General features: G+C 63.6%; 73 protein-coding genes. 1 reads left to right on the forward strand and 72 read right to left on the reverse strand.

Going from position 1 to position 49,954, the window contains the following annotated elements; genetic code table 11:
* Positions 1–241: 241 nt before the first annotated feature.
* The 71 genes from GOALK_RS16175 to GOALK_RS23150 all read right to left on the reverse strand — a co-directional run bounded on the left by GOALK_RS16175 (position 242) and on the right by GOALK_RS23150 (position 47,322).
* Complete coding sequence (locus GOALK_RS16175; RefSeq protein ID WP_006359911.1) at positions 242–1,138, reverse strand: hypothetical protein; 897 nt, start codon at positions 1,136–1,138, stop codon at positions 242–244.
* A gap of 12 nt (positions 1,139–1,150) precedes the next feature.
* On the reverse strand, positions 1,151–3,154 hold the full coding sequence (locus tag GOALK_RS16180; RefSeq protein ID WP_157139161.1) for a hypothetical protein: 2,004 nt from the start codon (positions 3,152–3,154) through the stop codon (positions 1,151–1,153).
* Between the two features lie 137 nt (positions 3,155–3,291).
* Positions 3,292–5,199 carry a hypothetical protein gene (locus tag GOALK_RS16185; RefSeq protein WP_006359913.1) on the reverse strand — a complete coding sequence of 636 codons (1,908 nt, stop codon included), beginning with the start codon at positions 5,197–5,199 and terminating at the stop codon, positions 3,292–3,294.
* A gap of 26 nt (positions 5,200–5,225) precedes the next feature.
* Positions 5,226–5,765, reverse strand: coding sequence for an NUMOD4 motif-containing HNH endonuclease (locus GOALK_RS24655; protein ID WP_006359914.1), 540 nt, complete (start codon positions 5,763–5,765; stop codon positions 5,226–5,228).
* A gap of 112 nt (positions 5,766–5,877) precedes the next feature.
* Complete coding sequence (locus GOALK_RS16195) at positions 5,878–6,582, reverse strand: PE-PPE domain-containing protein (RefSeq protein WP_006359915.1); 705 nt, start codon at positions 6,580–6,582, stop codon at positions 5,878–5,880.
* Positions 6,582–6,971, reverse strand: coding sequence for a hypothetical protein (locus tag GOALK_RS16200; protein ID WP_006359916.1), 390 nt, complete (start codon positions 6,969–6,971; stop codon positions 6,582–6,584). Before GOALK_RS16200 ends, GOALK_RS16195 begins: the two co-directional genes overlap by 1 nt.
* Complete coding sequence (locus GOALK_RS16205; protein WP_006359917.1) at positions 6,968–7,357, reverse strand: hypothetical protein; 390 nt, start codon at positions 7,355–7,357, stop codon at positions 6,968–6,970. Before GOALK_RS16205 ends, GOALK_RS16200 begins: the two co-directional genes overlap by 4 nt.
* Positions 7,358–7,372: 15 nt before the next feature.
* Positions 7,373–7,612: a holin gene (locus GOALK_RS16210; RefSeq protein WP_006359918.1), complete on the reverse strand. Its 240-nt coding sequence runs from the start codon at positions 7,610–7,612 to the stop codon at positions 7,373–7,375.
* A gap of 26 nt (positions 7,613–7,638) precedes the next feature.
* Positions 7,639–8,739: a peptidoglycan recognition protein family protein gene (locus GOALK_RS23095; protein ID WP_006359919.1), complete on the reverse strand. Its 1,101-nt coding sequence runs from the start codon at positions 8,737–8,739 to the stop codon at positions 7,639–7,641.
* A gap of 68 nt (positions 8,740–8,807) precedes the next feature.
* A complete protein-coding gene (locus tag GOALK_RS16225) occupies positions 8,808–9,176 on the reverse strand; it encodes a hypothetical protein (protein WP_006359920.1) in 369 nt (122 codons plus the stop codon).
* Positions 9,173–10,945, reverse strand: coding sequence for a Gp37-like protein (locus GOALK_RS16230; RefSeq protein ID WP_157139162.1), 1,773 nt, complete (start codon positions 10,943–10,945; stop codon positions 9,173–9,175). The genes GOALK_RS16225 and GOALK_RS16230 overlap by 4 nt, the downstream gene beginning before the upstream one ends.
* Positions 10,942–11,853, reverse strand: a complete 912-nt coding sequence (locus tag GOALK_RS16235; RefSeq protein ID WP_006359922.1) for a hypothetical protein — start codon at positions 11,851–11,853, stop codon at positions 10,942–10,944. Before GOALK_RS16235 ends, GOALK_RS16230 begins: the two co-directional genes overlap by 4 nt.
* Positions 11,853–16,250 (reverse strand): aggregation-promoting factor C-terminal-like domain-containing protein, encoded by a 4,398-nt coding sequence (locus GOALK_RS16240; RefSeq protein WP_006359923.1) that lies wholly within the window; start codon positions 16,248–16,250, stop codon positions 11,853–11,855. Before GOALK_RS16240 ends, GOALK_RS16235 begins: the two co-directional genes overlap by 1 nt.
* Before the next feature lies 1 nt (position 16,251).
* The gene (locus tag GOALK_RS16245) at positions 16,252–16,629 is read right to left on the reverse strand and encodes a hypothetical protein (RefSeq protein WP_006359924.1); all 378 of its coding nucleotides are present in this window, start codon (positions 16,627–16,629) and stop codon (positions 16,252–16,254) included.
* Between the two features lie 47 nt (positions 16,630–16,676).
* Positions 16,677–17,135 (reverse strand): hypothetical protein, encoded by a 459-nt coding sequence (locus GOALK_RS16250; protein ID WP_006359925.1) that lies wholly within the window; start codon positions 17,133–17,135, stop codon positions 16,677–16,679.
* A gap of 86 nt (positions 17,136–17,221) precedes the next feature.
* Positions 17,222–18,148: a hypothetical protein gene (locus tag GOALK_RS23100; protein ID WP_006359926.1), complete on the reverse strand. Its 927-nt coding sequence runs from the start codon at positions 18,146–18,148 to the stop codon at positions 17,222–17,224.
* Positions 18,149–18,229: 81 nt separating this feature from the next.
* Positions 18,230–18,511 (reverse strand): phage tail termination protein, encoded by a 282-nt coding sequence (locus GOALK_RS24735; RefSeq protein ID WP_157139163.1) that lies wholly within the window; start codon positions 18,509–18,511, stop codon positions 18,230–18,232.
* Positions 18,512–18,687: 176 nt separating this feature from the next.
* Entirely contained in the window at positions 18,688–19,026 is a 339-nt protein-coding gene (locus GOALK_RS16265) for a hypothetical protein (protein WP_006359928.1), read from the reverse strand.
* Positions 19,019–19,363, reverse strand: a complete 345-nt coding sequence (locus GOALK_RS16270) for a hypothetical protein (RefSeq protein WP_040004277.1) — start codon at positions 19,361–19,363, stop codon at positions 19,019–19,021. Before GOALK_RS16270 ends, GOALK_RS16265 begins: the two co-directional genes overlap by 8 nt.
* Complete coding sequence (locus GOALK_RS16275) at positions 19,360–19,752, reverse strand: hypothetical protein (protein ID WP_006359930.1); 393 nt, start codon at positions 19,750–19,752, stop codon at positions 19,360–19,362. Before GOALK_RS16275 ends, GOALK_RS16270 begins: the two co-directional genes overlap by 4 nt.
* Positions 19,752–20,069, reverse strand: coding sequence for a hypothetical protein (locus GOALK_RS16280; RefSeq protein ID WP_006359931.1), 318 nt, complete (start codon positions 20,067–20,069; stop codon positions 19,752–19,754). Before GOALK_RS16280 ends, GOALK_RS16275 begins: the two co-directional genes overlap by 1 nt.
* Positions 20,069–21,106 carry a major capsid protein gene (locus GOALK_RS16285; protein WP_006359932.1) on the reverse strand — a complete coding sequence of 346 codons (1,038 nt, stop codon included), beginning with the start codon at positions 21,104–21,106 and terminating at the stop codon, positions 20,069–20,071. Before GOALK_RS16285 ends, GOALK_RS16280 begins: the two co-directional genes overlap by 1 nt.
* A 14-nt stretch (positions 21,107–21,120) precedes the next feature.
* Positions 21,121–21,525 (reverse strand): head decoration protein, encoded by a 405-nt coding sequence (locus GOALK_RS16290; RefSeq protein ID WP_006359933.1) that lies wholly within the window; start codon positions 21,523–21,525, stop codon positions 21,121–21,123.
* 3 nt (positions 21,526–21,528) lie between these two features.
* Positions 21,529–22,023 carry a hypothetical protein gene (locus tag GOALK_RS16295; protein WP_157139164.1) on the reverse strand — a complete coding sequence of 165 codons (495 nt, stop codon included), beginning with the start codon at positions 22,021–22,023 and terminating at the stop codon, positions 21,529–21,531.
* Positions 22,024–22,269: 246 nt separating this feature from the next.
* A complete protein-coding gene (locus tag GOALK_RS23105) occupies positions 22,270–23,319 on the reverse strand; it encodes a hypothetical protein (RefSeq protein ID WP_006359935.1) in 1,050 nt (349 codons plus the stop codon).
* Entirely contained in the window at positions 23,297–24,682 is a 1,386-nt protein-coding gene (locus GOALK_RS16305) for a phage portal protein (protein WP_006359936.1), read from the reverse strand. Before GOALK_RS16305 ends, GOALK_RS23105 begins: the two co-directional genes overlap by 23 nt.
* Positions 24,679–26,304, reverse strand: a complete 1,626-nt coding sequence (locus GOALK_RS16310) for a terminase large subunit domain-containing protein (protein WP_006359937.1) — start codon at positions 26,302–26,304, stop codon at positions 24,679–24,681. The genes GOALK_RS16305 and GOALK_RS16310 overlap by 4 nt, the downstream gene beginning before the upstream one ends.
* Positions 26,301–26,621 (reverse strand): hypothetical protein, encoded by a 321-nt coding sequence (locus GOALK_RS16315; protein ID WP_006359938.1) that lies wholly within the window; start codon positions 26,619–26,621, stop codon positions 26,301–26,303. Before GOALK_RS16315 ends, GOALK_RS16310 begins: the two co-directional genes overlap by 4 nt.
* Before the next feature lie 130 nt (positions 26,622–26,751).
* A complete protein-coding gene (locus GOALK_RS24710; RefSeq protein ID WP_006359939.1) occupies positions 26,752–27,201 on the reverse strand; it encodes a phage terminase small subunit in 450 nt (149 codons plus the stop codon).
* Between the two features lie 13 nt (positions 27,202–27,214).
* On the reverse strand, positions 27,215–27,829 hold the full coding sequence (locus GOALK_RS24660; protein WP_006359940.1) for an HNH endonuclease: 615 nt from the start codon (positions 27,827–27,829) through the stop codon (positions 27,215–27,217).
* A gap of 157 nt (positions 27,830–27,986) precedes the next feature.
* A complete protein-coding gene (locus GOALK_RS24740; protein ID WP_006359941.1) occupies positions 27,987–28,346 on the reverse strand; it encodes an HNH endonuclease in 360 nt (119 codons plus the stop codon).
* Between the two features lie 181 nt (positions 28,347–28,527).
* Positions 28,528–29,268 carry an HNH endonuclease gene (locus GOALK_RS23590; protein ID WP_006359943.1) on the reverse strand — a complete coding sequence of 247 codons (741 nt, stop codon included), beginning with the start codon at positions 29,266–29,268 and terminating at the stop codon, positions 28,528–28,530.
* A 78-nt stretch (positions 29,269–29,346) separates the two neighbouring features.
* The gene (locus GOALK_RS16335; RefSeq protein WP_006359944.1) at positions 29,347–29,787 is read right to left on the reverse strand and encodes a hypothetical protein; all 441 of its coding nucleotides are present in this window, start codon (positions 29,785–29,787) and stop codon (positions 29,347–29,349) included.
* Positions 29,788–29,803: 16 nt separating this feature from the next.
* Positions 29,804–30,010, reverse strand: a complete 207-nt coding sequence (locus GOALK_RS16340) for a hypothetical protein (protein WP_040004280.1) — start codon at positions 30,008–30,010, stop codon at positions 29,804–29,806.
* Positions 30,011–30,093: 83 nt separating this feature from the next.
* A complete protein-coding gene (locus tag GOALK_RS16345; RefSeq protein ID WP_006359946.1) occupies positions 30,094–30,486 on the reverse strand; it encodes a DUF3307 domain-containing protein in 393 nt (130 codons plus the stop codon).
* Between the two features lie 559 nt (positions 30,487–31,045).
* On the reverse strand, positions 31,046–31,816 hold the full coding sequence (locus tag GOALK_RS24320) for a hypothetical protein (RefSeq protein WP_232283183.1): 771 nt from the start codon (positions 31,814–31,816) through the stop codon (positions 31,046–31,048).
* 67 nt (positions 31,817–31,883) lie between these two features.
* Positions 31,884–32,108, reverse strand: a complete 225-nt coding sequence (locus GOALK_RS16360; RefSeq protein ID WP_006359949.1) for a hypothetical protein — start codon at positions 32,106–32,108, stop codon at positions 31,884–31,886.
* Positions 32,105–32,314 (reverse strand): hypothetical protein, encoded by a 210-nt coding sequence (locus GOALK_RS16365; protein WP_006359950.1) that lies wholly within the window; start codon positions 32,312–32,314, stop codon positions 32,105–32,107. Before GOALK_RS16365 ends, GOALK_RS16360 begins: the two co-directional genes overlap by 4 nt.
* A gap of 205 nt (positions 32,315–32,519) precedes the next feature.
* Positions 32,520–32,897, reverse strand: a complete 378-nt coding sequence (locus GOALK_RS23595) for a DUF3310 domain-containing protein (RefSeq protein WP_040004283.1) — start codon at positions 32,895–32,897, stop codon at positions 32,520–32,522.
* Positions 32,840–33,124 (reverse strand): HNH endonuclease, encoded by a 285-nt coding sequence (locus tag GOALK_RS24665; RefSeq protein ID WP_081474362.1) that lies wholly within the window; start codon positions 33,122–33,124, stop codon positions 32,840–32,842. The genes GOALK_RS23595 and GOALK_RS24665 overlap by 58 nt, the downstream gene beginning before the upstream one ends.
* A 386-nt stretch (positions 33,125–33,510) precedes the next feature.
* On the reverse strand, positions 33,511–33,720 hold the full coding sequence (locus tag GOALK_RS16385) for a hypothetical protein (protein WP_006359953.1): 210 nt from the start codon (positions 33,718–33,720) through the stop codon (positions 33,511–33,513).
* On the reverse strand, positions 33,717–34,082 hold the full coding sequence (locus GOALK_RS16390; protein WP_006359954.1) for a RusA family crossover junction endodeoxyribonuclease: 366 nt from the start codon (positions 34,080–34,082) through the stop codon (positions 33,717–33,719). Before GOALK_RS16390 ends, GOALK_RS16385 begins: the two co-directional genes overlap by 4 nt.
* Positions 34,079–34,450: a replicative helicase loader/inhibitor gene (locus tag GOALK_RS16395; protein ID WP_006359955.1), complete on the reverse strand. Its 372-nt coding sequence runs from the start codon at positions 34,448–34,450 to the stop codon at positions 34,079–34,081. Before GOALK_RS16395 ends, GOALK_RS16390 begins: the two co-directional genes overlap by 4 nt.
* Positions 34,447–35,325: a hypothetical protein gene (locus GOALK_RS23115; RefSeq protein ID WP_006359956.1), complete on the reverse strand. Its 879-nt coding sequence runs from the start codon at positions 35,323–35,325 to the stop codon at positions 34,447–34,449. The genes GOALK_RS16395 and GOALK_RS23115 overlap by 4 nt, the downstream gene beginning before the upstream one ends.
* Before the next feature lie 20 nt (positions 35,326–35,345).
* Positions 35,346–35,792: a hypothetical protein gene (locus GOALK_RS23120; protein WP_006359957.1), complete on the reverse strand. Its 447-nt coding sequence runs from the start codon at positions 35,790–35,792 to the stop codon at positions 35,346–35,348.
* Between the two features lie 433 nt (positions 35,793–36,225).
* Entirely contained in the window at positions 36,226–36,777 is a 552-nt protein-coding gene (locus tag GOALK_RS23125) for a DNA N-6-adenine-methyltransferase (protein WP_006359959.1), read from the reverse strand.
* Positions 36,778–36,952: 175 nt separating this feature from the next.
* A complete protein-coding gene (locus GOALK_RS16420; protein ID WP_006359961.1) occupies positions 36,953–37,456 on the reverse strand; it encodes a hypothetical protein in 504 nt (167 codons plus the stop codon).
* A complete protein-coding gene (locus tag GOALK_RS16425) occupies positions 37,449–37,832 on the reverse strand; it encodes a hypothetical protein (protein WP_006359962.1) in 384 nt (127 codons plus the stop codon). The genes GOALK_RS16420 and GOALK_RS16425 overlap by 8 nt, the downstream gene beginning before the upstream one ends.
* On the reverse strand, positions 37,829–38,071 hold the full coding sequence (locus tag GOALK_RS16430) for a hypothetical protein (protein ID WP_006359963.1): 243 nt from the start codon (positions 38,069–38,071) through the stop codon (positions 37,829–37,831). Before GOALK_RS16430 ends, GOALK_RS16425 begins: the two co-directional genes overlap by 4 nt.
* Positions 38,068–38,217 carry a hypothetical protein gene (locus tag GOALK_RS23935; RefSeq protein ID WP_006359964.1) on the reverse strand — a complete coding sequence of 50 codons (150 nt, stop codon included), beginning with the start codon at positions 38,215–38,217 and terminating at the stop codon, positions 38,068–38,070. The genes GOALK_RS16430 and GOALK_RS23935 overlap by 4 nt, the downstream gene beginning before the upstream one ends.
* The gene (locus GOALK_RS16435) at positions 38,214–38,474 is read right to left on the reverse strand and encodes a hypothetical protein (RefSeq protein WP_006359965.1); all 261 of its coding nucleotides are present in this window, start codon (positions 38,472–38,474) and stop codon (positions 38,214–38,216) included. The genes GOALK_RS23935 and GOALK_RS16435 overlap by 4 nt, the downstream gene beginning before the upstream one ends.
* A complete protein-coding gene (locus tag GOALK_RS16440; RefSeq protein ID WP_006359966.1) occupies positions 38,471–38,956 on the reverse strand; it encodes a hypothetical protein in 486 nt (161 codons plus the stop codon). The genes GOALK_RS16435 and GOALK_RS16440 overlap by 4 nt, the downstream gene beginning before the upstream one ends.
* A gap of 36 nt (positions 38,957–38,992) precedes the next feature.
* Complete coding sequence (locus GOALK_RS16445) at positions 38,993–39,652, reverse strand: DNA-methyltransferase (protein ID WP_006359967.1); 660 nt, start codon at positions 39,650–39,652, stop codon at positions 38,993–38,995.
* 1 nt (position 39,653) lies between these two features.
* The gene (locus GOALK_RS23940; protein ID WP_006359968.1) at positions 39,654–39,830 is read right to left on the reverse strand and encodes a hypothetical protein; all 177 of its coding nucleotides are present in this window, start codon (positions 39,828–39,830) and stop codon (positions 39,654–39,656) included.
* 191 nt (positions 39,831–40,021) lie between these two features.
* Entirely contained in the window at positions 40,022–40,369 is a 348-nt protein-coding gene (locus GOALK_RS23945) for an HNH endonuclease (protein WP_006359969.1), read from the reverse strand.
* Positions 40,366–41,562 carry a WhiB family transcriptional regulator gene (locus GOALK_RS24505; protein WP_269724178.1) on the reverse strand — a complete coding sequence of 399 codons (1,197 nt, stop codon included), beginning with the start codon at positions 41,560–41,562 and terminating at the stop codon, positions 40,366–40,368. The genes GOALK_RS23945 and GOALK_RS24505 overlap by 4 nt, the downstream gene beginning before the upstream one ends.
* Positions 41,563–41,737: 175 nt before the next feature.
* Positions 41,738–42,334, reverse strand: a complete 597-nt coding sequence (locus GOALK_RS23140; protein ID WP_006359971.1) for a hypothetical protein — start codon at positions 42,332–42,334, stop codon at positions 41,738–41,740.
* On the reverse strand, positions 42,334–42,555 hold the full coding sequence (locus GOALK_RS16465) for a hypothetical protein (protein ID WP_006359972.1): 222 nt from the start codon (positions 42,553–42,555) through the stop codon (positions 42,334–42,336). Before GOALK_RS16465 ends, GOALK_RS23140 begins: the two co-directional genes overlap by 1 nt.
* Positions 42,552–42,734 (reverse strand): hypothetical protein, encoded by a 183-nt coding sequence (locus GOALK_RS16470; RefSeq protein ID WP_157139166.1) that lies wholly within the window; start codon positions 42,732–42,734, stop codon positions 42,552–42,554. The genes GOALK_RS16465 and GOALK_RS16470 overlap by 4 nt, the downstream gene beginning before the upstream one ends.
* A gap of 166 nt (positions 42,735–42,900) precedes the next feature.
* Positions 42,901–43,152 (reverse strand): hypothetical protein, encoded by a 252-nt coding sequence (locus GOALK_RS16475; RefSeq protein WP_006359974.1) that lies wholly within the window; start codon positions 43,150–43,152, stop codon positions 42,901–42,903.
* Positions 43,139–43,318 carry a hypothetical protein gene (locus GOALK_RS16480; protein WP_006359975.1) on the reverse strand — a complete coding sequence of 60 codons (180 nt, stop codon included), beginning with the start codon at positions 43,316–43,318 and terminating at the stop codon, positions 43,139–43,141. Before GOALK_RS16480 ends, GOALK_RS16475 begins: the two co-directional genes overlap by 14 nt.
* A complete protein-coding gene (locus GOALK_RS16485; RefSeq protein WP_006359976.1) occupies positions 43,315–43,566 on the reverse strand; it encodes a hypothetical protein in 252 nt (83 codons plus the stop codon). The genes GOALK_RS16480 and GOALK_RS16485 overlap by 4 nt, the downstream gene beginning before the upstream one ends.
* A gap of 175 nt (positions 43,567–43,741) precedes the next feature.
* Positions 43,742–43,951, reverse strand: coding sequence for a hypothetical protein (locus tag GOALK_RS23950; RefSeq protein WP_006359978.1), 210 nt, complete (start codon positions 43,949–43,951; stop codon positions 43,742–43,744).
* On the reverse strand, positions 43,948–44,169 hold the full coding sequence (locus tag GOALK_RS16490; RefSeq protein WP_006359979.1) for a helix-turn-helix domain-containing protein: 222 nt from the start codon (positions 44,167–44,169) through the stop codon (positions 43,948–43,950). Before GOALK_RS16490 ends, GOALK_RS23950 begins: the two co-directional genes overlap by 4 nt.
* Positions 44,166–44,492 carry a helix-turn-helix domain-containing protein gene (locus tag GOALK_RS16495; RefSeq protein WP_006359980.1) on the reverse strand — a complete coding sequence of 109 codons (327 nt, stop codon included), beginning with the start codon at positions 44,490–44,492 and terminating at the stop codon, positions 44,166–44,168. The genes GOALK_RS16490 and GOALK_RS16495 overlap by 4 nt, the downstream gene beginning before the upstream one ends.
* A complete protein-coding gene (locus GOALK_RS16500; protein WP_006359981.1) occupies positions 44,489–44,752 on the reverse strand; it encodes a hypothetical protein in 264 nt (87 codons plus the stop codon). Before GOALK_RS16500 ends, GOALK_RS16495 begins: the two co-directional genes overlap by 4 nt.
* Positions 44,749–45,546 carry a BRO family protein gene (locus tag GOALK_RS23610; protein ID WP_006359982.1) on the reverse strand — a complete coding sequence of 266 codons (798 nt, stop codon included), beginning with the start codon at positions 45,544–45,546 and terminating at the stop codon, positions 44,749–44,751. Before GOALK_RS23610 ends, GOALK_RS16500 begins: the two co-directional genes overlap by 4 nt.
* A 55-nt stretch (positions 45,547–45,601) precedes the next feature.
* Positions 45,602–45,934 (reverse strand): DUF7324 family protein, encoded by a 333-nt coding sequence (locus GOALK_RS24715; RefSeq protein WP_006359983.1) that lies wholly within the window; start codon positions 45,932–45,934, stop codon positions 45,602–45,604.
* Positions 45,931–46,068 carry a hypothetical protein gene (locus GOALK_RS23955; protein ID WP_157139167.1) on the reverse strand — a complete coding sequence of 46 codons (138 nt, stop codon included), beginning with the start codon at positions 46,066–46,068 and terminating at the stop codon, positions 45,931–45,933. Before GOALK_RS23955 ends, GOALK_RS24715 begins: the two co-directional genes overlap by 4 nt.
* A gap of 112 nt (positions 46,069–46,180) precedes the next feature.
* The gene (locus tag GOALK_RS16510; protein WP_006359985.1) at positions 46,181–46,420 is read right to left on the reverse strand and encodes a helix-turn-helix domain-containing protein; all 240 of its coding nucleotides are present in this window, start codon (positions 46,418–46,420) and stop codon (positions 46,181–46,183) included.
* Positions 46,421–46,473: 53 nt separating this feature from the next.
* Positions 46,474–47,322, reverse strand: coding sequence for a Rha family transcriptional regulator (locus GOALK_RS23150; protein WP_006359986.1), 849 nt, complete (start codon positions 47,320–47,322; stop codon positions 46,474–46,476).
* Positions 47,323–47,557: 235 nt separating this feature from the next.
* On the opposite strand from GOALK_RS23150, the gene GOALK_RS23155 reads away from it, so the two are divergent.
* Entirely contained in the window at positions 47,558–48,235 is a 678-nt protein-coding gene (locus GOALK_RS23155; RefSeq protein ID WP_006359987.1) for a helix-turn-helix domain-containing protein, read from the forward strand.
* A gap of 369 nt (positions 48,236–48,604) precedes the next feature.
* Here GOALK_RS23155 and GOALK_RS16530 read toward each other — a convergent pair whose 3' ends face one another.
* Positions 48,605–49,747, reverse strand: a complete 1,143-nt coding sequence (locus tag GOALK_RS16530) for a tyrosine-type recombinase/integrase (protein ID WP_232283184.1) — start codon at positions 49,745–49,747, stop codon at positions 48,605–48,607.
* Positions 49,748–49,954 lie beyond the last annotated feature (207 nt).

Here is a 49,954-nt window from a genome sequence, read left to right on the forward strand (position 1 = left end):
AGGTCAGAGGGTATTTCCACCAAATCACTTACGTTTAGACTTACGTCTATCGCAGCGAAACAGCTACGCTCCCGCAGAGCATATGCAGAGGCCCACACACCCCTGAGACGAAGAAACCGCCCCCACTCTCCGACGTGAAGAGTGGGGGCGGGGGGTTCCGACTTTGATGGGACTTTGAGGGACGTGACAGAGTGTCGCCTGCCCCAAAGTCAACCGCCCTCATCGGGGGTTATGAGCGGGGTCAGATGGTGGTTGGGTCGGTGAAGGTGTCGCTCGCGTATCGGCCGCCCGTGCCGAACGCGGCGGCATACTCGGCGGCGTCGATCGCATCCGCCTCGTCATACGCCTGCGCCACCGACAGGCCGAGTTCAGCAGCGGCGACGGTCAGATCGACGAGCTGGCAGGCGTAAACGATCGTCGAGGGCGCGTGGTCCTCGTTGCCGGTCATGACATTGCCCAGTTCGATGAGCCGTGACGACAGCACCGACGCGCCCCACACAGTGTCGTTGCGGCCGGTGATACCGAGTGCCACCCGATACGAGCCCACCCCTGAGGACAGGGCGCCGATGGTGCGGTTGATGTAGTTCGGGCTGGTGGTGCCGGGGTTGGTCGCCACATTGCCCGAGGAGGCGTAGTAGGCCGACAGCCAGCCGGTGTGGACGGTGGAGTGCTCACGACGCAGGCCGGCCACCGGCACAGCGGTGGGGCCAGATCCGATGGTGCGGGCGCGGGTGGCGCGCGCCCACGCCGACAGGTACAGGGCGTGGGTGCTGTTGGCGTTGAGGTACTCCTGTAGTTGAGTGCTCATGTGGGCCAGCACCGACTCCCCGGCGACGGTGCCGGTCTTCTTGGCGATGACGTGCAACCCGCCCTTGGCGGTGCGTTCGACCATGCCGGTAGCGGCCGACACAGTGTTCGCAATCGACAGCGCAGCAGTGCCGTCGGTGGTGGCGAGCAACGACCGCAGCGGGTCGGCCGCCAGGTTCGGCAGCGAGGTAGGCACACCGGCACCCCAGGGGCCGGCGGCGTGGGTGGCGTCGACAAGCACCAGCGATCCCGCGTTGAGGCGCGGATCGGCGTACAGTTTGGGTCCGGTGAACGAGGCATCGGGCGAGCGGAGAACAAGGGTCTGTGCCATGGGTCCGGGTCCTTATCGGTTGTTGGAGCTTCGCAGCCATCCGGCGGCGAGGAAGTAGTCGTAGCTTTCGAGGTCGAACCACATGACGAGGGGTCCACGACCTCGGGCGGTGAGCGGCCGGATGATCGGATACTTGCTGGTGGCGAGCACCTTCGAGCGGGTCGTCCCGCTGCGTCCGGTCCAGTACCGTTCCAGGCGACCACCGGGGTTGAGATTGCGGGCGACATAGACGGTGTCGTCGGTGGCGGGTGAGTCGAAGGCCATGCCGCACAGATAGTTCGCCTCGGCGGTGTAGCCGAAGCGTGGTCCGGCCGCCACCACCGCAGTGCTGGTACCGGCCTGCACATCGAAGACGCGGTAGGTGGCGTTGTCGGGTTGCCCGGTCGGCCATTCGGCGTAGGCGATACGCGGCTTGTACGGGCCATCGGAGACGTAGAACAGGCGTCGATCGACGGCTGAGTCGTGGGCGAGTGCGGGCGTGACGGCGGGACTGGTCTGGTTGCCGTTGAGTTCGAGGTCTTCGGTAGCAGTGAGCACATTCAGGGTGATCGTCCCGAACGGGTTGGTGACCGCTCCGGTGACGACGTCGATTTCGAGGTACCAGACGTGATTGTCGGGCTGGGCGGGATTGTGGTACATCGCCGCCCGAATCTTCTGGTTACCCGAGGCGACACGTGCGTCGGCGAAGCTGCCGTAGAACTGCCCGCCCGACGACTTCGCGAAGAACAGGGTCGACAGGGGTGTGACGGCCCGGGTGGCCTGGTTGACCGAGAACCGGGCGAACCGCCAGTTGCTACCCGGTGACCGCACCGGCACCCAGAACAGCATGTCTGTGTCGGTAGACCCCGACGTGATGGGGATGGGTGAGCCGTAGGAGACGGTGTCACCGACGTCGATGGTGGTGACCGGCGAGTCCTGAAACGACGCCACATCCCCTGGTGCGGCAACCGCGACCCGCAGCAGGTTGTCCCCGGCGTGGTGTTGCCACACCATGACGCCGCAGCGGGTGTCGTCGGCCATCCAGTGACCGGGCGCGCAGTGATCGTCGATCGCGAACGCGACGGTGTCGCCGACGATCACATCAGCGGTGACGCCCATGCCGGGCCGCCACTCTCCGGCATGAATCGTGCCGTCGGTGGAGCCGTACAACGTCCATACCAGCCGACCGCCCACCCACGTGTAGGCGTCCTTGATCCACCACTCGTGGATGAGATTGCGGGCCTGCATCTGTGACAGGTCCATGCGGGCTTTGATGGCGTCGGCGGTGCGCTGCGGTGGGGTGCCGTCGCCCATGACGCCGAGATAGGATTTGCGGCCCTGCCCGTCGACGTGGGTGAACGATTCGAGTCCGTTGGTGACTGTCGTTTCGACACCGACGTCGGCGATCGCTTCGGTGATCGCCCCGGATTCGAGCACCGCCTGCCCGACGGCGGTCTTGGTGCGGGTGGGCATGGTGCCGTCGAGGCGCACGCCGAGCCATGAGGTGCGACCCTGTGCGTCGAGGTGGGTGAGGGCTTCGCCGGTCGCGCCGGTTTCGACGCCGATCTCGTTGACGACGGATTCGACGGCACCGGCGTCGAGTCCGCCGGCGGCGATCGTCCACGCCGCCTCTTCGGTGGTGTCGAACGAGGCTCGTGAGGTGCCCGCGGTGGTGCGGGTGCCGGTCTTGCCGTTGGGCAGCAGCACCGGGACGCCCGCCGCGTAGGCGGTAGTGGCCTTCCATACCGGGGCATATGTGCTGTCGAGAACCGTTCTGGCCGCCGAGTCGGGGTCGGAGAGGATGCCTTCCACGAGGGGTTCTGTGACTTCGGTGTTGACGTTCGCTGCCATCCACGCTGTCACCGCCTGCGACAGTGTGGTCACCGGAGCATTCCCGGGCAGATTGTGAACGATCAGATCCTTGAGGTTCGCCGACGTCGTCACATCGAACGGCATCGGCTTGTTCGCGATGCCGTACACCTCCCACGGCCCCTCCGGCAACACCACCGACCCCTGCACATTCGTCGACGCCGACACCCTCCGCACCGAATCCCGCGGATTCACAATCTCCCCCGACGGAGTCGTGAACGAACCACGAGGAACGAACCGCAACATCGGTTTCTGACCGGCGGGACCCTCCACCGTAAACGTGATCGTAGGCATCAAAGCTCCTTCTAGACGGTGATGTCGCGGGCGACGAAGTTGTCGAGTTCGCCGGAGGGGTAGAACGCGGCGCCGTTGACGACGACAGCGACGCGGCGGCGGCCGATCCCGTCCGGGACGATCCCGGTGGTGTCGGCCCAGTCGGCGATGGGTTCTGTGGTGTTGGGGTCGCCGTAGAACACTTCGTAGATGTAGTGGGTGTCATCTTCGGATCGCCTGGGCCGCAGCGTGTATCGGCCCGATCCTGGTGCGGGGACGGTGGATCGGGTGGTGCGCGAACTGTACGACCCGGTCTGGACGTAGACGCCGTTCTCGTTGGCGGTCAGCCAGATCCCCGCGCTGAGGCTGGATGTACATCGACCACCAGCCCCCGCGACCTGATATTCGTCGACGTCTCCGTCGAGCCACAGATCGAATCCGACCTCGAAGTAGTCGGAGTTCAACGACTGCACCCGCATCGCGGCGCCGGAGTTGGTGGATAGGCCGCTAGTGGTGTGCTTGACTCGGCCGTTTTCGATCTTGATGTTGCCGAACGTCTTGTACTCGGGGCCGAAGCTCGACCGGTTGAAGTCGTCGACGATGACGACGGGGATGCTGGTCTGTCCGACGTCGAGGCCGAGACCGACGAACGGGGTGGGGCCGCCGTACATGGCGTCACGCTGCGCGGTCGTCAGGCCCGCCGGGACGGGGGTGGTGGACGGGTTGCGGCCCGATCCGGGCGAGTACGGGCGCATCCCGGTGATTGGTGTGGCGTAGGGGAAGTTGACGCCCGCGATGTGTACGGTGCCGGTGCCGGTCATGCGGAACTGGATGTCGATCACGTCGTCGATGTCGGAGATGATGGACGCCCCGTCCATGAGGTGTTGCATCCACGCGATCGACGTGACGAGCTCGCCGGCGAGGTCCGGTGACGAGTAGATGACCGGCCCGACAGACCCGTCGGGTTCCTGCCGGAACACGTCGACGTGGAAGGTACTGACGGTGCCGGACTTGTACGCCATCCAGCTCAACACTTTCCGCTCGGTGGCACTGTCGATAATGACCGACGCCCACGGCGCGTACGACGCCGTCGCATTCACGACAGGCGGATTGGTGGACAGCGTCGTCGTATGCACGTGGTTCGGTGCAGAGGCGTTCAGCGTCGACCCGCTGTGGCGGTGGTTGTCCGGCCCGCCCGCGTAACCGGTGTTGCCTGTGATGTCGACCGTGTGCGAGCCACCACCGATGGAGATGGTCGCCATGCTGAGGTTCATCTCCGAGAACGGGAACGACACACACGCTGTCCGGTCCGGGCCGGTCTCGTGCAGCGGCCGGCCGCTGCGAACTGAGATGACCTGCTGGAAGTAGGTGACTTGAGTACCGACGGATACAACAGTTTCCGCAGCATCCACCGCGGTCTCGTTGGTGTCCTTCAACCACCCAGCCAACGCATTCTCAACAGCGTCACCCACGATAGGGATGCCACCGATCAACTGCGCCAGAATGCGCAGCGGCAGACGGATCAACGCCGGGATCAGGTTGTCCTGGATCTCCTCCAGCGTGTCGTAGTCGTCCGGGTCGCCATCCACAATCCACGCCAACAGATACGAGAGCGGCGTGAAGATCAACGCCTGCAACACCGGCCGCAACCCGAAGAACCCATTCACCCGCGCCCGCAGATCCTCCGGACCCTGAATGTCGGCAGGGTCAGCGGTCGCCACATCCTCGGTGAACGCGGCGAACTGATTGACCACAGTCCCCAGCGGGCCGTTCACATTCGCAGGGTTGCCGGCCAAGCCGTCGTCGACCTGACCGGGGAACCTACCCGCGGCGAGATCACGGAACTTCGCCGCAGACGGATTCTGCAGGGTCTCACCAAGCTGCCCGGGTGTGACCACACCCTGAGGTAGATCCTCCGGATTCGTCTCATGGAACGGCAAATTTGGGAGCGTAATGACCCATCACCTCACTTCAGACCGGCCGCGTAACGCTCGCGACAGTTGTCCTTGTTGCATTGGCGGCAGTACCGGCTACGGCGTCCTGGCCGGTCAGGTCGGACGGTGTAGAGCGTGTTTGTCTCGTCGTACGGGTGGCCCTTGGGGCAGCGAGTCTTTGAGGTCTCGTGGTTGGTGCCATGGCGCACGGAGTCCAAGCGATTCTCGGAGGCCGTGTCGTACCGCAGGTTGGTGAGACGGTTATCGGTCGCGTCGCCATTGTTGTGACAGGTGTGGAAGCCTGCGGGTAGAGGTCCCACGAATGCCAGCATCACCAATCGGTGAATGAGCATCACACTCATCTGGTTGTCGCGGCTCATCGTGACTCTGAGGTACCCGGTGCTCTTATGGAGCGATCCCTTCAACACTCGCCCAGGAACCCTACGGAGAATGCCCGGATACCGTCCCTGGACGAACCTTTCGAGGCTCTTCACACGACCCTGGTCACTGACCTCGTAGAGACCTTCCCAGCCGGGAATTGCGCGCCATTCTTCGACAGGGGTAGCGTTCACCGCTAGCCCTCCTCTGCTGTAATCAGATGGATGGGTCAGGAGGCGCAGAGTGTTGGTAGCACCTGCGCCTCCGCTTCAATTGTACTGTGCCGCAGCGATTTATTTGGCAGGGTCATGCCGCCCTCTCGATCATGCGGGCCAGGCGAGTCGCGTGGCCGTGGCGGGCGTAGTCGGTGGTGTGCTGTGTGCCCCACACGTAGTCGCGCGCGGCGATCAACGATGCGATGAAGTCTGGCCGCCGCCACCACTCCGACGGGCCATCCGTTACCGCGTCGGCGATGCTGTCGAGCCACCGCAGGGCTGACGCCTGATCGCGCACCGACATGAACTCGGCGACATCCCACGCTGACCGCAACGGTGCGTCCTTGTGGATGTCGGCGATCGGATCACCCGGCGCCCACACCGACAACAACTTCCGCGGCAGAGTGAGCCGGTCGGCGATCCCGCCACGAGCCCCGCGATGCAGCGGCTCGTGGGGGTTGCCCATCGCTGCCACCGCCCGTACGTCGAGCTCGGGACGCTTCGGCAGGATCTCGCGTGCGAACTTGTACGCGACCATCGCGCCCTGGCTGTAGCCGCCGACGATCGCCGGATACCGCGACGCGTGGACAGCAGCGGCCATTGTGCGCGCGCCGGCCTCGATCGACTCAGCCGCCGACATGTGGTGTGCGCCGGTCGCCGGACCGAACATGCCGGGGTAGCTGACGTAGGTGAACTTCACCGACGGATTTAGGCTCCGGCGCAACGCCTCCGACGCCGGAGACCCACCCCTGCCAGCCCACGTACCGTCACACCACAGCAGCTCGATCACGGGCATCAGTCGTTCATCCCCTCGACCTCGGCCGGCGGGTCGATCTCGTTGTCGACGAGCTTCCGTCGAGCCCGCGCGACGTAGGTGCGCAGCGCGAGCACCACATGATCGAGACGCCCGATGGTGCGATCACGCTGGCGTAGGCGCTCCTTCAGCTCTGCCAGCTCGGCTTCGTAGTCGGCGATGATCCGCGAGTGCTTCGCCCGCGCCTGGTCGTTGTCGCGGTCGCGGGCCTCCCTTTCCTTCGCGAGGTCGGCCTCAAGCTCATCAATCCGGGCGTGCAGCTTGGCGATGTCGTCGAGCTTCACCTTCGAGCGCGTCGCCAGCACACCAGTCACGAGCGCACCGATGGCAGCGAGGAGACCTCCGAAAGAGGCGATCAGTTCAGGGCTCACCGACAGTTCCTTTCCGCGTCACCACGGGCGATCGCAATATGCAAGATCGCCATGAAGCCCGCGAACGTCCCGTGGACTACAGGAACCGGCGGCTCAGTCAGAACAGCGGAGAAGAGGATGCATCCGGCGTAGAACGCCAGGAACCCCGACGTAGCGATGTGGGCGAAGATGAACCCGCGCCTGCGCACGACGGCAAGGAGTAGCGCCAGTCCGGTGAGGAGGAATCCGAAGAACCACATGGGGCCAATGGATTCCACCCAGACGACAGCTGAGACTTGGCCGGGCTGCAATGGTCGGCGCACCAACTCCTCGGGGGAGATGTAGAGCACGCCGACCGCCACCTGCATGCAGCCGGTGACCGCGGCCATCAGCCGCGCGCCGAGCATCAGTCGAGAGGCTTCTCAGGCGTCGAGAGGCTTCTCAGGCGTCGAGACTGCTGACGCAGTGCCGGGCGTGCCGAAGTTTGCCGACGCGATCGACGTCAGCACCGAGACGAGAGTTGCGGTCCCGACGATGGCGCCGGTGGCAGCCCAATCGACCGACACCACAGTGACGTCGGCGACGAACACACCGAGGGCGGACTGTGCGGCGGTCTTCACCGCGCGCTCGGCGGCATCCTTGAGGAACTGGGGGCTGAACATGACGAATCTCCTTCTGTGAGTGCGGCTCAGGCCGCGATGAGGTCGACTGCTTCGACGGCCAGCGGGACGCCGGCCGCGTTGACGAGCGTGAGATCCTTCGCGGCTGCGCCGATCTTCTTCACCGCGCCTGACGGGTCCCACTCGAGGACGCCGTGCTCGAAGGTCTGGTACTTGCCGCCGGTGCCGTTCGGGATCTCGTCGGACGTCGGCCAGCCGAGAGGGCCTTTCTCGTAGCCCTCGAGCGCCCACCGCTGGCCGATGACACCTTTGACGACGTGGTGATCTTGGCCATCCTTGCGATACAGCACGCCGCCCTGGAACGACTGGACCGCACCGTCGGCGAGCTTTGTGAAGTCTCGGACCGGGAAGCCGAGTTCACCGGTCTCCCACTTCCGGTCTGCGTACGCCTCGAACAGGCCGCCGTGCGGGATCGCATGGGCGCCGGTCGCCGGGTGGAAGTAGATGTGCGCGTTGTCGTACTCGACGAACCGGCCCTTGCCGTCACGGCCGACCGGGCGCTCACCCGCGGCGCCGGCCTTCGCCTTGCGCACGCCGACCCACGGATTCTCCTTGGCCTCGAGCTCGATCATGTTGATGATCACGAGCGGCTTATCCGGCGCCTGCAGGAGGCGCTGACGGAACAGCTTCATGTCGAGATTGCCCGGGTCCCACTTGCCCTGGATCGCGCCGTACTCCTTGTGCGCGACGACCTTGTTCCACGGGTTGCCGAGGCGCTTGTTGATCGCGCGCACCACCTTCAGATAGGCGCCGTACTGGGCGTCCGACCATGCCGCGGTGCCGTTGTGGGCGGCCTCGATGCCGATGGTGACGGCGTTGCCGTTGTTGGCGGGGATGCCCGGCCATGATCCGGTGCCGGCGTGCCAGGCCACTCCGACGCCGCACAGCGTGACGACGCCGTTCGCCGCGAGGTGCAGCTGTGACGCGAGGCCGAGCGAGGAGTGCTGCGCGATGCCCTGCGGTGTCTCGCCGAACGAGCCGGTGTGGTGCATGAATGGACCCCAGATGGTGCCGAAGTCGCCGTGGCCGCGCTCGAACGCGCCGGGGTAGATGTCGCAGCGCAGACCTTCGGCGCGTAGTACGTCGGGGAGCCAAACGGGATCAGCCATGGTTATGCCTCCTTAGGCATGGTGAGATCCCCACACCCAACGGGTGCAGGGTCGATATGAGTTGGGGGTTAGGCGCCGGGTGTGGTGATGACGCCGCGCGCGTCCTTCGGGATACGCTTCGGCCGCTTCGGCGCCACCCTCACCCGCCGAGTCTCCTGAACACCATGATGATTCGGCTCCACCGGCACCGGCTGAGCCTCCTCACGGATACGTTCCTTCGCCCACCCAGGCACGGACGCCAGCCGGGATTGCACCTCATCGGAGTCGGGTTCGGTCTGCACCACCCCGAACGCATCCAGCACTTCGGCGACCGGACGGAGGATCGGCACCGACGACGTCCCCCCGGTGGCGCCGAACGCCAGGAACAGGGCGGCGGCGAGACGGTCGACCCGCTCGTTCCGCGCCACCTCTTCAGGAGTCAAGTCTTCGGTGGTCACAAGATTCCCATCTCTTGGAAGGAGCTCATTGCGGTGCTGATGAGGGCGACCATCTTGTCGAGTGCGTCTTGCTGGGTGCGGGTGTCACCGAACTTCGCCGCCCACACCTGCGGTTTGCCTGTCGCCAACGGCAACGACAGCTCGCGGCATCGAGCCACAAACACTTTGGAGCCCAGGTACTTCGAGGTCGCCCCGACACGGTCACCCAAACCCCAGTGGCCTTCGCCGTTGTCGCCGATCAGGTACGGCATCGCGTTCACCACTTCGAACGAGAACGCATCATCGGGGTCGGTTTCGCGGCGCCGTTTCCGTAGGTCCATGATCGCGGCCGGCGTGTACGCCTGAGTCACACCCGTCGCCGCGGTCTCGAGGCGATGCCCCCACCCCTGCCGAGCCACCCGTCCCAACAGCGGAACCGACATGTGCGCCAGGATCGAGTCTTTCAGGATGGGCATGAGGAACGCGTTCAGGATGTTGCCGAGCGACCCGACGCCGTAGCCGTTGATGACGAGGTTGTCTCCCAGGACGTCGCCGGCGTAGCCGACGACCGCCTCCAGCAGTTCGTTCACTCCGGGCATCGACTGACCGCCAGCCGTGATACGACCAGGCCCACCGGGTGCTTGGGTGAGTTTGAAGTTCTCCACGCCCTTCACCCGCCCATGCAGGTACACCACATGCGGCCGTTCGGGTTGGGTGCCGAGAATCCCCGGCAGCCGGTACCCTTCGACGTCCACCGGGTCGCCGGTGAGAAGGTCGTAGGTGTCTTCCACATAATTGGAGGTGACGTTGGCGATGGTCCGCGCGAAACCGGTGGCGAGGTTGCCGCCCAACGACGTACCGGTCCGGAAACCGGATTTGTCGACGATGTCGACGAACAGGGTGCCGTTACGCCAGTTCGTACCCGCCCCCGGGAACGGTTCAGGGTCGCCGGTCTTGAAACGCCGCGGCTTGATCATCATCTCGGCGTCTTCGAGGATCGGTTCCATGATGTCGAGCCACGACTGTTTGATCGTGCCCGGAATGATCGTCGTCGGGGCGGTGGTCTCCCCCAACAGTTTCGGCATCGGCACGATCTGCGCGTCCGCCCACAAGCCCTCCGGCCACGTTGATGGGTCGGTGAGCTCGAAATCCATGTTGAAGTTGGTGGCCTGGTTCCGCAGCACGTTCATGCCCAACGTGAGCAACCCACCCACGTCGACGGGGATGAACAGGAACTGCACCTTCGGCTGCTGAATCAAACTGACGGGCAGGAACGGGTTCGCCGCCATATGCACATACTTGAGCTCGGCGATGTCGTCCATGAATTGGAGGGTGACCTTGTCGCCCTTCACCGATTCCTCGAGGATGCACTGCTTCTCCGGGTCGCCGAACCCGCCAACCCGGATGCCGTCCTTCTCCACGATCACGTGAATGTTGGAGGTGTCGCGGGCGTCCTCGTCGATCGCCCAGTGCGCGAGGTAGGTGCGGCGGCGGGGTTCCATCTCCCGCGCCCACAAACAGAAGTCGTCCAGGTCGTCGCCAGTGAACGGTGCGACCGGGCTGTTCTCGATCGGCAAATCCACCGTGATGGTGCCGATCTTGTTCATCTTCGGATTGAGGGAGCCGTCGAGCCGGTTGACCGCTTCACCGCGGTACACCCAGTCCCCGTCATACAGTTCGACCCGCGCCGGCATCGCGGTGCGTTCGATACGCGTGTACCGGATGTCCCGCGCCCACTGGCAGAACTCGTCAATGTCGTCGCCCTCGTAGGGGAGGATCACCCCGGTCACTTCTCGAGCCCCGACTCAGCCGACCAGAACCGCCGCAGGATCAGTTTCGCTTGGGCACCGGCAGGTCCGTCGATGATGACGGGCAACATGATCGGATTCTCGGCGGTACCGGTGTGGGGTGGGATGGGGTAGAGCAGCCGCACACCACCCATCTGGCCGGACGCGTTGGACAGGTCGGATGCCACGTAGGGGTCCATGGACCGTTCCGCCATGATCGACCAGAACACACTGATGGGCTCAGTGACGATCATCCGGTCATCATGCACACCCGGCACCCACTTAGCGTCAATGGTTTGCTCCTGCCCAAACCCGAAGTCCGGCAACGAAAACTCCGCCGTACCATTCGGTTTCAAACCCCACTCAGGCCACGCATGCTGATCCGTCGGATTCCAACACGGCACCCACAACGTGTGCTCACCATTCGACGGGTTGGTGGCCTTCACCTCCAACTGCTGCGACTCGTACCGCGGCTCCAACGCCACCACCGACACGACAGCCTTCGCGTACCCCTGGACATTCCAATCCATCTCCGGGGAAAACAGGATCTCCTTCTCCAACAGGAGAGTCAGCCACCGCGGACCCGAATAGTCGGAGGTATACCGCCACGTCACCGGCAGCAACTCCGACACCGGAGAACCCCACATGAGGCGGAACCGCGACACCGTGTCCTCCACCCCCGCACCCATATCGTGCAGGTGGATGGTGAACGTCATCCGCCGAACCGGCACCTCCTCACCAGCGACATAGCCGCCCACCTGGAACGACCCCGACACCACCAACGTGGTGAACTCCGTCGAGAACACACCCTTCGGTGACCGATCCAGTTCAGCCCCTTCATCCCCGAACGAATAGCCGTCGGAGATCTTGAAGTAGCCCGCTTCGCTCTCGAGCTCGATCGTCGCCTGCATCAGAACCCAGCCATCTGGGCTGCAGCACGGCGGTCTTGTTCTCGCATACCTGCCTCAATCGCGTCCATCGGGGATGCCTGAACAGTCCAGTTGTTGTTCACCACACGCCCGTTGGCTGCCTTGTTGGTGCGGCGCCCGACCGAGGGCATCGGCCGGCGGGCGTTGATCGTTTCCAGAAGCGGCATGTTCGCCCGGGCGGCGTGACGGTTGACCACGTACTCGCCACCCTCGAGCCATGCGGGGACGTCACCAGCACCAGCGACCTGACCGCCCGTGTGGTACCAGTGCGGCGACTGCGCATTCCAGAACGCCCACGCCTCCGACGGAGACCCATACCGCTCGAGGATGTACCGGCCACCAGGACCGGCCTGCTCCTTCGCCGTCGGCCCGTACCCGAACTGGGCGCGCGTCGTGTCGAGGAACTGGAACAACCCCTGTGCGGTGGATGCCGGGTTGGCTGCGGACTCGTCCCACGACGACTCACCGTTGATGAGCCGGAGTGTGTCGAGCCACTGCTCGCCTTGCTGCCATCCGGGATGGTTGCCCCACTCGGCAAACACCGTTTCCTTCGCGCCGGGTGAACCTGGCGCGATACCGCCTTCGGGGGTGTCCATGATGACAGCCGGGGCGGGTGGCGCCGCAGGTGCGGCCGGGGCCGGCATGTACTCCGGTGTGCTGCTCTGCGGAGCGGGAGTCGTTGCCTGCGGCGTCGTCTGAGGTGTGGTGGTCTGGGGTTTCTGCAGCTCCTGCTGCTTCTTCCGCGCCTCCTCCTGCTGCTTCAGCAACTCCTGCCCTGCAGTGAGGAAACCGGGCGAGTCGTTGATACCCAGCACGCCGAGAAGTGACCTCGTCTGCCCACCGATGAAGCTGGAGGCGCCGAGCTCGGCCCACCCGGAGAACGATGTCGGGTACGACTTCGTCTCCGCCTGTGTCGTCGATGTCGTCGAGGTGCCCGACGGTTCGGGGGCGTACTTCGGTGCGTCGCTGCGGCCATCCTCGGTGTTGAACGAGGGCACCGCGTCTGGGTTCTGTTGCCCCAGCGGGTTCGCCTCGTACGGGTTCGGCCGCGGCGCCACCCCGACCGGTCCACTGAACCGCGAGTGCACATGATCTTGGTGGCCGCTCCAATCGTCGGCGTAGTAACCGGTGTTGGACTCGTCGCTGCGTCCGGCCCATCCGATCGTCTGACCGGTTCCCGGGTTTTGCCAGATGATCTGCTCGAGCTGCGGCGTCGACGGAGCGATGCTGAACAGGTACTCAGCGAATCGTTGCATTGCGTCGACCGCGCCGCCCCAGTCGATGCCGCGGTTGAGCCCTTGTGGGTTCGGGGCGAAACCAGCCTCCGCCCGATCATCCGACTGATGGCCTGCATAAGTGGAGGGATCGACCGCGTATTTGCCGCCAAGGTCATTCACCCACTGCGGGAACGGTTCCGCCTCAGATGTCAGCCCGTAGGTCCCGACAAGGCTGCCGTCGGCGAAACGGCCGGCATTGACCTGGTCCATGAACCCGACGCCGTACTTGCCGACCGACTTGGCGTTGACGACGTACTCGCCGTTCGACAGCATCGCCGGGATAAGGTCGTCACGCGGCCCACCCGGACCCGATATTGCACCACCGGCAGCTTTCAGGAGCGGCAGGTCGGGGGTGTCGAGGCTGACACTCTTGCCACCCATCCACGACGGCGACTTGATCGTGAAGCTGAAGTTGTTCCAGGCGCTGATAATCCAGTTCAGGACGCCCTTGAACGAGTCCTTGATGCCGTCCCACATGCCGGCGGCAGCATTGCGGATACGGCCGGGTAGATCCTGCACGAACCTGACGAGCTCACCGAACTTGCCGATCACCTCGTCCGACTTCCCGGACAGGGTGTTCGACACTGTCGTCCAGATGTCCGACCACAAGTCGACGAACCACTGCCCCACCGACGCGACACCCTGGATAGCGCCGGTCAGCAAGTTCAAGGCGCCCATCATCATCGGCAGCGCCCACTGGGCGGCACGGTTCAACAGATCGATGAACACGATGAACGGCGGCAACAGGATTTCGAGGGACTGCATCAGGAACGGCAGCAACGACACCGCCATCTCCGCGAGCTGAGGCAGCAGCGGGGTGAGGGTGACCATCAACCGCACCACGGAGTTGACGAGGTTCAGCATGTGCGGCATCAAGGTCTGCACAGCCTCAACCAGCGCCTGCGACAGGATCGTGCCTACCTGGGCGAGCGCCGGCCCGAGCACCTGCATCAGCGGAGCCAACTGCTCTGCCCACTGCGCGACGAACGGCTGCATCGCCTGGAACGCAGCACCCAACGCGGACGCCAACGGGGTGATGATCTGCGCCAACAGCTGCCCGAGGACCGGGAGGATTGGGGAGATCGCCAGCAGCAGGTCACCTGCAGCGGCGACGATCGCCGACAGCGGCGGCCCCAGCTGAGCCAACGCCTCCCCGAGGGGTGCGAGTAGCGGGGTGAGGGCCTGCCCGAGGGTGACGAGGAGCTGCGACAGCGGCGGCAACACCGGCAGCAGCGCCTGACCGAGCCCTGAGATCAGATCGGCCAGCACCGGCAGGACCGGACCCAAACCGACGGCGATAGCGTTGATGAACTCACCCAGGGTAGGCATGATGCTCGCCAGCGACTGCGCCAGGATGTTACCCAGCTGCCCGAGGAACGGACCTGTCGTCGCGACGAGCTGTCCGATCGACTCAAACAGGATTCCCATCCCCGGGCCGGCGGCGGCACCCATCTGAATGAATCCCTCAGTGATGCCGGCGATCATGGGTGCCAGGCCGGACATCATCGACCCGATCGAGGTGATGAATTGCTGCATCACGCCGCTCTCGGAGAGTCGGGCGAACACATCCGACAGCGAGGTGAGGGTGTCCTTGAAGGTGGTGTTGATGTAGCCGGCGATCTGCACCATCCCCGACTGGAAGCCGGCCATGTTCTTGTTAGCGAACTCAGTGACCGAATCGCCCAGGCCGTCGAACATGGCCTGCTGGGTGGCTTTGCGCAGTTCAGTCCATGCGGGTCCGAGGGCACGCATCTGCAGCACGAAGTCTTGGGCGGCGGGCGCGAGTTTCGCCATCGCCTGCGCGAACTTGTCCACCCCACCCGCTGCGCTGGAAGTGGCGTCACGCTGCGCCTCCGCCAACTGGCGGGTCGCCTGCGTCAGCTGATTTTGCGCGTCGACCACAGCCCGGTTGGCTTGGTCGCTGCGCGTCTTAGCTTGCTGCACAATGTCGGAGCCACCGATGCCGGCGTTGTTGGCTCGGGTGGTGTCGGCGCGCTGATCGGCGGTCTTGGACTTCGCCTCACGCAAACGCTGCAACGCATCACGCACATCCACATCAGCTTCAGCCCGATCAACCGTCGTTGACCGCGGATCAGAGTTGACCTCGATCCGCCGGCCGCGGGCCTTCGCCAACGCAATCTCCGCGCGTTCCTGCGCGATCTCCGCAGACACCAACTCGTCGTTCATGTCCCGCAGATACCGGGACGCCTCCTCGTAGGAGTCGTTCAAATCCCGTTGCGCGTCAACAGCGGAACGCTGCGCATCCGCCACACCCTGCTGCGCGTTCTCCACACTCAACAACGCGTCAGCGACAGCGGACTGCTTGTCAACCAGATCCTCAGCTGCAGCACCCGCGTTCGCCGTCTGCTCCGACAGCGCCGAGAACGCGTCACCGATACCGACACCGCCGACGATGCCGACCGCGCCCATCGCACCCAACGCGGCGGCGGCACCACCAGCAGCTCCAGCAACACCCACCAGCGCCGGCACCAACGAGGCGATACCCGCCGCCAACGCTGTGAACTTGACCTTCTGCATCGTGGTCAGTGATCGGGTCGCGGACTGCGCCCCACCATTCACACGATCGAGGCCGCTGGTGTTGACGTTGATGTTGATGCGCCGATCCAGACCCGCCAACAGCTGCTGCAACAGGATGATGTTCTGGATACCGCGGACATCGATGTCGATGATGGTGCGCACATCACCCGCCGCTTGCAGTCGTGTGACCGCGGTAGCGAGATCACGCAACGCCCGTGCCGTCGTCTCCAACTCGGCCGTCGACAGATTGCTCGAGAAGGTGGCCCGGGTGACAGCGTTGACGTCGCCGATCGCCCGGATACGCCCCATCTGCTGCGCCAAATCCCGCAACGACCGTGCCGTAGCTTCGATCTGGGCGGGCGATGCACCAGACAGGTCGACCCGGACATCCACCGACTCGTCCCGCAACGCCCGCAACTGGGTACGAAGCCGTGTCAGATCAGCGCCGACATCGATGTCGTACTCGACCTGCATCCGCTCAAGGGTGCGGCGAATCTCATTCGCCAACCCCGACATGTCCGCGGAGATGTCGATCTTCGCTGAACCGGCACTGTAAACGGCCAAGTCAGATCTCCTCTCCAAGCCCACGGGCAGCACGCATCAGCAGGTGATCAAACGCGATCTCGTCCTGCACTCGTTCGATCGCCGGGATCGGCACATACGGTTGAGCTCCGCTGTCGACGCGGCACACGTTCGCCGCGATCTGCTCCATCAGCGCGATCATTCGGGCGTAGTCGTAACGGTGAGCATCAAACTCACGGAACGACGGCGCCTCCGCCGGATCAGGAGGCGAATAGTCCCCTGCCCTCGCCCGAGCAACTTCCTCATCCTCGTGAAACGCAGCGGGATAACGCGATCCAGTGGGAAGCCCATCAACAAGCTCGATCAAATCGCGCCAGTCCCGTTCATGGCAGAACCAGTCGTTGAGGTCCAGCCCATACACCTCTTGCAGGTCACATCGGATGTGTGCCCCGTAGCCTCCGATGAGGTCTACGAGGCGTGCGTACCCCCCGGCACATCCGCTGCTCCCTGGCCGCGGAAGTAGTTGATCAGGGTGTAGCAGAGGCCGACGAACATCTCTTCGGCGTCGGCGCCGGTCGCTTCGGCATACCGCTCGAAACCGTTGATGACACGGTTGAGTGCGACAGCGCCGCCGAGTATTTCGAGGAGGGACGGGAAGTCGCCGGCCGCGGAGGCGCGTTGGAATGCGATCTTCCCCCGAAGGTCGGTGGGCGCCCGGAACACGACGTCGTCGTCGATGCCGTCCGCGAACGTGTCGGAGGCGATGACGTACGGCTCGAGTTCGACGCGGTTCTTGCCGAGCTTCAGCGAGCGGGCGCGTTCCCGGAATCCCTCGAACTGTTCGACGTTGCGCTCGACAGCCTTGGGTGCAACCTTCTTCGCCGCCGCCTTGCGGGGCGTCGACTTGCGTGCGGTGGGTGCAGACATAGATCAGTCTCCTTGGGTGAGTTGGGTGATGAGTTGGGTGAAGTCCCCCGACGCCGCGTCACCCAGGCACGGCGCCGGGGAACAACTCAGACCTCGACCGGGGTGACGGCGAACGTGCCGCCAGTCAGACCCGAACCGGAACCCGCGATCGGAGCCCCATCCGGAGTCGTGACAGTCCAGTTCGGGGCGGTACCGGTGACAGTCCAATCCGCGGCATCGAAACCGTCGTCCAGGGCGACCAGAGCCGACTTCACCGCAGACGCAGCAGCGTTGTAGGCGATGCCCGCAGTGGTGTTGCCCTTGTACGAAAGGGTGAACGTGCCAGCCGAAGCAGCACCCACACCCACCACGTAGTCACCCGACGCGTAGCCGAGTTCCACACGCAGCGGATCGAACCCGGGACCATCGATCCCGAACTCGTACAGATCCTCACCGTCCTGGAACAGGCCCAGTTCGATGTCGGGCATCGACTCAGCGTCCTGGGCGAGGGAAATCTTGCCGCCCGACTCCGGTGCTAGCTTCTTGAACCACCACCACTGCCAGATCGGCTCGAGGGTTTCGTCGTTCACGTCCTCACCGAGGACGAAGAACGTCCAGTACCGGATCGGGGTGAGAGCGGTCTTCTTCGCCCGGAACCCGCCCGTGCTGGTGGCCTGGAACGCGCCGGCCTGCAGGTTGGTCTGCAGTTCCTGCACGATCCGACGGGCCTCCTGCGGGCCGATCTCGAGCTTGCCGCCCTCCGACTGGATCAGACGCCGCGACGGAGACGCATTGCCGTACGTCTCGATGTCGCTGATGTCGATGTCCGGGGTGAACGACGCACCGGTCTTCTTCTTGATCCCGCCGAGCGTCTTGAACCCGGCGAGCGAACCCTCAACGAGACCGTCCTCGTCGAACAGCGGGTCAGGGGCGGTGTTGCCCTTCACCCACGGCTTCGCCATCACCAAAAGCTTCTGAGCGACGACGATTCCGAGCTCGTTCGCCTCCCGATACAACTCAACCTGTGAGGCCATCAGACCTTCTCCTTCCGCCCGAAGTTGGGCATGACAAATGCCGCGAACTCGGGCGTGAGTACGCGGTAGTGAAAACTGTTGTTAGGGTGTGCGTTTCTTGGTTGCCAGCTGGAATGTGGCCTGGAACATACGATGGTCAGGGTTGAGGAACACCAACTGCTGCTGGGTTTCCTCGATCCCGAACGACCTGACGTTGGAGCGGACGCCGCCTGGGCGTTCCACGATGCCGCCGTCCCCGTACTTGCGGGTGAGTTCGTCCTCCAGGAACTGCATCACCTTCACCGAGACGTCGTACCGTTCCGCGGTGACCTCGAACTGGACTGGCGTGTACCGGAACACATCGTCCATCACCGTTCCCGGCATGATGTGCACCACCACAACGACTTTCCCAGCTCTGATCAGATGGTCCGCGTTATCAGGTCGACGTGTGCCGGCCTCCCCGCCAGGGGTGCACCGATCCAACTCGATCTGCACCATGTCAGCGGCGAGATCACCGATGTCGTCGAACGCCGGCCGATACTCGGACGGAAACTCGAACATCACGTGAACCTCGCCAACATGCGCAACACCTGATCCAAATCGTGCGCACCATCAACCGGAGTGCCGTTGCGGGCGTAGCCGAACTCGTGAGGCAGATCCTGCACCACATGCTCACCCACATGCACCGACCCCACCCACCGATCCCGGTTGGGACCACCAATACGGGTGCGGACCTGAACATCCCGCGCCAACTCGCCGGTCTGCTTCGCCACCAACGCCTGATACAACAAGGCTGCAGTGTTCGCCCTCGACTCGACCAGACGCCGCATCTCCGCAGAGACCAGCACCTCACCAAGCCCGCGGAAACCGTGCGCGCGACCCACCTTCACATCACGCACCAGCCACCTCCCGAAGACGAACCAGCTTGCGGCCGAAATCGTGACCAGTCTGCGGCTGCAGCTGATCCCACATCGGCCGCCCCTGAACACGGAAGGTCGCAACCTCCCCCGTCCTGACGTCGACGAACCGCACCTTGTCCGACGGTTGGACGTCGTCATCGCGCGGCACATACGTGTCGACATCGGTGATCTGCACGTCCTGGAAGTTGGTGTTCGAGTACGAGGCGTTCCAGTCGAACCACCAGTCATCGAACGACGCTTCCTCCGCCGGACCCACAGGGTCCCCGTGGCGGTCCTTGCCGGCTTCCCGAACACGAACCACGGTGGTGCCAGTCATCCCGGCACACCCCACGGAGACACCTGCATCGACCCAATCCGACGTCGCTTCCGCACAGGGTCACGCACGAGCCGAAGATCTTCCTCGGTGAACGTGATCCGCCCGGACGCAACCTCTTTGGACCACGAACGGCTGTCGGTCATGGGCCCCATCACCTGCGACCTCTGCGTGGAACCGTCCGGGTTGCGGTACAGCTCCAACACCTTGTCGCAAACCAGCACCTTGGCGCGGTGAGCACGCTCCGCTGACAGCTCGGAACTGGCCAACGCTGGCACCAGACCCACGAGGAACGACTCCACATCCTCGATACGAGTGGTCACCCATTCCGATCGCTCGTGTGGGATGGTCCCCTCGTATCGTGCTGCGACGTCGTCGTACTCGGCGAACATCAGACCGGCACACCCGCTGCTTTGCAGGCATCGATGATGTCGTCACGCTTCCAAGCCGACTCCACCGCCACGTTGTGCTTGTCGGCCCAGTCAGCCCACACCTTGCGGGACGCACCAGGACCGCCCTGCGGCGGAGGCTCCTCCGAAGAATCGGACTTGTCGGTGTGCACGCTGGCCGAACCTTCGACCGGCACATCCCACACGTCCGGGTTGGTGATCTTGGTCCGCGCCCACGAAGGGACGGAATCACCAGGCCCGAACGAATGCAGGTTGCCCTTCTCGTCGAACAGCGAGACGTAGGTGACCAGCGAGGACATCAGGCCACGTCCAGCACCGACAGCAGGCCGGCGTTCGACAGGATCGGCATGCCGACCGCGTCAACGAACGTGAACTCGCGGTAGGGCGGGCCGACCTTCTCGACGACACCGACGATGCCGGGTCCGTCGCGGAACGACAGCTCCGACTGGCCGGAGGTGACGAGCTCGAGAGCGGTCGCCGACATGCCGTACGCCATGAACCCGAGCTCCCCGATGTTCTCCGGGAGGAGGATCGCCTTGTCGGCCGCGATGACGCGGGTGACAGTGCCCTCCACGTTCAGGGTCGAGTCGTACGCCTCGAACGTGGGAAGGTCCTCCGAGGAGAGCAGGTTGTTGAGCTCGGCCAGGGTGACCGAGGTGCGTCCCTGCGTCGACCCGTACACGGCGTCGATGACTTCCTTGTTCTTGCGGAGGAGGCTGAGCGTCGACCGCGACACGAGGCCACGGGTGGCCTTGCCGTTGCCGTTGGCGATGCGGACCTGCTGCTGGGTTTCCAGATCGGTCAGCGGAACCGCGGTCGTGGTGTTGGACCACAGAGCACCAGCCGGAGCGGTGATCTGGTTGGCCGGCACACCGTAGTCGGCCTCACTGTTGAGCCCACCCTCGTTGATGGTGAGCTTGCCGTCGGTGAGGGTGTCACCCCAGGCGAGCTCCACACGGTTGTGCATGGTGCCCACGAGCCGTTCGGCGTCGTTGTAGGCGGCTTGCGCCTGCACGGCCTTGTTGGTGCCGCCCAGGCGGGCGACTTCCTGAGCGATGCGCTCGTACTCGCCCTTGTTCAGCGAGTCCGAGAACGGCGCCAGCTCGACGTACTTGCCGCTGCCGGCGTCGCGCTTCGACACGTGGATGGTGCCGTCGAACGACCGGTACTGCGCGGTGCGGTTCGTCTTGGTTAGCTCCGCCCAGTCGATGCGGTTGGAGTCGAACGTGCGGACCGGGAACAGCTGCGAGAGCGCGTTGCTCGCCGGAACCGGAACGGTGCGCACGAACGTGGTGAGCGTGTCCGGGGAGATCGGACCATCGAAAACGATTGCCATGATTCAGTCCTCTCTCACAGCCACACAATGAGGGGCAGATCGGCCTTGCCGTTGGCGTCGACCGTTGCCGGAAGGTTGGCCGTGTTGACGGCACCGTGGATGAAGCGGGCGCCGCCCACCTTGGTCAACGCACTGCCGGTCGAGGTGTCGATAGCCCGGACCGACGAGAACAGCAGCCCCACGCAGGTCTCACGACCATCCGAGGCGGCGTTGTCGTACGGCCCGAACAGGCCGGTCGCGGTGACCTTGCCCAGTGCGGTACCCGACTTGATGAACCCGTTCGGGTAGTGCGTGTTCTGGGTGAACTTCGAAATGTCCAGCGTCACCGAGGGAGTCACGTCTGTGCCGTGGGTTCCCACGAGCCACGAACGATCCTCCACCTGATAGCTGCTGGAGCGAACGGAGATGTCAGTCGACATCAGTTACTCCTTGTCTGTGATGTAGCCGCGGCGACGTGCCTCAGCTAGTCCTTCTTCTTTCGCCGAAGGTGCCGGCGGTCGTGTGCCTGATTGCCCCCACTGCCGGGGCGGCTGCTGCTTGCCTGATCCGCCGAACAGGCCGGTCAGGTGCCCTACCACTGCTTCCTCGTCGAACTCGCCGTCCTTGATGAACTTGGCGGCGTCCGTGATCGCCAGGAACGATTCGAGTTGATCGCCGTCGATGAACCGGCCAGCGGTGGAACGCAACACTTTTGGCGCCCACTTCGACGTCGCCTCTTCGGCAGCTGCAGCCGCAGCGGCAGCCTTGGCGTCCTCGATCACCTTCTCGCTGTCCGAGAGCCCCGATTGGCGGAGTTGTTCCGCGTCCTCGATTGCCTGCCTCGCCTGTTCGGGGGTGATCCCAGCGAACTTCTTGAGGGTGTCAGCCTTCTTGCGGTCGTGGAACTTGAAGTACGCGAGCTGCTGCTCGGTCGTCATCTCCGCGATCGGCGTATCCTCCGGGAACCCCTTGTCGGCGGCCGGCGGATCGTTCGGGGGGTTGTTAGGCGGATCATCCGGGTCTGGGGCGCCGCCCATGACGGGCCACACCGGTCCGCGGCCGGTGAATCCGATCGCCTGAACCCCCGTGAGAGGGTGAATTGGTAGGTGGGACAAAACAGTTTCTCCTCTGTCAGGATAGCAACCCATGTCGGGCTTCAACCGCCGGAGGCGGAAGTCTGGCTGTCAGGCGCGTGCGGTCTGACGTGTCTTCTTAGCCCGGTCCTTGGCCCGTTGGGCGCGTGACCTGTACTTGGCTTTCGGCACCAGGACGGCACCAAGTTCGCCGTGCTCGTCCACGTCGTAGCGGGTTCTCTTCAAGTCGCGCAGCGTGTTTCCTTGCGCGTCCTTGTAGAACCGGCTGAGGTCGTCATCGTTGATCGACTTGGGATCGAAGTCCTTTGTCACTGCGGCGACAGTGCATTTGCAGCGGTGATGGATCGGCTTCAACTCTGATATCCGATAAAGGCGGTCCGCGGCAACGATGCACATGCCGCACACGCCGCCGCGCGACAACTCTGGGTGGATGACCCTCCGATACCCAAGGACTCGGTCGTCGAGATCTGCCGCCTGCGCCAGAGACTCAGACTCGGCGATCCGTTGCGACAGCATCAGGTTGTCGTCCACGATCACCCGAACCCGCGACTTGGCCGCTTCGTTCGCCGCGGCATCATCCTGGCCCTGTGACCGCTCATACCGATACACACGAGCCGGCCGGGTCAACACTTCCTCGGTCGTCGTGTTTCGCACCGTCACCCGCACCCGAGACGGGGTCGCTTCATCAACACCCTCAGGTGTCGCGTCGGGTTGATACTCAACCGTCGTGGGGCTGCGGTCGAGATCGGCCACACCATCGTCGACCTCAACACCAGCGGCCCGCACATCCACCGGGGCGGATGGCACGGCAGTCGGAACATCAACACCCAGAGCCGTCAGCTGCCGGGTTTGCGCCGCAGCCGTCGCCCGCGCCACCGACGTTTGGGCGGCTTGCATCACCCTCGATGCAGCTTGGGCGAAACTGCGAACCTGCGCTTCGTCGTACGGATTGACTGCCGCCCACAGCTTCTCGATCTGCTGCACAGCCCACTGGCCGACCCGCTCCCGGTGACCTACGGCGCCCTCGGCCATCTGCCGCACCACTTCCCCAATATCCGGGGACTGGGCTGCTACAGAGGCCGCAGAGTATGCGGCAGCTGCCTGCGCGAGCGCCTCGCTATAGCTGGTCGGTGCGGTCACTGTTCGTCACCGGAGGGCCGGCCAGAAGAGCGTCCGCCATCCGCTGCTGAATAACCTGGGCGGCGTCCTGCGGGGACATCTCCCAGATATCGGTGAGGATGCGTTCTGTCGACAACGCCGCCTGCGCCTGCGCCGACGCAGAACCCTTCTCCGCCAACGAGCGGAACTCGATCGGACCCCAATGCAGCCGCAACCCCGTCCGTTCAGGGCTGCCGGCGAACGAGAACGCGATACGCCACAACAGCTTCAACGGAGGAGTCACACGCGCACGGCGGTCACGGATCTTCGACGTCGCCGACTCACGCATCAACGCGGCACCCTCAGCTGAACCATTCGCCGCATCCGGTGTGATGAGATGCAGCGGAGTCGATGTGACTGCCGCGAACTCCTTCACATCGTCCCGTTTCGCGGTGATGATCGGTGTCAGATCGGCCTGGTTCGATTCCCAGAACGTCGCACCACGAAGTACCCACAACGATCCAGGATCAGCAGCCAGGGCATCCGTGTCCAAATCTGGCTCTTCCCCATCCTCGTCGTCTTCGTCGCTGTCCTCGAGGACCACCGCGCGCTGACGGAACGACTGGTACTTCGTCAGCACCATCCGCTGCAGTGTGGTGTCGTTGATGCGGTCGAGCAGGTCGATGTGTGGTTCGTACTCGCCAAGGCCGTTCGCATTCTCGAACCGCACGATCGGAACCCCACCAAGATGATCAATCCCGGTGACCTGCTCAGCCTCGTCGGAGGTGAGACGCCAATAGTTGTCGTCGAGTCGCAGTTCCCACTTCTCCCCCGGAAGGAACAGGAACGCACGTTCAGTTTTCAGGACCGGGTCATACTCGCGCACCAGAGCGGCACACAACCGCACCGGGTTCAGCGGGTCAGGAATCCCCACACACCGCCGCGGATCGATCGCATAGATCGACGGCAGCGGGTCGCCAGGGACAACCATCGCGAACGACTCACTCATCCCGAACATGAACGCCAGGCAGTCCTTGAAACGCGCCGCGAACCCTGACTCGTCCATAATTCGAGCCGCGAGGTCGTCACCGTTGGTGTCCCGGTCCTGATCGGTCGAAACCGCCTGCAACTCCATACGATCCAACATCGCCCCCACACACATGGGCGCATAGTTGCATCGAGCTTTACGCATCTCCTCACGGAAGATGTCGCGATACTTCTCAGCCACCTGCGGGAGAGGCGGATCGCCCACGTAGTACGACCACAGCGTGTCCATCGCCTTGTTACGTGGCTTCAGATCCGTGGGGCACGGTCGCCCGTCCTGCCACACAGGCTTAGTCCGCGCAGTGAACCGCTCATTGAGAAGATCGAACCACTCCGTCGGCGTGAGGTCGTACACGGTCACCTCACCCTCTGAATGGTCGTACGCTTACGTTTCTTCGGCACTTTCCCAAGTTCATCCATGCGGGCCTGCCAGGACAGGATCGCCGCCATACACGCATCAAACTTCCTGTCCGGGTGCAGCTTCCCCAAGATCCACAACCGCTTGCCCTCATCGTCAGTGAGGTTCAACTGAACCTTGCCGGCCGCCGCGATATGCCGCTCCAAGTCAGGGTCACCGTTGTGGGACACCTTCCCGGACTCCATCGCATCCTTGAACCCTTGGATCGCGTTGACCATCGGCCGGCGGCGGTTGGTCCACCACTCCTGCACCACATCCGGATACTTGACCGACCACTCACCCACCGTCGAGTTCCAGTGAGGTGGGTCGCAGTACATCTTCTGCACCCGAAACCGTTTGAACAGGGCGGCGACAGTGTCCGACACGTCCTGCTCGTCCACTTCCCAGTCGTCCTCAGCATCAAGAGGCCGTTCCCACAACCCGCCGAGCTCCTGAAAACCAGTCTTGATGTCCGTCACCACCAAAGAGGTGGCGTCCCGCATCCGGGCGCCATCGAAACCGATCGTCACCCGAGTCCTGTCCGGAATCCGAGCACCCGCACCACAAGAGAGGTCACGCCACACCTGCACGTTGAACGCCTGCGACTCCTGAGCAGTCCACCGGTTCAACCACACCCGCTCGAGATACGTCTTGTCAGCCTTCGGTCGATCCCACTGGCCCGCAATCCGATCCAGGTCCGACCACTCCGCCACATCCGGTCCCGACGCCTCCCGAACAGCCTCCACACGCTGCTCAAAATCGGCCAAGTCATAGCCGTCCGACGCCTGCCGGTGAAAGAAGAACAACGTCGGCCGTTCAGTCTCACCGCGGGCGATCGCCTCAGCCTCAAAGAACTCGTCCTCGGCAACCGAATCCTGCCCCGGCTCCCCCGCCGTCGTCGTCGACAACGTCCACGGGTCCTCATCCGGCCGCTTCGGCAAGTTCGCGTTCATCGTCTGCACCGCAGCCTTATGCGACGGCAGATGCAGACGGTGCGTCTCATCGAAACCCTGGAAAGTGGTGCGCGCACCGTCACGGGCGTTCGGGGCGCCGGCAATCGGCACCGCCTTACCGTCCGCCTCACCACCCGAACCGAGGCGAATGATCCGATCCAGGCCAATGTCGAACAACTCCGGGTCCGCGCCCTCTTCGCAAATCACCATCAACGCCCCGTAGGCGAGCTCAGCGACCTGCTCCTGAGTGTTAGCCAGCAACGGGATGTACGGGTCCCGCACCGGACGGCCCTGCAACAGCGACCCATCCCGCTCAAACCCCGCACACCGCACCGGAGCATCCGGATGCAACTCAGCGAACGCAATCCACGCCATGAACTCCGTCTTCGCAGAGCCCTTCCGCACCGAATACCCGACCCGATCGAACCGCCGGCGTCCCGCTCGAGGATGCCCCATCGGGTACACCTCGTACGCCCGCCAGATGATCAACTTCTGATCGGCATTCAACTTCGCCGGCTGCCCCTTCAGGCTTCCCGGCCCGTACACGGCGCGCTCCTCAATGAAGTCACACACCTGACCGCCGAGCGACGGGAAAGGCTCCTCATCGAACGGCGGAACAACCAGAACGCTCACACCGCGGACTGGCTCTCGGACGAGCCGAAGTCGAAAACCACGAGCACATCGTCGGTGGGTGACCAGTCACTCCGACGAGCTACGACCTCACGGCTACAGATCCGCACTTTCTCCGCTAGGTCGAACGCGCGAACGCGCGCATACTGTTCGATCACTTCGTCCGCGAGTTCACGCGCGTGCCCCCAACTGCGGAGGATCACAGGGGGATAACTGTCGAATCGCTCCACGCGCAGGAAAGGGTTGGTGCGGTAGACCCAGCCAACGCCCTCCACACGCACCGTGTACTCGGTAGTGGTGATCACAGCATCGTCGGTCATTGACCGAACGCCCGTTCAATCTTGCTGGCAAGTAGAGCCAGATCAATGTGGTGCCATGCGCACCAGCGGCCATGAACGCCAAGACGACAAGACAACCTTCCGGCCCGATACATCAAAGCCCCCTTCCTACTCATACGGCGTGCAACCCCTTGCGGGGGTCAGCGCCACCGGCCTTCGGTGCGGCGGTCGACTTGCGTGTCTGCCGGCGCTCAGTGGCGTCCTCAGCCCGAGCAACTTCGATCTGTAGCGTGCGACGAGCCATTGGCGTTAAACCGCACTCACGCAGTAGAAGGCGGGCTTCTGCCATTGCTGCCGACCGCGCCGTAGCCGTTGTCTCTGGGTCCCAGGTAGTTTGAATCGCGCGAGCCGCCATCAGAACGTTGTGGCGGTCAGACTCCATCCACTCCTGAGGCATCGGCGACGACCAAGCCGACTCCCAGAAGTCACGCACAGCTGGATGCCACGCAACATAATCGGGCAATTCCGGGATCACCGGGTTATCAACTTCGGACAAGGTCTTGGTACCCGACTTGCTCCGGTGTCCTCTTCGGACACTGGCAGGCTTCGGTGTAGGTGGCATATGAGATCCCCCTTCAGATCAGGGCTAGTTGCTCGCCGCCACCTCGGTCACCCTTAACCGAGTTGCACTGAAAGCAAGCGCAAGCCACGTTCGCGCGAGTATGTGACCCGCCCTTAGCGAGGGGGATCAGATGGTCGATTGTCGGGGCTGCGGGATTAGGAACCTTCGCGTCCCTCCCGCACTTTTTGCCACAGATATGGCAGCGGTACCGGTCGCGTTCGAAAATCTCCGCCGGATGAAACTTGTCCACAACCGAGGACTTCGCCCGCGCCCGACGAGCCTGGTTGTGCTGCTGCCTCTGCAACTGGTACCGGCTGGTCCCAACCCGACGTAAGTGAAACGCGCGATTCGAGCAGACCGCCGAGCAGTACTTCCGACGATGCACCTGCACGAAAGTCGATCCGCACTGCTCGCAAACAGACTCGGCAGGCCGGCGGCGCTTCCGCTCATTCGTGGTATTTCGCCACTCACGCAGACGATCCGGGTTGCGCGCATCACATGCTCGAGCCTTGCAGGAACCGTTGCAGTAGCGCTTGTTTGATCGCTCGGTGCGGAACGTCTGACCGCACCCTCCGCAGCACACCTCGAGTAAGGGAATCGGAGACTCCCTTCGGAAGCGGACCGGCACTGAGTGCCGACCCCTGGCACGACAAAGCCCACATCCGGCAGGTTCGCGATTTCCTGGGATGTGGGCGCGTCGGATTTGGCAGAGCTACGCGGCGGTCTGGATGGGGGCCGGGGGAGGGGTGGTGGGCATGGGGGTGTGCTGGGGTGGGGTGTGGCACTCAGTGCCGGTGGGTGGTGTGTGTGAAGTGTTTGTCGGTGGTTCGGCCCTTGTGCTCGTTGCATGGTTTGCATGCGGCGCGGGCGTTGCGGTCGTTACCGGTGCCGCCGGCGTTGGCGGGGCGCACCTTGTCGACGTGGGTGGCGTGTCCGATGCAGATTCCGGGGAGTTGGATCTGGCAGGTGTAGTTGTCGCGCTCGAGTATCTCGGTGCGAAGCTTCTTCCAGGCTGATGTGGATGTGATCTTGGATGATTCGGTTCGTGGGCCTTGCCATGGCTTGGTGTGTTCGGGGCAGTACCTGGTGTGTCGGATGAGGTTGGTGCAGCCTTGGGTTGGGCATTGGCGTGGTGCTTTGGGCATCAGCTGTGGCGTTCGGCCGATCCGTGCCCAGGAGGTCCGCCTGTTGCGGCCTGGTGGTACACGTTGCAGAGTCCCTCAGGGTCTCGCACGTAAGGGCTGAGTTGTGCGACACACCGCTTGAAGTCGCCCGGAGTGTTCCACTTGATGCGTGCTGCGCCCGGTCCTCGGACCCAGTACGCCTTCAAGCGCGCAGCACCTTGGACGTCTCTCGGTGAGTTCTCCACGTCAACTCTCCCTTTCGAATCCGCCACTCGATCAGCAGCTTCCCGCCTTTGGAGCAGTTGCATGAACTGCACGCGGCAACCGTGTTGCCCTCGCTGTGGGCTCCGCCTCGGCAGGGGGGCACGACGTGGTCGAGTGTCAGGTCGCTCTCGGTAGCGCCGCAGTAGAAGCACACCCCGTTGGCGCGCTTCAATGTCCGCTGCCACTGGGCTTGGGTTAACGGGTGGGGTGACCCTAGTTTCTGCGCCCTCCGCCTACCGAACTTGACGGCGGATTGCTGTTTGTATGCTGCGGTGTGCTTGTTGAGTTGGGTCCACTCTCGAGTCTTTCGGCGGCGGTCTTCGGCCGTGCGGTCATACCGAGCAGCTGTCCGGCATTTGAGCGAGCAGTACACAGGCCGGTTGGTTGCCCCGGTGAACTCTTTGCCGCATGCCGGACATTCCCGTGACGTGATCACAGGAGCGCGCCGCAAGCGGTTGGCTCGTTGACTGCAGTCGACTGAGCAGTACAGTCCGTCCTTGCGGAGTGGGGTGAAACTCTCGCCGCAGAGTAAGCAGACCTTGGGTCGAGGTGTTGTGTGCTTGCCGTGCTTCGCGTTCATCGCAGCGCATGCGCACTTGCGTGCGCAGTAGATCTTGCGTCCGTGGTTGGTCGTGAACGGCGTTCCACAGAACGCGCAAGGTTGGGTACGCTGAGCCATGTCGAACCTCTCACACAGGTTTGGCCATAGCCCGGGACGGTTGCCGCCGTCGCCGGGCCTTTCTTTCTCCGTCCGAGTCTAGTTGACGGACACCTCAAATAGGCCTTCACACGTGAACCGCCAGCGGTCTTGATAGACCCACTGGATGGCCCCTTGGCTGCCAGGGTTGGCTTCTTCTGCGGTTGTGGCGGTGCCTGTGGTCCCGTTCTGCACCACATCGACAACTCGGGTGACTGAGGCTTCGTTGGTGGTTTCGCCGAACATGCCGATGACTTGGTTGGCGCATTCGGTGGTTGCGTATTGGCGGATGAGGTCTGTGTTGTTCTCGCCAATGGTGTCGTTGCTGTCCTTGACGAACTGCTCGACGACGGGGCGTAAGGGCGGTGGGCCAGCGGGTGTGTGGCTGGTCGTCACTGTGCTGGTGCCCCGCGTGGTGGGTGCGGGCGTGTTGGGGGTTTGTTCCCCAGAGCAGCCGGCGGCTAGGAGGATGATGGCGGTGGCTGTGATGAGTCGTCGCATGGCGTGATCGTAGTGGTCACGCTGCCCCTTTGGGTTTGCGGTGGATGACTGGGTCTGCGATGAGTTTGGGGTCGACGTCTCGCAACGCGAGGTTCTGCAGTTGTTCGGCTTTCATCACTGCGGGTCCGGTGATGTGGAGTTCCCGGGTGATTTGGTCGTAGGTCCACCCGTTGACCAACAGCCTCCAGATGCAGCAGGGTTCGACGGGGACCGGGTCACTCATCGCGGGTCCAGCAGTGTGTGTCGGGGTGGTCGGTGTCGAGGCGGCAGACACGGGCACACGGCTTGTTGCTAGGTCGGTGGTGGTCATAGCCACACCACCGCAGCAACGTTGATGACCATGTGCAGGATGTTGTCCGCAATGATCATGAGCCAGACGGCCATCCATGCGGGTGTGTCGTCGGGGTATCCGGTCGCTGTGTGTTCGGGTCGGAATGCTTTCGGGGCGGCCTGGTTCTTCAGCCACACCAGATGCTTGGCGAGGCGGTGGCGGTCGATGACGGCGTGTGTGCCGACGATGACGGCCAGTGCTGCGGGTGACTGGGTGATGAGGAGGAATGGCAGGCCGTAGGTGACGGCGTGCGCGATGGCGGGCCACCACCGTCTGGTCTTCTCGGTGGCCATCCAGTGGGACTGGATGAGGTAGTCGCCGACAAGGTGGGCGATCAGGGTGTAGGCGATCGCCTCAGCGATGCTCATGGTTCGGTGGTCCTACCCAGGTCAGTCGAAGACATTGCGTTGCCTCGCGATCGTGATGTGGTCGGTGTCGTCGGAGGGCATTGCACGGCATGCTGCGACGGCGTCCATCCAGGCGCGTTCTTGTGCGTCTCGGACTGTGCGGCGTTCCTGGTGCCAGGCGACGGTGACGACGAGCCAATGCAGGGGTGTGAGTAGCCAACCCATGACACGGTTCACGACGGTTATCTCCAAGCCCCCGACAGACCAGTAGAGGTTTGGCCGGCGGTAGCAGTCCCGCGCTGCGCAACGCGTTGCGGCCGTTTGGCGCGGCCTTGTGGTCTGCTCTCCCCTGCTCTGCCACGAGCTGGTTGGGGTGCCCGCCGTCGGTACCGGGCATGCCTTGCGTGTTGGTTTCGGCTTGAGTGTCACTGGCGTTGTGAGCCGGCGCGGTCACGCTCCGCACCATCCCGGTAGCGGGAAGTGTGGGTACGAAAAAACCCCGCCAGTCGCGGATGACGACGGGGAGCAATCTCAGGTGGCACATCTCGCGCCTACGCGGAGCGTACCACTATGCCCTGACTTAAGCGGGCTGTGACGCGCGGCGCCTTCGTTGATGTCCTTTGTGGGCGTCAAGCACGTCACCCAGGAGGTAGAACTTCGTGCCCGTCTCGGGGTTCATGCTGTCGGGCCTGAGTTTCCCGTGCTTGATCAGCGTCCTCATGCGACGGGAGTTGAGTCCATCGCAGATGTCCCCCACCTTCCGGGCCACCACGTCGATCGTGGAGAGGGTGACGACCTGCTTGTACGCCGCAGCCACTTTGGCGTCATCCACGCTGATCGTGTCATCGGGCGGCAGATCCACGAGGGTCGTGATGTCCTGCGCGTAGCCCTCGATCTCATCCGCCCACTCGACACACCCCTCAGTCATAGCGAAGGTGATGACGTGCACGCGTAGCCATCTCGTCAGCACAGAGAGCGCACGGTCGTCGTAGCCAGCAGGGATGCGCGCCTGATCTGGCAGGAGGGGCCCAATGAAGCCCGAGGGGTGTGTGTATCCGACGGGCATGTAGTCCAGGCCTCGGGTCTCGCAGACGTGGCGGATTGCGGTAGTGAGAGTGTTCTCCAGCTTGGCTGCGAACTCTTGTGCACCCTCGTGAGCCGGCGCCTTCGCCCGCAACTTCTTGGGCCGACGGAATGAAGCGAGGTCCCGGCGTCCGATAACCGCCCTGCGAGTGAGGGTGTCGGCCAGATCGTCTAGGTGTCTCTCGATCTCGCTGAGGGACTCAACGAGGCGGCGTTGCCCATAGCGGTCGAGGAAGAGTCCGCTCGTGTCAGATCGATCCATCGCCATACCCTCCATTGTAGCGGATGTCAACCCATATCGGTTGCGACACAACGGATCACGAGATATACCTTCACTACTGGGCATCCTCGGTGATCCAGGCGGATGTGTCGAATGGGTCGTCGGGGATGTGCCACCGTTCGCGGTCGCCGTACCCGTACTCGAGGACGCCCGGGGTGAGCGTGCCGTACTTCTGCACCATCGCGGCGAGGAAGCCCCTGAGTCCGCCGCATGCCCGTATGTCGTGGTGGAGGCGGGACGGTTTCCGGAGTGTGGGTACCCGGTTCACAATTCGGGTCACGGGGCCTCCAACTCGCTGGGGTCGATCACAGCGTTGACGGAGTGGAACCACTGGCTCGCCAGTTGATCGATGTCGCCGTCTGGGAACAGGACGTAGCCGCCGGGGTAGATCATCCTCACGCCGCCGTCGTCGGTCTTTTCGATGACTGACACCTGCAGTGGGTTGACGTACCGCTTGGAGCCGTCGGGGTTGATGAAGCACATCATTCGCATGGGGTTTCCTTGGTGGTGCAGTCGAAGCACAGGGGTCTGAAACTCGGGTGGATGAGCCGTTCGTACCCAACGTCGAATCGGGTTCCGCAGCCGGCGCAATGCCATTCGAGGACTTCGGCGTGGTTGGTGCCCCTCAGGCGTGCCATCCGGGCGTCGTAGTGGCGTTGGTAGACGGAGGCGGTAGCAAGGGTCGAGTTCGTCACGACGACACCTCGGGATGCTTGCGGTGGTTCACAGCCCCAGGGCAACGCTTGTCACCACACAACGGGCACAAACGCATCCCCGAGAAGTCGGGGTCACACCTCACGCAGCAGCAGCCGGGACGGGCCTCAGCCTTGTACCGCAGCCCGATCTCACGATCCAGATACCAGCGCGCCTTCTCCAGGTCCTCGATCGCATCGTGTTTCAGGTCGGCCCGCCAGATGTACTTGACGGCGTTTCCGAGGCAGAACCCCATGTGCTCGGTGATTTGGATGCACTCGACGCCGCTGGCGTGCGACCGATAGTGCTGGGGTTTGTTTACGGGGTCGTGGTCAGTCGGTCCGGTGCGTAACGCGCCAGAATCTGTGTCGCCCACTCCACTTGGTCTTCTACTCGCGCCCCCGCCGGTTGGCTCCTGTTCCACAGCTCCAAGTTCTCGGGCCGGTTGTCCGCTCGGTCGGCGTTCTTGTGATGCACTTCCTCCCCTGGAAGAAGGTGTCGGCCGAGGACTGATTCCATCACCAAGATGTGTTCCCGGACCCGTCCCGAACGTGGGTGCGCCCGAGGATGTCCTGGCGCTTTCACGAATGCGTACCCGTTCATGAAAACTCGGCCCTTGCGGCGGTTCGCTGCATTCTCCGTGCGAAGACATCCACAGCTCTTCTGACGTCCCGACTTCAGATTCGGCGTGTACACCAACAGGGTCTTTCCGCAGTCGCAATGGCATTCGACTCGACGGTTGCTCCCTCGCGGCACGTCTCGAATGATCGTCAGCCTGCCGTACCGCGTCCCCGGTTCGTAACTCGCCACCAATACATTCTATCGCGTTTTGCAATCTGGGGTGGTCGGTGTAGTGCTTCGGATGGTTGACCGGGTCGTCGGTCACTGTTCCTCCTCGCATTGGGGTCCACACCCGGACAGATCGACCGGACGGCAGGAGCGGCACACCCAGCACCAGGCGGGTAGGGAGGTCGGAAACACGAGCTGAGTCACGATGACACCCCCGGCTTGAACACCAGGGCTCCGCTGTCGTGCATCGCGATCACACCGTCGAATCCCTGAATCTCCGACTGCACCCTGATGGGGAACTCGATGTACGTTTCGATCTTCGATAGCGCCTCGTTGACTTCTTCGAGTTTGTCGAGGACGTCGGCGATGTGGCGGGCATCGTCGGACGCGATGCTGATGTGGTCGGTCATGGTGTCTCCTGGATGTGGATCTCAATGCGGGGCCGATCACGGTCGAGTTCTATGGCCATGGATGTGGCGGTGACGTGTTTCGAGTCGTCATCGACGAGGACCCCGGATTTGACGAGCGCATCCAAACTCGCTTTCAACATCGGCCCTAGGGCGTCTGTGTCGCGTCGTCGGGCGTCGGGGGTGTACCAGACCACCGAAACGGTTTGCGGGGCTGTCAGCGGCCGGATGCGGGCCTGTTTCGCTGCCGCCCACACCAACGTCTCCGCCAGGTTTTTGGCTTGGTGGACTTTCCGCCAATGCCAGGACCGTTGCTGGTTCGCTGTCATCGGCGGTCGGGGGACGTCCAGCGTCAGGATGGTCATCGCGGTTGCCCGTCGATCTGGATGCCGAAGCCTCCTGCGTACGAGGCGATCTTGCGGTCGATCTTCGCCTCATGGAGAGCGCGCTGTTGCGGGTCGGCCTGTTCCTTCGCCGCTCTCTCAGCCCGGATCTCGCGCGCGTACTTGACGATCTCCCCCGGCTCAGGTGCCGGCTTGTCCGGTTCCTTCAAGGCTCGCCGCTTCACTGCTGCGACCAGATCAGGGAGCTCGAGGTTGTATGCGCCGAAAAGGTCCGCCCACACGTTCGCGATCGTCGCAGTCACTTCGGGGTCGTCGATGCGGGGTGCGGTGCGTTGGTGGCAGGCCGACACGACGAGCATCACTTTCATGGCTTCGGCTTGGGTGGTCATCCGGTGATCGCTCTCTGGTCGGTGTCGGGCAGGGTGTTCGGGTTCTCGTTGGCTTCGGCGGCTCTGGTCATGTCGGCGAGGGCGCGAAGTTTGTGTTTCGGCCTCCCGGTGTCAGTTGCTCGTTTCTGGGATTCGCGGAGCCAGCTGTTGAATGCGGCGTCCCATCCGCCTCGGCCGTTGCAGAGGCGGCCGGTGGCGAGTTGCCTGTCTCGGAATGCGTCTGCTTCGGCGTCGATGTCGAGGGTTGGGAACTTGGCCCGGTGTAGGTCGTTCGGCGCCCAGTCGTCGGGGAGAGTGATCATCCGGTAGTTCGTTGGTTTCTCGTTGCTCTCGGACGAGAGAGAACTACTCGTAGAGGTGAGTTCACTACGTTTAGTAACCCCTTCCCCAACCCCATCCCCGCGACCTTTCGAAACCCTTTCGGAAGGGTTTAAGGGTTCGGGAAGGGTTCCGTAAGGGTTCGGAACGTCATCCGGAACGATTCGGGAAGCCACCTCGGAGGCATCCGATCGCTTCAACGAACCGAGCTCATCCGCCAACGCTTTCCGCAGTCTCGGCGACTCGGTCTGCTCCGCCACCCGCAGTGCGTTCTTCAGGATGTTGGGCTGCTTGATAATCCCGTCGTTACGGATGAACGACCGGATCAACAGTTCCTCGGTGTCGGTGTCGTAGCAGATGAACCGGTGGGCCTGGAGTTCGTCCAGGGATGCGATCACGTCGGCTTCGGTAGTGTGGTCGCATGCCTTGGCCCACTTGCGGATCATGAGCGGTTGAACGCCGGCGTTGTTGATGTCTTTCTGTGCGAGCAGCATCATGTAGGCCCGTTGTGCTGGGACGGTGCGGGCGATGAAGTCCTTGTCTCTCCAGATGGACACCAGGATTCTCCCGTGGGATCTCACTGCACCTCCGCTCTGCCTACGGCGGTGACGATCTGGTCGCACAACAGGAACACCTCGGCCTTAAGCGCATCGACAGTCCACGTGCGTTCCCACGGGCGCTGACCAACCCGTGGGCGGAGGGACCGCTCTTGGTCGTTCCACGCCTGACCTGACGGGGTGATGTGGATGCCGACTCGGTTGCGGAGCTCGTCGAGGTTCCAGAGGTCGCCGGTGTGGGCGGTGTCGAACCCGATCCAGCCGGTGCAGTCTCCGCTTCCGTAGGTGATGCCGCCGTGGACTTCGAGGTCGTCGACGTCGATGGTGTGGCCGTCGGGGATACGGGCATAACCATTGAGGACGCCGCTGATGGGGGCTTGGTAGATGGCCCACCAGATGTCGTCGTGGGTGCCCTGGTAGAGAGGGTCACGTCCCTTGAACGGAACGTCGCGGCTAGAATCTGTCATTGGCTGAACTCCTCGATAGTTCGGTCACGTGGCCGGGGTGTGTCAGCACCTCGGCCACCCCTCATTCTACCCCCGATGGTGGGGTTTTCCCGTTGTGCCACAGCAGCATTCGCAGTCACGACGCCACCCCGATCCGGCTGAGGCTGTCCAGGATTTGCAACGCCCGGAACGCTTGCGGCGGGCACACCCCGTTACCGATCGCCTTCAACTGGTCGGCACGGGACAGGCCGGGTACCGCGGTGACATGGCCGGCGGGGAGGCCCATCATCCATTCGGCGAACGCGGCATTGAGGCGGGGCCGGTCGTTGCTGTTGAGTTCGGTCGGTGCGGGTGCGGGCCTGGTTACTCGTTCCCAACGTCGAACAGCGGGGGTGTAGGAGCCAGTCGATGCTGAGGCGGATGGGTGTGGTGGCGATCCAGAGGGTGCGGTGGATCATGAGTCACCGCCGTTGACGACGGGGACGAGATAGTCCGCCGACCAGATCGGCAGGCAACAGCCGAATGGCGGACGGTCACCCTTGGGCCCGGGCGTCCAGTTGGGGCGATGGAAGCGCATACGTCCGGGCAGGAATCGAATCGACAGGATCTTCCCGCGGTCCCGTTCAGGTTCGACGAGTTGCTGCCACCACTTCTGCTCGCACCGGTTGGCGGGTAGCAGCATCACGATGCGTTCGAGGTCGACGTGGCCGCCACGCCCCCACTCGAACCACGCCTTCTCCACCCACGGCTCGATGTTCGAGTAGGGCGGGTTGCACCAGACGTTGCCGGTCCACGGCTGAGCGAGGCCGTTGTCCTCGATCGTGTAGAACTCCGGCGCCTTCGCGTTGTGGGGTGCCGCAGCAACATCGAGGGTGAACGCCCCGAACTCGGCTTCCAGTTGGGCGATGAACGCTGGATCAGTCCCCCGGTCGTCGACGGCATCCTTTGCACCACGGCGGCCGGTCTGCTGGGGGTGATTCTCCGAACGGAATCCGACAATGCTCATCGGTCATCACCCCAGTGGTCGGCTGTTCCTTCGCGGATTTGCACATGCTCGTAGCCGCTGGACCAGAGGGCGTTGCGGACGGTGTCTGCGTTGCAACGGTTGTGGCATACGCTGTGGCGCCACATGCTCCCGTCGAGCCACCAGATGTAGTGGAGGGTGGTGGTTCTCGGGGCGGTCATCGCGCACCGCCGTCGAGGATGCGGAGGAGTTGGTGCGCGACCCCGTCGAGCAGCGCAGTGACGAGGTCATCGGTCGGAGGACCGTCGTACTGCCGCTGCTCAGCCCACTCCCGCACCTGTTGGAGGGTGGCGAGTGCGGTGTCACGTTCGGACTCGGCCTTCTCGCATCCAGTTGCCCGGATGGCGAGGCGTAGTGCCCGATCCCGCTCGCGGTCGAGTTCGGCGAGGAGTCGATCCACGAGAGCCGGCGCGGCGGCGATGAACTCGGCGTTAGCGTCACTAGTGGGGCCGTCGCCCGTCAGCGCAGGGATTACGTAGGCGTACTCCGGCTCCGGCGATTGCGCGATGACGACATGGAGTGACTCGTCGGCGTTGGTTAGGCAACCGGCCAGGTACTCAGCTTTGGATTCCCCTTCGGCTGGCCCCGTGCAGTGCCTCCACTTGCCGGGTGTGATGCCTTGCAGGAGTCGGCGGGCGTCGGCCCGCACATCGTCAGACATGGTTGTTCCTTTCAGCGACCTGGGCGGCTCGCCTCTCGCAGCCGATGGTGTGGGCACGGTCGCGTAGCCACCACGCCGAAACTGTCTGGCTGTCAGCGTCTTCCACGTCGTGGTGGAGCCGTTCGATCACGTCGGCCGCGAAGAACAGGTGCTCGGGTTCTGTCTCGTCGGCCCCGCCTGTTGCGATGACGGTCAGTCCGCTGTCACGGATAGCGGCCACAGCGTCGGACCAGCCCGATCGGTATGCGGCTCGGAGTGCATCGTGTCCGTGCTCGGGGTAACGCTCGCTGGCGTCGAAGCCGTCCAGTGCGAGGCTGGCGTCGATGTCAGCCTCGTCGGGCTCGGCGATGATCTGTTCGAGGTTGGGGGTGGTCATGACGCCAGCCACTTTCGGTCGATCCACTTGATGCGTTGGACGTGTACGAAGTCGCCGAGATCCCGACGCAGGTACAGCCAGCCGTCCGCTTGGGGTGTCTCACCGTTGCCGTGTTCGCGGTCGATGATGCGGCGTCGGTTCGCGTGCGTGTCAGGCCGATGGTGGGTTGTCACCCAGTCGATGCCCGACCTGTTGTCGAATCCTTCTTCGAGGACCTGCATCAGGTTGGGGGTGGTCATAGCTCGTCCTCGGGTACGTGGCGGACAGTGCGGACACCTTCGTCTGCGTCGGTGCGTACCCACGGCTCGCACCAGCAGTGGTGGCCGTCGAGGATGTGCACCCGCTGGTCGGATGTCTGCTCGGGCAGAATGTGGTTGTCGATCATGTGAGTTCGTCCTCGCTGTACAGGAGTTGGTCGGTGCCGGTGGGCCAGTCGGCGTGTGCCCCATAGGCGTCGCGGCAGGATGTGCAGCGATACGTGCCGTCGGGGCGTTGCACCTTCTGGTGTTTGGCGCGTAGTGGTGCGAGGGCTTCCCGGGCGGCGCGTATGGCGATGTCCTCGGCCGCTCCAGGCGGGTCGACGAACGCCCATGCGGGATGCTTCGCCCTTTGTGCCGCGTGGACGGCGGGATCGGCGGTCACCGGACACCGTCCCGAAGCAGGCCCGCATCCTCAAGAGCACGGGCAGCCGTATCGCGTTCGGACGTGAATGTGAAGTCGGCGAGTACCTTCGCCACCGCCTCGATGCGTTGCTCCCGTTCCCGCTCGTCAGACTGGGCAGCATCCAGACGATCAGCCTCGGCACGGAGCCCGTCTGCCAGCACATTCCGCTGTCCGCCACGGATTCCGGAATCGCCACCCGGACGGGCGATCTCGATCATCTTCGCCGCCCACCGCAGATGATTGGGGTTGGTGGCATCCGGTTCAGGCAGAGACGCTTTCGCCTCATCGACCCACTGCTTGGTTACGGCATTGTTGTCGTCGATGATCTTGGTCAGCCGCTCACGCTCGGCCTTAACCTGGCTCGGAAGGTCGGTGTAGGTGAAGTCGAACGGGTACTTGCCGATAGCCTTCGCAACCTCGTCGAGGATGCATTGGAAGTCGCGTCGGGTGAGTTCGCTCATGTCAGTACACCGCCCCGGTGTTGGCGGGATCGGCGGTCACCGGACACCACCAAAGTCGAGTGCCATCGTCTGATTCGACAAGCGTTTCGCGATGAGTTCGCAGTAGCGTTCATCCAGCTCCACACCGATCGCCTTACGGTTCGCCTCAGATGCAGCGACCAGTGTGGAACCCGATCCAGCGAACGGATCAGCAATCACCCCCGGCGGACACTTCGCAATCAGTCGGGCCAGCAGGGTGGTGGGTTTCTCGTGCGGATGCAGGCGGCCATTGCGGGCCATCGACTGCACGGGCGCACACGTCAACACATTCGAATCTCGGCGTCCCGCGAAACCCTTACCGAGCACGTAGATTTCCTGATCGGAAGGCTTCCACGGCACCGACAGATCACCCATACCTAACGCACCTTTCGTGTCCCAGATGAGACGGGTGTGGGTTCCTTCCGGTCGAGGGACGCGCCACGTACCGAACACAAGTGCCGGCCGATCTCCCCACGCGTCAAGGGCTGCATCGCGGGCGGTTGTGTCCTTGTCGCCCGCGATGCTCGCAGCGAGGGTGTCGCGACGTGATCCCGACTGGTAGTCGATCCCATATGGCGGATCGGTCAGCAGCACATCGGCTTCCAGCCATGCGGTGATGTCGAGACAGTCTCCGTGGTAAAGGGTGACGAGGCCGTCTTCGTAGTAAGGCTCGCCCATGTCAGTACACCGCCCCGATGCGTTCCACATTGCCGTGGCGGTCGTGGATGACCAGACGCCACGGGACGACGATCTCCCTGGGATGGCGGACATTCGGGAGCGTCCTCGCCGCATACTGGGCGTCGATGGCGTTGAGTGCCCCGGCCCGCCGCTTGTAGCCACCGCCGCTTCCAGCCACTCCAGGAAATTGATCAGATCCAGCTCGTTCATTCGTTGTCTCCTCTTGAGGTTCTTCCCACACACGGGATACGTCTCGTTGTTTCTGCACCTGTTGCGGGAGAACGCAAAACGCAAAGCTCCCCCACCCTGGCCGCGCACTCAGGGCACGACCGTTCAATCGCCCCCCACAGGAGGTAGGACTCCGGAACCTCAGCCCACCGCATCGCACACCTCGACCCCGCCGGCATCGTCGAGCAAAGCCCACCAGCCAGACAGCAGGACAGGCACATCGCTGGACGGCTGCCGGAACTTCGACACCAACCAGCCCTTCGCGTACGCCTGCGCCGGATTGCGGCCGATCCAGTCATGGCAGCCGCGGCACACCAGCAGACAATTCGACAGGGCGTTGATCTGTGGGTCTTTCGATCCGCCCATGCCGCGGTTAGCTCGGTGGTGATAGTCCTGCCCTGTGCCGGTACACCAGTCGGTTTGGACTTCGCAACGGCCCATCGCCCGCACCGCAGCAGCAGCCTTCACATCCGCAGAGAAGCCCGTCATGACGCCGTCTTCCGTTGCTGCCGCGCCACCGCAGTCAACGCCGCCGGACACCGCCGACCATGCCGCTCATACCGGCGCTTCACCGACGCCGGCAACAACCCCACACGACGGCTTGCATCCTCCACACCGACACCCATCGACAGGAGGTATTCGAAATCGGAGAACACATCCTCGGCAGTGCGGGGTTTGTCCACCAGTTCCGGTGTGTAGGTGGGGTCGTCGATGCGGTCCTCATCCCACGCCAACGGAGGTAACCAGCCCTTCGCCTTCGCCCTAGCCCGCGCATTCCGATCCGTACCCGGAACCATCTGCAACTGCGAAAACAACACCGTCACCTGCTGCGCCCGAACCACCGTGATGTTCTCCACCCGGCCCGCAAACATTTGAGTCGCGTTCTGCGGTGACGGCCACCCCAGCCGGGACCACAACTCGCGCTGCGAGTAGCCGTTCGCTGCGAGGGCCTGCAACCGTCGCACCGAACCCAACGCAGGAACCACCCGACCGCCCCGCAAACACGGCACCTTCGACACCGGTACCGGGATCGCCAACACTCGGGCTGCGGTGTTCCGCAGCACCTTCCGTGCGGGCGGATTCCCTCGAGCTGGCCTGCCGTACAGGATCGCTTGGATGGTGGAGGGTGCGATGACGGTGAGTTCCCGGACTTTACGGTTCCCGATCCCGGCGGCGCGGAGGGCGAGGAGGTGTTCGCGTACGGGTTGAGCGTCGGTGTAGGACGGTTCCCATCGGCCGTAGGCGGTTTGGCGTGCGCGTAGTTGGGCGTAGCAGCGGGCGCATCTTCCGCGGGCGTGGGCGGGTCTCCCACACTGGCACGTCATGCCGCAGCCTCCTTGGCCATGGCTTTCCGATTCACGTGGTGTGGTGCCGCCGAGGACGCCGTGCTGGTCGTTGTTGTCCAATGCCCACTGCAAGCACACCGCACGAACGTCACAGCCCGCGCACACCTTCTTCGCGTCGGCGGTTTGGGTGGGACCGTAGTGGGAGGGGTAGAAGATTTCGGGATCGAACTGACGGCAGATGCCCAACTCGTGCCAGGCTGGCGGCTTGGGTAGGTCGGCCAGCATTTCTGACACGTTGCGGTTGCGGTTCAACAGGTTCGACCCGGGAATCACTGACGACGACCCGACAGCCTGCTTCTTGTCGTCGATCGTGTTGCGGTCCGATCTCCTGTCCATATTTCGGGAGGGCACGTACTCAATGTGGAAACCAGTGCTCATTGGGTGGCCTTTCGGAGGAGGTGTTGTGCATGCTCACGGGCAGCACAGTTCGGGCAAGGGATAAGGTCGCCGGTCCGGTGGCCGGGTTTGAGCCGCACCATCTGGCCGGTACCGCCACACACCACGCAGGACGTCATGAGGCTTCCTGGGCGCCGAGTTCATCGGACAGCGTTTGCTGAGCCTCAGCGTGATCCGGGGCGGAAGACATGATCGCCGTGCCCTTCTCCTGCACCTCGCGGGTCAGTTGGACGAGAACAGGCACCGCCGCCGTGTTCAGCTCAACGTTGCGGGTCGTCTGCGCCCATTGCGCGAACTCCTTCGTCACCATCCCGGCCGCGGTGACAGCGTCCGCAAGATCCCGTTGAGCTCGCTGCGCCGGCGTCTGCTGCCGGTTCCGAACTTCCTCGGATGAGGCGATGCCCTTCTTTGTGTCCGCGGCCAACGCTGCGACGATCGCCCGCCCCCACGCCGCGGTCTCCGCGTTCTGCATCTCCGAGTCGCGGGTGAAGCTCGTCGGCCCGGGGATGGGCTCCCACGCGGTACCGATGCCCGGCCGCTCGTCGTCAGGGGTGCGGTAGGCGGCGGCGGTGAACGCGAGGAATGCTTTTCCTCCAACCTCGAGCACCTCGTACTTCAGCTGTTGCAGTGAGCCAGTCGGGTACTGGTTGCGGAACTCGACGATGCGGGTGGCGACGTCGATGTAGTCGAGTGGTCCCTTGTAGTCAGCCATCAGAGGTCTGCCTCCGCTCTGGAAGCGACGACCTCGAACCCGTTGCCATCCTGACGAATCCAGTCACCCGGATGGGCGGTCTGTCCTTCGACCTTGATGGCGAGGGTGTGGGGTTGGGGCCGGTAGAGGAGGCCTCCGCACCAGAGGGCGATGCGTAGGGTGGCCCGATACCGTTCGAGCCACGAACCGTCGGTCGGGATGTGCTGAACGTCGGCCATCATCGGACCTCGTACTTGCGCTTGATCGCATCCTCGATCGTGTCAGCCCAGGCTGGCACCGCTCCGACGTAGCACTCGCACGTCTCTCCGTCGATGATGTAGTGGCACAGGCCGTGGTGAGGCGCGCCAGAGAATCGTTCGCGCATCTGCTGGAGGATGTCCAGCGGTTCGTCCATGCTCATGGTTGTCTCCATGGGTCTTGTTGCCCGTAGGCAGGATTGGGGAACAGTTCTTCAGGCTCAACCGGGTCTTCAGGGCTGCTGTCGCCCCACCCGGGAATGTCGTACGGGTAGTCAGGGCCACGCCACTTGAAAGGGCCAGCAGAGATCGCGTGGCGGGTGGAGAACGTCACAGCACAGCCTGACCAGCCTGACCAGCCAGGAACACCATCACGTGGTCGCGGGTGGTCCACGGGGATGGTTGTGGCTCTACCCGCAGCACCCGCCGCCCAAAGAAGTCGGTGAGTACAGCACCACACCCGGCGGCGGTGACATCCATCGACGCCAGGAACCCGCACGTGAATGCGACGGATGCGAGGTCGGCTTCCACCTCCACGAGATCCCGTGCAGCCCGGAATGCTTGCATGTCAACGACGGTCACGGGTCACCGCCTTAGCGCAGTCCTCACAGACGAGGATGGTTTTCCCGGCCCGCCCGTCGGGGAACACCAGGTATTCACGGACGTAGGCGATGAGGGCGTCGACGGGATAGTCGGTGCGGCAGTTGGGGCACCAGCCGGCGTATCTGGCCGGGAACGACCCCCTCATGCCGCGCCTTCTGTGGTGAATAGGTGTGGCCGGTAGGCGTGTTCGATGCGGCGTGCTTGGTCGTCCAATCCCATCGCCAGCATGCGGGCCTGCATGTCGGTCAAATGCAGGTCGGTGCGTTCATCCCCCGGCCCCACAACAACGACGCGTAGATGGCCGTGCGAGTTGACGCCGAGGGACAGGAACACGGGGCCGTGGCAGGTATCGACCTGGATGGCCGGCGACTCAGTGAGCTTCATATGACTCATGCGGACTTCACCACCCATGCAGAGTGATACGCATACTCGAGCGCGTAACCCCACTCAAGACTGCAAGTAAGGAGTTCATTGCCGCGCATCACGTGCCAGCACACCGGGAAGGACACCCAATGCCGGTCGATGTCATCGACTGGGTGGGACACAACGCGGATACGGTGCTTACTACTCATCGGATGTCTCCGTTCACGATCCGCAGATGCGGGAAATCCTCATCCGGGTCCTCATCATCCAAATCCGCATCCGTCAACCACCCGGCGATCTTCGGCACATACGAGGCGGCAGACACGATGACGAATCCCCAAAACGCCCCGGCCACAGCCAGACCGGTCACAGTCGGCGGGGTACGCACCAACAGCACATCGAGAAGTGTGGTCATGATGCCAACTCCCCCGGTGCTGGCTGCGGCAACTCATTCCGCCACCGAAGAAGCTCCTCATGATCAACGAAGTAGCGTCCCCCGTACTGGCGGAACAAGATCCGGCCCGCCTTGTACTCGCGGCGCAACGTCTTCTCAGACACCCGCACCTTCTCCGCCGCTTCCTTCAGCGGGTACTGGAACGCTTCCCCTGGTCTCAGATTGTCGATGTCAGTCACGGCTGGGACTCCTCAGTGTCGGTTCTGGTTGCGGCGTCTAGAACGTCTGCGATGACAAGGAGACGGTCCGCCATGATGCGGAGTTCACCAGCAGGCGTAAGAATTTCGTCTGTCGAATGACCGAGTAGCTGTCCGAAGTCGATGCCAAGAACTTCTGCAATCGCTGCGGCCTGTTCAAGGGTGACCGTCCGTTGTCCGGTCTCGGTACGACAGATCGCAGTTGAGTTCATGTCGACAAGGTCTCCCAGGGCCTTCTGTGACATCCGCCTGGCGATCCGAGCCTCACGAATGCGGCGCGCCACCTCTTGGCGTGAGTACTTCATGCCCCACCGCCAGCCAGATAGAACCGCTCGATGGCATCCTGCAGTCGGCGAACATCTCGGAGGTCGAGCGTGTACGGGCCGATCTCGAGAACCACGCCTGCCGCCTGGTTGACCGCAACCCGCAGGGGGATTGAGACGTTAGAGTCTGTCATCGGAACATATGGCTCAAGAGCGTCTGCGCCGTCGATGACGACCCGGCCAATTTCCTCGTGTTCGTGCGTGCGGTCGGCATCGAGGACCGGGAATCGCCACCCGTTCACGCCGCACGCTCCTTCGCTACCAGGCGAGAGATCGCCTCAGCGCCAGCGGGAGTGATCTTCAAGGTGTGCATCACCTCTGAGCCTCGGAACCGCGGAGCCTCATGGGATTCGACCCGACGGAAGTACCGCTTCTTGTCGGCTTTCTCCGAGTAGCGGCGCCGCTCGATCTTCTTGCCGTGGGTGTTCGACCACCGCGAGTCGGTCTGCACGTAGATCCAGTTCTTCTCGATGAGAAGCTCACGCAGCTTTGACTCCTGCAGATTCAGGGTGGAGGCGACGGTGGAGAAGGTGAGGCAATCAGCGTCAGCGACATAGGTGTCGACGTACGACACCTTGTGGGCGTCGCCGGTGACTTTCTGCTCAAGCTGATAGATGCGGGCATCGCGTTGCTCCAACATCTGATTCGCCTCCACGAGCGCAGCGGCTACAAGCTCTGGCCCCTGGAGAGCGGGCTGCGCGTTGAACGATCCGGTCTTGCGGATCTCGGGGAGCACGACGTCGGTGAACCAGTCCTGCACCTGCTCGGCGTGCCTCGCGTTGCTTCGCATGATGAGGCGATTGACGCCACCCTCACTGCAGACGAGCATGCGCTGAGTTCCGCTGGGGGTACTCACTTCTGAGTACCCCTGCTGGTGCGGCCGGAGGAGCCGTGCTGCGTTGCTCGCGTCGCGGTATCCAAGAATCTTCGCGACGTCGGAGACGACGAACCACGGCTCGCCGTCGATGATGACGGTCCGGACCGCAGTGCCTTCGTAGTTGAAGGGCACGATCCGTGCGGTATTCTGGTCTTGCACTTGAACTCCTTCCGCGAGTTCGTCTGACCGCCCGGTGTTCACGCGCCGGGCGGTTCTATTTCTGTGGGAAGTTGGTGACCTCGGCCGCATCCCCAGCGGCCGAGGTCCGCGCGCGGGGTGAGAGTGGGGTGAGCGGCCCCTCCGCACGCTCAGCGCACCGGCATCGATCCGGCGCACTGTGATCTGTGAAGTCCGCGGTCAATGCGCGGACGATGGACCGCGGCCGAGGATGGATGTCCCGCATCGGAACCGACAGCATCACGTCCGGGCTAGTCCACCCAGGTAGATAAGTGACGATGTCGACGTGTTGGCCGTCCAAGCTGTAATCGCGGATAGCGATCACCGGGTATGCCTCATCCGGAGTCGGACGCCACACCGCGGTACTCACGACGCCAGCTCCAGGAACGCGATGTGGTGCAGCAGTTCCAGTGCCCGGTACGCCTGAGGCGGGCACACACCGTTGCCGACGGCCTTCAGCTGATCGTTGCGCAGATACCGTCCACAGTTCGCGCAGGTAGCCATCACAACCACCACCAGATGCCGGCCACCCACACGAGGAGTCCGAGGACACAGGCCGCGGCGATCGCACGGCACACCTGCACACCCTCAGGAGACGGACCCAGATTGCGGTTCATCACGCCGCCTCGTCCTCTGTGGGCACGACGTCGAACAGGTCTGAGAAGCAGTCTCCGCCGAATGCCTCGATGCACCCGGCGATGAACTTGGGGCCGGGTGCCGCCTTGCCGGTAAGGACGCGGGAGACGGTGCCGGGATCGACGTGGATTTTCTCGGCGAATTCTCGGTCCAGGCTGGTGCCGGTGAGGCGTCGGATCTTGGCGAGACCGGTGGGGTTGAGTTTCAGGGTTGCCAACACAGCTCACCGCCCCTGGCCTGCGTGAACTAGCGTCACGCTAGTGGTAGTCGACTTCATGCTCCGAGCTCCTTCATTTCTTCGTTGGTGATGAGGACGAGGCCGGTGCTGTGGGTGTTGACCGGAAGCCCTTCGGCGGCGAGCGCGTCGCGTAGCGCGATTTCCATCTGAGGACGCACCCGGGGCTGGAAGCGGCGCTTGCCGCCGTAGTTGCCTTGGTCGTGGTCGTAGATGAACCGGCGACCTTTTGCGGTGGGCTTGCGGTGGTCGTAGCCGTCACGGATTGAGCCGTCTGCGCGCACGCGGGTGTTGCGCTGGTTGATCAGCCAACCCTTGGCGTAGAGGTGCTCATCGAACTTGCGGGCTGGAACTTCGGAGAAGTACTTCTTGCCGAAGTCGGTGAGGTGGATGCCATCTCCGCCTTCGATCGCTGCGCGGTGTTTCTGCTCGACAGCAAGTCGCTTCTCGGCCTTCTCGCGGGCGGCGTGCTCGGCTTCGGCGCGCTCTTCGGCGTTGACGAGCTTCCGGGCGTACTCCAGTGGCGTCAGGGTTTCGATGGTCTGGTTGCGGAGTGCGTAGAACGCGGCGACGAGACGTTTCTTGAAGGTGCGGACCACCTCGTTGTTGCGGAGGTAGGTGATCAGCAGCGTCGCGTGCGGCTCATTGAGGATGGCGAACTCGACGTCTCCACCGCCGTGTTGGCCGGCTGGTCTTGGTCGGATTTCAAATCCGACCAAGCCGAACTCGTTGAAGTCGTCCAGGTTGTGGCGGATGAGCTTGATGACCGACGAGTGCTCATTGCCCGTCCCCTGGGCGATCACTAGTGAGGTCGTGAATCCTTCGCCGGTCGCATCTACAGACACGATCGGTGCCGCACTCGGGATCAGATCGGCTGTGCGAGTCATTGGCCCTGCTCTCCGCTTCCGCCCGCTTGACCTGCTGTCTTGCGGCTATGCGTACGAACGTACACGTTCGTAGGAGTGCGCGCAATTGCTGAACATCACGATTACGTAACGGCGGCAGATTGCGCCGCCGACCTGCGAAACGACAAGCGTGTGATTCCCCCATCAGGGCCGTTGCGTCGCCGCAACCGTGTTTCGACAGCTCAAAACATTGCGCGCACGCATTACGGTGTGAGCCGTGGAGAACAAGTGGTGGGCGTACGTGCAACAGCGCACGACTGGGGCAACCCAGAAAGCGATCTCCGAAGAAACGGGTATCGAACAGACGGTGCTATCCCGGTGGAAGCTCGGCAGGAACCGCCCTGACGCGCAGAACGTCATCCAGTTCGCCCGCGCAATGGGCCGACCGCCTATGGAGGCATTAGTCGCCGCCGGCTACCTCGGCTCCCAGGAAGTTGGAGAGGTTGTTGAGGTGGCAATGAGTGCCACCGATCTTGCCGTCGACGACCTCATCGAGGAGATGCGTCGGCGAATCGGCACAGCCGAAGCACAGTCAGCGTTCATAGACGCACTCACCCAGGGTGCAGCCGTCTGGATTGTGGAAGCGCCACACAGCCCTGGGGTGTCCATCTCCAGAGTCGGCGACCAGGTAACAGCCAATCTCGTCCTGTCGCCAAACAACAAACTTCATATTCACCCCGAGCTAGCAGATCGAACTCAAGGAGAACCTGATGACCTCACGACGAAAACGACGACTACGAGCAGCGAGGGCGAAACGCCTGAAGGTAAGAAGAACCGCGGCGGGGGGAGCCCGCCGCTAGCTGACGATTCGGAGAAGGGGCCGATCCTGCGTCCGGGTGAAGACCTCCCGGGACTGCGGGAGGAAACACCGCAACAGCGCCGCAAGGTCCAGTAGTTCATCGGTCGATAGTTCGCGAGAGTCGATGGAGTGCATGGTGTCTCGAATCTCGGCGAGGATGTCGGGGCGTGTCTGTTCGGGCATGGCGGTACTCACTCTTTCACTTCCGGGGGGACGGGAAGTGACCCCTAATATGGATCTCTCACACGCGGCTGTTTGATGTGAGAGACCGAACATAGCGGACAGTCCTGACATCATCGTTTGCCGCAGTAACCACACCAGCCGTGCATTCAACTCGCCCGGACGCCAGTTGATCGGCTCGACGATGCAGACGTACGGCTGGTCGGCGCAGTGCCAGGTGCAGCTGGACGGGCGGACGGTCGATTCGGCGTACGTGCCGGGCCGACGTCACGCCAACGCCAACTGCTAGTCAGGAAGGGCGAGGAGTTTCTCGAGCTGTCCGAGCGCGGCGCGGGTGAGGTCGGTGGACGTGTGCGCGTACTGGCGGGCCATCGCAGAGGTTGAGTGGCCAAGTATCTGCATGCGGACCGCTTCTTCGACGCCGGCTTCTTGCAACAGGGTGGCGACGGTGTGGCGGGCGGCGTGCTGATCTGGCGCGTCCTGCGCGGTCTCCACGACCCCGGCGGCTACGCACACGTGTTTCCAGGCGTCTGTGTCGTCGCGGGGTAGGACAGCAGCCCCATCTGAGCGGGTGAACACGAGGCCCTGTTGGGGTTGTCCGCGTTGTTCCCAGAGTGCCGTGAGTGCGGCAACCACTGGGGGCAACAAGGGTACGAGCCGCCGTGACCCTGCCGTCTTCGTCGGCACCAGGCAGGCAGTCCAGTGCACGGGCTGGAAGGTGAAGGTGGCGGGTACGTCGAACGCTTCCCGCGGGTACACGTCCGTCTGGGGGCGTGGACCCTTCTTCAGCTTGAGTCGGGCGAGCTGCCAGGAGATGTCGATGACACCGTGTTGGAGGTCGACGCGATCCCACGTGAGACCCAATGCTTCGGCCTGGCGTGCCCCGGTCAGGAGTGCGAGGGACCAGCGTGCGGCGGCGTGCGCATCCTGGCCGGCGACGTGGAGGAGTAGGGCGCGGGCCTGGTCGACTGTGAGGGGTTGGCGTTCCTCCGAGCGGGCTTGTGGTCGGTCCATGCGGTCACACGGATTGGTGCTGATCTTCCCGTCTTTCACCGCATCCCCCAACGCTTTTGCCAGCACCGAGTAGGCGGCCTGGGCGGTGCGGGTCGAATGCTTGTCGGTCACGTGGGTGACCATGCGACGGATGTCGGTGGGGGTGAGCTTGCCGAGTTTCTTCGATCCGAGGTGTGGGATCAGTTGGTGCTTGATGGTGGAGCGGTAGGTAGCGAGGGTGCGGGGCTTGAGTCGTGGTGCGGCGATGGTGTCGAGCCAGTAGGTGAGCCACTTGTCGACGGTGATCTGGCCGGCGTTGGGGAGGATGCCGTTTGCGAGATCGGCACGCATGGAGGCGAGTTCGGTGACGGCGTCGGCGTACTTCTTTCGGCCACGCTGGTAGTAGGAGCCGTCAGGGAGTTGGACTTGCGCCATCCACATACCGTCGGACTTCCGTTGGTGTAGTCCGCCTTCACCTTTGGCGCGTCGCCGCTTCTTCGGTGGCATATCCCGCTCACTTACGTTTGTACTTACGTTTAGCCCAGTCTATCCGCCGGGTAGACATTAACGCGGAAAACTCAGCTACCAGCAGGTATCCGGCTGGGCTTGACACCAACCCTACCTTGATCATCCCCTAAAACA

This window comes from Gordonia alkanivorans NBRC 16433 (assembly GCF_000225505.1).
In the GTDB taxonomy this organism is placed as follows: Bacteria; Actinomycetota; Actinomycetes; order Mycobacteriales; family Mycobacteriaceae; genus Gordonia; species Gordonia alkanivorans.

Coding starts and splice junctions, on each gene's coding strand:
- GOALK_RS16175 (WP_006359911.1), bottom strand. CDS start 1,138: ATGGCACAGACCCTTGTTCTCCGCTCGCCCGATGCCTCGTTCACCGGA.
- GOALK_RS16195 (WP_006359915.1), bottom strand. CDS start 6,582: ATGCCCGTGATCGAGCTGCTGTGGTGTGACGGTACGTGGGCTGGCAGG.
- GOALK_RS16205 (WP_006359917.1), bottom strand. CDS start 7,357: ATGCTCGGCGCGCGGCTGATGGCCGCGGTCACCGGCTGCATGCAGGTG.
- GOALK_RS16210 (WP_006359918.1), bottom strand. CDS start 7,612: ATGTTCAGCCCCCAGTTCCTCAAGGATGCCGCCGAGCGCGCGGTGAAG.
- GOALK_RS23095 (WP_006359919.1), bottom strand. CDS start 8,739: ATGGCTGATCCCGTTTGGCTCCCCGACGTACTACGCGCCGAAGGTCTG.
- GOALK_RS16235 (WP_006359922.1), bottom strand. CDS start 11,853: ATGCAGGCGACGATCGAGCTCGAGAGCGAAGCGGGCTACTTCAAGATC.
- GOALK_RS16250 (WP_006359925.1), bottom strand. CDS start 17,135: ATGTCTGCACCCACCGCACGCAAGTCGACGCCCCGCAAGGCGGCGGCG.
- GOALK_RS23100 (WP_006359926.1), bottom strand. CDS start 18,148: ATGGCCTCACAGGTTGAGTTGTATCGGGAGGCGAACGAGCTCGGAATC.
- GOALK_RS24735 (WP_157139163.1), bottom strand. CDS start 18,511: ATGCCGGGAACGGTGATGGACGATGTGTTCCGGTACACGCCAGTCCAG.
- GOALK_RS16270 (WP_040004277.1), bottom strand. CDS start 19,363: ATGACTGGCACCACCGTGGTTCGTGTTCGGGAAGCCGGCAAGGACCGC.
- GOALK_RS16275 (WP_006359930.1), bottom strand. CDS start 19,752: ATGTTCGCCGAGTACGACGACGTCGCAGCACGATACGAGGGGACCATC.
- GOALK_RS16280 (WP_006359931.1), bottom strand. CDS start 20,069: ATGTCCTCGCTGGTCACCTACGTCTCGCTGTTCGACGAGAAGGGCAAC.
- GOALK_RS16285 (WP_006359932.1), bottom strand. CDS start 21,106: ATGGCAATCGTTTTCGATGGTCCGATCTCCCCGGACACGCTCACCACG.
- GOALK_RS16290 (WP_006359933.1), bottom strand. CDS start 21,525: ATGTCGACTGACATCTCCGTTCGCTCCAGCAGCTATCAGGTGGAGGAT.
- GOALK_RS16295 (WP_157139164.1), bottom strand. CDS start 22,023: ATGACGACCGAGCAGCAGCTCGCGTACTTCAAGTTCCACGACCGCAAG.
- GOALK_RS16315 (WP_006359938.1), bottom strand. CDS start 26,621: ATGACCGACGATGCTGTGATCACCACTACCGAGTACACGGTGCGTGTG.
- GOALK_RS24710 (WP_006359939.1), bottom strand. CDS start 27,201: ATGCCACCTACACCGAAGCCTGCCAGTGTCCGAAGAGGACACCGGAGC.
- GOALK_RS24740 (WP_006359941.1), bottom strand. CDS start 28,346: ATGCCCAAAGCACCACGCCAATGCCCAACCCAAGGCTGCACCAACCTC.
- GOALK_RS23590 (WP_006359943.1), bottom strand. CDS start 29,268: ATGGCTCAGCGTACCCAACCTTGCGCGTTCTGTGGAACGCCGTTCACG.
- GOALK_RS16335 (WP_006359944.1), bottom strand. CDS start 29,787: ATGCGACGACTCATCACAGCCACCGCCATCATCCTCCTAGCCGCCGGC.
- GOALK_RS16340 (WP_040004280.1), bottom strand. CDS start 30,010: ATGAGTGACCCGGTCCCCGTCGAACCCTGCTGCATCTGGAGGCTGTTG.
- GOALK_RS16345 (WP_006359946.1), bottom strand. CDS start 30,486: ATGAGCATCGCTGAGGCGATCGCCTACACCCTGATCGCCCACCTTGTC.
- GOALK_RS24320 (WP_232283183.1), bottom strand. CDS start 31,816: ATGGCGATGGATCGATCTGACACGAGCGGACTCTTCCTCGACCGCTAT.
- GOALK_RS16365 (WP_006359950.1), bottom strand. CDS start 32,314: ATGATGTGCTTCATCAACCCCGACGGCTCCAAGCGGTACGTCAACCCA.
- GOALK_RS24665 (WP_081474362.1), bottom strand. CDS start 33,124: ATGAACGGGTACGCATTCGTGAAAGCGCCAGGACATCCTCGGGCGCAC.
- GOALK_RS16385 (WP_006359953.1), bottom strand. CDS start 33,720: ATGACCGACCACATCAGCATCGCGTCCGACGATGCCCGCCACATCGCC.
- GOALK_RS16390 (WP_006359954.1), bottom strand. CDS start 34,082: ATGACCATCCTGACGCTGGACGTCCCCCGACCGCCGATGACAGCGAAC.
- GOALK_RS16395 (WP_006359955.1), bottom strand. CDS start 34,450: ATGACCACCCAAGCCGAAGCCATGAAAGTGATGCTCGTCGTGTCGGCC.
- GOALK_RS23120 (WP_006359957.1), bottom strand. CDS start 35,792: ATGACAGATTCTAGCCGCGACGTTCCGTTCAAGGGACGTGACCCTCTC.
- GOALK_RS23125 (WP_006359959.1), bottom strand. CDS start 36,777: ATGAGCATTGTCGGATTCCGTTCGGAGAATCACCCCCAGCAGACCGGC.
- GOALK_RS16420 (WP_006359961.1), bottom strand. CDS start 37,456: ATGTCTGACGATGTGCGGGCCGACGCCCGCCGACTCCTGCAAGGCATC.
- GOALK_RS16425 (WP_006359962.1), bottom strand. CDS start 37,832: ATGACCACCCCCAACCTCGAACAGATCATCGCCGAGCCCGACGAGGCT.
- GOALK_RS16430 (WP_006359963.1), bottom strand. CDS start 38,071: ATGACCACCCCCAACCTGATGCAGGTCCTCGAAGAAGGATTCGACAAC.
- GOALK_RS23935 (WP_006359964.1), bottom strand. CDS start 38,217: ATGATCGACAACCACATTCTGCCCGAGCAGACATCCGACCAGCGGGTG.
- GOALK_RS16440 (WP_006359966.1), bottom strand. CDS start 38,956: ATGAGCGAACTCACCCGACGCGACTTCCAATGCATCCTCGACGAGGTT.
- GOALK_RS16445 (WP_006359967.1), bottom strand. CDS start 39,652: ATGGGCGAGCCTTACTACGAAGACGGCCTCGTCACCCTTTACCACGGA.
- GOALK_RS23945 (WP_006359969.1), bottom strand. CDS start 40,369: ATGACGGGCTTCTCTGCGGATGTGAAGGCTGCTGCTGCGGTGCGGGCG.
- GOALK_RS24505 (WP_269724178.1), bottom strand. CDS start 41,562: ATGGACAGGAGATCGGACCGCAACACGATCGACGACAAGAAGCAGGCT.
- GOALK_RS23140 (WP_006359971.1), bottom strand. CDS start 42,334: ATGGCTGACTACAAGGGACCACTCGACTACATCGACGTCGCCACCCGC.
- GOALK_RS16465 (WP_006359972.1), bottom strand. CDS start 42,555: ATGATGGCCGACGTTCAGCACATCCCGACCGACGGTTCGTGGCTCGAA.
- GOALK_RS16470 (WP_157139166.1), bottom strand. CDS start 42,734: ATGAGCATGGACGAACCGCTGGACATCCTCCAGCAGATGCGCGAACGA.
- GOALK_RS16480 (WP_006359975.1), bottom strand. CDS start 43,318: ATGAGGGGGTCGTTCCCGGCCAGATACGCCGGCTGGTGCCCCAACTGC.
- GOALK_RS16485 (WP_006359976.1), bottom strand. CDS start 43,566: ATGAGTCATATGAAGCTCACTGAGTCGCCGGCCATCCAGGTCGATACC.
- GOALK_RS23950 (WP_006359978.1), bottom strand. CDS start 43,951: ATGACCACACTTCTCGATGTGCTGTTGGTGCGTACCCCGCCGACTGTG.
- GOALK_RS16495 (WP_006359980.1), bottom strand. CDS start 44,492: ATGAAGTACTCACGCCAAGAGGTGGCGCGCCGCATTCGTGAGGCTCGG.
- GOALK_RS23955 (WP_157139167.1), bottom strand. CDS start 46,068: ATGGCTACCTGCGCGAACTGTGGACGGTATCTGCGCAACGATCAGCTG.
- GOALK_RS23150 (WP_006359986.1), bottom strand. CDS start 47,322: ATGACTCGCACAGCCGATCTGATCCCGAGTGCGGCACCGATCGTGTCT.
- GOALK_RS16530 (WP_232283184.1), bottom strand. CDS start 49,747: ATGGCGCAAGTCCAACTCCCTGACGGCTCCTACTACCAGCGTGGCCGA.